Raw genomic sequence first — 55,935 nt, forward strand, 5'->3', positions numbered from 1 at the left:
CACCGGCTCGCCGTGGCCGCGGGCGCCCGGCAGCTTGTCGCAGCCCAGGGTGAAGAAGCGGCCGTCGGAGGCGAAGATCACCAGCTTGTCGGTGGTCTCGGCCGGGACGGCGAAGGCCAGCTTGTCGCCCTCCTTGAACTTGAGTTCGGAGGGGTCGTCGACGCGGCCCTTGGCGGCGCGGATCCAGCCCCGCTCGGAGAGGATGACGGTGATCGGCTCGCGCACGATCATCGCCTCCAGGGCGGCCTCGGCGTCGACCGCGGGGGCGTCGGCGAAGATGGAGCGGCGGCGGTTGAGATCGGCGCCCAGGGCGTCCTTCACGTGGCGCAGGCCCTCGCCCACCAGCCTCCACTGGGCGCGGTCGTCGGCGAGCATGGCGGTGATGCCGTCGCGCTCCTCGCTGAGCTCGGCGTGCTCGCGGCGGATCTCCATCTCCTCCAGCCGGGCGAGCTGGCGCAGGCGGGTGTTGAGGATGGCGTCGGCCTGGATCTCGGTGAGGCCGAAGGTCTCGATCAGCTTGGCCTTGGGCTCCTCCTCGTAGCGGACGATGCGGATCACCTCGTCGAGGTTGAGGTAGGCGATCATCAGCCCGTCGAGGATGTGGAGGCGGGCCTCGATCTTCTCCAGGCGGTGGCGGGCGCGGCGGACCAGCACCTCGCGGCGGTGGTCGAGGAAGGCGGCGAGCGCCTGCTTGAGGCTCATGACGCCGGGCGTGCCGCGGGCGTCGAGGACGTTGAGGTTGACGCTGAAGCGGTTTTCGAGGGCCGAGAGCTTGAAGAGGCTCTCCATCAGCACCTCGGCCTCGACGTTGCGGCTCTTGGGTTCGAGCACGAGGCGGACGTCCTCGGCGGACTCGTCGCGCACGTCGCCCAGCAGCGGGGCCTTCTTGGTCTCGATCAGGCCGGCGAGCTGTTCGACCAGATCGGCCTTCTTCACCTGATATGGGATCTCGGTGATGACGATCTGGTAGGTCCCGCGGCCGGTGTCCTCCTTCTCCCACTTGGCCCGCACGCGCACGCCGCCACGGCCGGTGGAATAGGTCTCGATGAGCGAGGCGCGCGGCTCGACGATGACGCCGCCAGTGGGGAAGTCGGGGCCGGCCACGTGGGTCATCAGAGCCTCGACGGAGGCGTCCGGCTGGTCGAGCAGCATGAGGCAGGCGTCGATCAGCTCGGCGGCGTTGTGCGGCGGGATCGAGGTGGCCATGCCCACCGCGATGCCGGTGGAGCCGTTGGCGAGCAGGTTGGGGAAGCCGGCCGGCAGGACCACCGGCTCCTCGTCGGAACCATCGTAGGTGGGCTTGAAGTCGACGGCGTCCTCGTCGATGCCGTCGAGCAGCAGCTCGGCCGCCGTGGTCAGGCGGCACTCGGTGTAGCGCATGGCGGCGGGGTTATCGCCGTCGATGTTGCCGAAGTTGCCCTGGCCGTCGACCAGCGGATAGCGCTGGGCGAAGTCCTGGGCCATGCGCACGAGGGTGTCGTAGATCGCCTGGTCGCCGTGCGGGTGGTAGCTGCCCATGACGTCGCCCACGACCTTGGCGCACTTGCGCGCCGTGGCGCCGGGGCCGAGGCGCATCTCGCGCATGGCGTGGAGCACGCGGCGCTGGACGGGCTTGAGGCCATCGCGCACGTCGGGCAGCGCCCGGTCGGTGATGACGCTGAGCGCATAGGCCAGGTAGCGGCGGGAGAGCGCCTCGGAGAGCGGCTCGTCGATGATGCGGTCGTGTTCGCCGGGGCCGTCCGGCGGCGGAGTGTCGAGAGGCATGGGCACGTTCTAGCGCGGTGCGGGATTCGGGGCGACGCCACAGCGCGCCGCAGGCGCCGGATTCCGGAACCACGGATGACACGGAGGGCACGGATGACGCCGGCGCCGACATCCGTGTGATCCGTGAAATCCGTGGTTCGACGGATCGCGCTGCGCGCGGGCGGTCAGAACGGCAGGGGCTGGAGGTCGGGCTCCAGCCAGGCGCGGCGGGCCTCGACGCTGAAGAGGCGCTCACGGCTCCAGTAGGCCAGGAGCCAGTCCGAGCGGGCCATGGGCGAGGCCAGGAGCTCGGCCAGCACCGCGCTGAGCGGCCGGCCCGGATGGGCGGCCAGGACGGCCTGCGCGGCCCTCAGCGAGGCCTGGGTGATGGTCTCGTGGTAGCCCTCGGTGTCGGTGTTGGCGACGCCCGTGGCCGCGTTGTAGGCGCGGATCAGGCCCGGCATCTCGGCGAAGGCGTCGCCGCCGAGGCGGGTGAGCAGCCACAGGGCCGCGGCGAAGTGGGCGGCGTGCGTCCACCGCGCCTTCGGCAGGGTGCGCGCGGCGACGCCGGCGCCGATGGCTTCGATATCCTCATCCGAAAAAGGATCGGGGGTGACGTGAGGCGGCATGGAAAGGTCTCCAGGAGCCGCGGCGGGATCGCCCAAGCAAAAACCCCGCCGGGGCGGGGTTTGCGGTGTTCTGCTCGGGCGGGACGACGACCTAGGCCGGGGCTCCCAAGCAGGCGCGCGCAAACACCGCCGCGACGCGGCGCTGCTGCGTATTGGCCTGGCTGGTTTTCGACCGGGTCATGGGCGCGGCTTCTAGCTTAACGGGCGATAGGGTCAATAAGCCGCATACGATGAACCCCAAATCACTATGTCGCTTTAAGACGGCGTAACCGCGGGCGGCCAGCGTGATGGCATGTTGCTGTCGCCGCCCCGGATGGACGTGCGCGCCTGGCTCGCGCTCGCCTTGAACGGCCCCATCGCCATGCTGGCGCTGGCGGTGGCGGTGACGCATGAGGGCGTGCTGCGGCTGGTGGGCTTCGCGCTGGTGCTGGTGCTGGCGCCGTCGCTGGCGCTGTCGGTGCGATCGGTGAAGGCCAGCCTGCGCGGGGCCAACGACCGGCTGGAGCTGTCGCCGGCGCGGCCGCTGGACCACCTGCTGCTGATCGCCTTCTTCCTGGGGCTGGCCGGGGCCTGCGCTGTGCTGCTGACCGCGGCGATCCGCTTCCGGCTGGACAGCGGGACGATCCTCCTGGGCCTGGGCGTGGCCGGACCGCCGCTGGGCGTGATCACCGCCCTCTACATCCTGGTCCACATGTTCCGCCCCGCGCCGGGCCTGCGGGCCGACCACGACGGCCTGCTGATCAAGGCGACCGGCGAGGTGCTGGCCTGGAAGGACGTGGAGCAGATCCGCCTGCGCCACCGCTGGGTGCGGCTGTCGGAGCTGCGGATCGTGGTGCGCCACGTCTCGGGCGTCTTGATCGTGCGCCGGGTTCCAGTGCCGATCGGGTTCCCGCCGGGCGCCCTGCCCCGCGTGCTGCGCTACGCCAAGGCGCGGATGGCGGGACTAGAGCCGGCCGGCTTCGCGCAGCCGGTCCAGGAGCCAGAGGCGCGCCGGTGGCAGCGGGCGGTTCACCGGACCATAGACGAACATCTCGAGGAAATGGCCCGTGAGGCCGAGGCCCGCGCCGACGTCGCCGGGCCTGAGGCCGGTCTGGGCCGAGAGCATGAAGGGCGGGAGCGGCAGGAGCCGATCCTTGTAGGGTTCGCCGGCGGCCCGGGAGACGGCGCGGCCGGTGCGGGGGCTGACGTAGACGAGGTCGTCGACAGCGCCGGTGGCGGCGCACCTGGAGAGGTCGAGGCCGAAGCCGAGGTCCTGCAGCAACCCCGCCTCGTAGCGGACGAAGACGGCGGGCCAGATGTCCGGGTCGCCGAACGCCGCGCAGAGCGCTTCGAAGGCGAGGAAAGCCCCTGGATGGGGTTCGCGCTCGGGCAGGGCCCCGGCGGCGACGGCGGCGGCGGCGGCGAGGCCGCTGAGGGCCAGGGCGTCGTCGAACAGGTCGGCGGGTCCGGCGCCCACGGGTTCGAGGCTGGCCGAGCCGAGCTGGTCGGAGACGCGGGCCCGGTAGCGGGCGACCACGCGGGCGCCGGCCTGGAGCACGGGCTTGAGCCTGCGCCCCGCGCCGCCGGCGACGTGGGCGGCGTAGCGGCCGTGGGCGGCGGTGAGCAGCTCGACGATGGCGCCGCTCTCGCCGAAGGGCCGCGCGGAGAGCACGAAGGCGTCGTCCTCGAATTCCATCAGCGGGATCCTGAAGCGGCCGAGGCGATCATCCTGACCCCCGAGTATGAGGCCGCCCTGGCCGAGCTCAAGGCGCTGGCCGAGCAGTACCGCGCCGAGCTGGTCGAGCGGGAGCCCGAAAAGCTGAGCGCATAGATCGCGCACCCCGGCGCGGCGGCGGCGGGCGTGAGGCGATGGACGTCGCGATCGATCATGGACGCTGATGTATGGGCGGCGCCGGCCGGAGGAAAGCGCCGGGACCGCGCCGACCCTGGCGCGGCTCTTGCATCGCGGGCGGCCTGAAGGATCATATGGTTCATGTCCACGGCGACGAAGGCATCGGGGTACGAGCGGCCGGCGATCGCCCCGGCGCTTCTCGCGCGCCACTATGACGAGCTGCGGCGGGTGGCGCGGCGGATCATCTGCTCGGACGGCCAGCGACATCATCTCCAGGCGACCGAACTGGTGAACGAGGCGGTGCTCCGCCTCATCGCCTCGGGACTCGAAAGCATCGAACGCCGCGAACACCTGCTGGCGCTGGCCGCGCGCACGATGCGCCGCGTGCTGATCGACGAGGCCCGCCGGGCGCGCGCGGCCAAGCGCCAGGCGCCGAAGCTGCTGACCGCCTGGCCCGGCGGCCCGCAGGCCGGGCTCGACGTGGAGGCGCTCGACGACGCCATCGCCGCGCTGGAAGCGTTCTCGCCGGAGCATAGCCGCATCGTGGAGCTGCGCTTCGGCCTGGGGCTCACGGTCGAGGAGACCGCTCGCCTCATCGGGCTGCCGGAACGAACGGTCAAACGACGATGGCAGGCGGCGCGGGCCTGGCTGCACGATCATCTCACGACCGATGGCCAGGCCGACGGATCCTGAGGTCGAACGCGCGGCGCTGGCGCTGTTCGAGCGCCTGAACGCCGCGCCCCGGTCGCGCGGGCGAATCCTGAAGGGCGTCCCGACAGCGGTCCGCGCGCGGGCCGCGGCGCTGGAAGCCGGGGCCGACGCGGCCGAGGCCCTGATGTCCACGGGCCCTGGGGCCGGGCTGATCTCGCCGCCCGAGCGGGTGGGGCCGTTCCGCCTCACCGAGCTGATCGGCATGGGCGGCATGGGCGGCGTCTGGCGCGCCGAACGCGACGACGGCCTCTACGAACAGGTGGTGGCGGTCAAGTTCATCCACGCCGAGCTGGGCGAAGCGGCGGCCGAACGCTTCGCCGTGGAGCGTCGGCTTCTGGCCAAGCTCGAAACGCCGACCATCGCGCGCCTGATCGACGGCGGCGTGACGGCCGACGGCGTGCCGTACCTGGTGATGGAGTATGTCGAAGGCCTCCCGATCGACGAGGCCGTCGCCGGACAGCCGTTGCCCGACGCCGTCCGCCGGTTCGCCGACGCGGCCGAGGCGGTGCAGTTCGCGCACAGCCGGCTGGTGGTGCACGGCGACCTGAAGCCGTCCAACATCCTGGTCGACCGCGACGGCCGCGTGCGGCTGCTGGACTTCGGCGTGGCGCGCCTGCTGGACGCCGAGGCGGATGACGGCCCCGCCCCCCTCACCCGCGCCTACGCCAGCCCCGAACGCCTCGCCGGCGGCCCGCCCAGCATCGCCGACGACGTCCATGCGCTGGGCGTCATGCTGCGCGAACTGGCCGGCGGCCGCGCCGACGCCGACCTCGCCGCCATCGCCGATCGTGCCGCCGCGCCCGTCGAGGCCGACCGCTACGGCAGCGTCGCGGCGATGATCGCCGACCTGGAACGCTGGCGGGACCGCCTGCCGGTCAGCGCCCGTCCCAACAGCGTCGCCTACCGCGCCCGCCTGTTCATGGCCCGCCACGCCGTGGGCGTGACCGCCAGCGCCCTTGCGATCCTGGCGCTCACCGCGACCGCCGTCGTCGCCACCGCCAACTACCTCACCGCCGAGCGCGCGCGCACGCAGGCGGAGCAGCGGTTCGGCGAGGTCCGGGCGCTGTCGCGCTACATGCTGTTTCCGCTCTACGACCGCCTCGCCGGCGCGCCCGGCACCGTGGAAGCCCGCGCCGAGCTGGCCGCCACCGCGCGGCGCTACCTCGACCGGCTGGCCGCCTCGCCCGACGCGCCGGCCGACCTGCGGCTGGAGATCGCCCAGGGCTACCGGAGGCTCGCCCGCGTGCAGGGCGTCTCGGGCGTCGCCAGCCTGGGACGGCCCAGCGAGGCGGCCGTCTCGCTGGCGGCGGCCGAGCGGCTGGCCGACCAGTTGCGGCGCGCCGATCCCCGGGCCGCCGAGCCGCTGGAGCTGCTGGGCTGGATCGAGGCCGACCGTTGGACGCTCGCGCCCGACAACGCCGACTCCGCCCGGATCAACGCCCGCGCCCGCACCGATTTCGACCAGGCCCTGGCCCTGGACCCGAACCGACCGCTCGCCCGGCTCGGCCTGATCGAGACCCAGAAGAACCGCGCCTACGACCTCATCTGGGCCGCCAACAAGCCCGCGGACGCCATCCCCATCCTGCACGCCGCCCTGGCCGACCTGCGCGCGCGCCGCATCGGCGGCGAGGAGGCGCGGCTGCTGGAAGTGAACCTGCTCAATCGCCTCGGCGACGCCACCTACAACGCCGGCGACGTGCCCGGCTCGCTCGGCCCCTACCGCGAGGCCGAACGGCTCGTGGACGCGCGGCTGGCCAGGGGCGAGGCGCTGGAGTGGCTCGCCGCCAAGGGCGAGAGCGACTGGAACGTGTCCGGGTCGCTGGGCGACACCGGCCAGCTCGAGCCCGCGCTGGCGAAGGCGCGCCATGGCGTCTCGACGATGCAGCGCGTGCTCTCCTACGGCTCCGACGCCCACGCCGAGAAGCGCCTGCTCATCCTCTACGGGCAGGAGGCGGGCCTGCTGGCCGAACTCGGCCGGCATCGGGACGCCATCGAGCCGGCGCTGCAGTCGGTGACGCTGCGCGAGGCCCGGGCCGCCCTGGAGCCGGACGACCCGCAGCGCGCCCGCGACCTGGCGATCGGGCTGGAGACCGCTTCCCACGTCTTCGCGCGCGGCGGCCGGCGGGCCGAGGCCTGCCGCCTGGCGACGCGCTCGGCCGAGCGCTGGGCGATGATCGCGGCGCGGGGCCGGCTCAGCAAACGCGACGCCGAGAAGAACCAGCCCGCCGCCGCCAAGGCGCGCGACGACTACTGTCGCTAGCGCCTTCCGAGCTTGACCGGCCGCGCGCCGGAAAAAAGTTCTCCGAACCGTGGCCCGCAATCCGCGGCGCCTGCGCACTCACTCTTTGGAACCGGCCATCGGCCGAAATTCAGGGGTGAGTTATGCGTAGACGTCATCTTTTCACCACCGCGATCGTCGCGGCCGCAGCGATCTCAAGCCCGGCATGGGCGGACCACACCGTGGTCTATGGCGCGACCGCGAAGGCGTACGCAGCGGCGAAGGCCCACCAGGGGCCCACCGTGCACGGCTCCAGCGCCGAGAACAACACAGGGGTCGTGACGCTGGGCATCGATCCCAGCGGCGGCGCGGCGGAGGCCGGACCGTCCTCGCCCGGCGCCACCACCGTCCATGCCTCGGCCTACCAGCCCGGTGGCGCCGGGGAGCTCGCCTTCGACTCCAGCGCCTACGCGGCGGCCAGCCTGGCGAGCGGCCAGCTGAAGGCCACGGTCGACAACACCTACGCCAACAACTTCGGCTCGCCGTTTGGGTTCGCGGACGCGTCCATCACCGACACGCTCTACTTCACCAACACGACGGACCATGCGATCGCGCTGGATATCAGCTACGCCTTCGACGGCATGATCGCGCTCGGTCCCAACATGACCGACCAGGGCGGACGCGCGACGCTGTACCTCAGCGGCTGCGGCAGTTGCGGCGACATCTCCTTCGCCAACGGCGCGGGGCTGTTCAGCAACACCATGTCGTTCAACGAGGGCGGGGTGTACGCCTACGACAGCGCGCCCCAGTGGACGTTCGTCGCCAACCCGACCGGCGTCGGCGGCACGCTCTCGGCGACCCTGCTGGTGGGCGCCGGCCTGACCTCGCTGGGCATCGGCGGACGGCTCGAGCTCGACTGCCGCGGCGGCACCGACTGCCTCTTCGGCCATACCGCCAGCCTCGGCCTCGGCCCGCTGGCCGACGGCCTGTCGTACGCCTCGGAGTCCGGCGTGTTCCTGACCGACACCGGCGGCGGGCCGACGGGCGGCGTGCCGGAGCCCGGCGTGTGGGCGCTCATGATCCTCGGCTTCGGCGGCGCCGGAACGATGGTTCGGCGGCGCAGGGCGGCCCTCGCCTGACCAGCCGAAGCAGGTTCCCCCGTCCCGTCCCGCATGCGGGACGGGGGACCCGACCTGCGGGGCCCGATCCGCACCGTCAGGGCGGCGGCGCGGCGGCGGCGCGCTCGATCACCGGCCGCCACGACGGCTCAACGGCCAGGCCGAACACCTCGCGCAGCGTCCGCTCGATCCCGTCGGCGTCGAGGATCTCGTGCGTGGGCCGGCCGCCCTTTGGCCGCACCGTGAAGCGATTGAACAGCAGGCCGTAGCGGGCCTCGTCGGTCGTGCGCCCGGCCAGCAGGTTGGCGCGGAAGTGCGAGGTGGGGTGGGTGGAGGTGAACCAGTTGGCCATCTCGTAGTCGCGGGTCACGCAGGGGACCATCGACAGGTCGTAGGCCGGGATCCAGCCCGCCTCGCGCTCCACCTCCAGCCGCAGCTCGGCGCCCACGGGCGTGAGGCGGTAGCGGTCGTGATCGGTGGCCTGGACCTCGCCCGGCGCGAAGACCAGGGGCGCGGTGAGCACGCAACCGCCGAAGCCCACGTCGACCATCCAGTCGCGCCCGTCGACCGTGACGCGCAGGACCATGTGGGTGCGCGGCTGGACCGGAGCGTCGGGCGGCTGGTTCCAGCGCACGCGCCCGGCGAGGCCCTCGGTCCGGAAGCCCAGGGCGTCCAGCGCCCGCTGGAAGAGGCTGTTCTGCTCGAAGCAGTAGCCCCCTCGCCGCCCGTGGATCAGCTTGGCGTCGACGGCCGCCGGCGAGATGTCGACGCCCCGGTCGAGCAGGCAGTCGATCGCCTCGAACGGGACAGCCGCCGGATGCAGGCGGTGGAGGTCGCGTAGCACCGCCAGCGTGGGCTCCCGCGGGCCCGAATAGCCGATGCGGGCGAAATAGGCGTCGAGATCGATCATGGAGCCCATTTATGGGCCCCGCGACCGCGGCGGAAGGCCGGCCCCGCTTATTTCAGGCAGGCCGTCAGGGTGCGCTTGTAGGCTTCCAGCACCGGGGCCGCGAGGTCGCCCGAGGTGCAGCGCATGTCGTCGCCCATCGTGTGGAAATAGCGGTGGCCGCCGTACTCCCCGATGGCCGAATGGTAGCCCGCGTCGATGACGTTCACGAGCTCGCCCCCGGCATGGGCCTTGTCGGCGGGATAGACCGCCTCCAGCCCGGCCAGTCCGTGGAAGCCGGCGCGGACGGCCTCCATGACGTCGGGCGTGGCGGTGAGGACCCGCTGGGAGTCGGCGCTGGGCAGCGGGAGGAGGCGCGGGCCGAATTCGTGCCAGTCGCGCGCGGCGAGGCTGGCGCCGATGTGCACCCAGATGGCGGTGCTGGCGGGCGGCGGAGCCTTCTCCTGCAGATAGTGCTCGCCACCGCGATAGAGGTACTCGTGCCCGCTGGTGGCGATGAACTCCAGGTTCACGCCGTGACCCTCTTTGGCCATCCAGTGGGCCAGCCCCAGCCAGACGGCCAGGCCCGAGCCGCGCTCGGCCGCGCACCCGAACCAGCCCGAGCGGGGGGTCGAGACGATGAGCGTCTTCGCCGCCTTGCGGTCCAGCCGCGCGATCAGGTTCCAGGCCGTTCGCCGGCCGCCCTTGCCGTCGACCGTCAGGGTGGCGGCGGCGCCGGACTCCGCCCCCGCCAGGAACGGCTGTGAATCGCGGGGCGCCAGGATCGCGACGGGCCGGTCGAAGAGCGGCTTGTCGGGCGGGACGTTGAGCGCGATGGCCTCGCCGGTGGGTCCGGTGGTGATCGCCACCACCGCCAGCGCGCCGCGCGCCAGGGCGTCGGCCACGGGACGGGCGACCTGCGGATCCTGGATGGCGCCCCAGCGCTTGTAGGGCAGCACGATCAGGGCGATGGCGCCGGTCAGGTCGCCGGGGCGGTCGGCGCGGCGCAGGGGGCCGGTGACCCCGCCGGGGCCGGTGGGGGTGACAAGGGCCTGGGGGATCACCTCGGCGCGTGCCGCGCCGCAGGCCAGCGTCACCGTCACCGGATCGAAATAGGGGATCGGGAACGGCTGGCGCTCGCAGGCGTAGCCCGCCCGGGTCAGGTCCTCCTCCAGCCAGACGCCAGAGGCCTCGTCGCCCGGTCCGCCCGAAGCCTTGATCCCGAGGCCGGCGTACCGCTCCAGCACGCCCTGCAGCCAGGCTTCCTCGGCCGACGACGACGGGCTCGCGGCCGCGGCCGCCGCCGATCCCACGGCACTGGCGGCGATGACGCCGCCGGCCCCCAGTACGCTTCGGCGCGATGGCGTCATGTCGACCTCTCCCTGTTCTTCCCCGCGCAGATCGCAGCGGCGTCCACGACCCAGGGTGCGTTTCGACGGAACCCGACCAGTTTCGGCGGGCCGATGTCCACCCCCCGCCAGGGACAAGGACCACCTAGGCCCATAGACCAGGGGCATCGCCGAGCGCCTTGCGATACATCGGACCGGACCATATCGGCGTAGACGGGACACGACGAGCCACGATGACCGGAGACGCCCGATGCCCCTCGCCCCTTCCCGCCGCGGCGTCCTCGCCGGCGTGGCGGCCGTGACCGCGAGCCCGGCCTTCGGCGCCGGCGCGGCCCCCTCGCCCGCCATGCAGGCCGTGCTCGACTATGTGCAGGAGCAGAAGACCACCGGGTTCCTGATCACCCGCGACCGCAAGACCGTGGTGGAGCGCAACTGGCCGGTTCCGGCCGGCGCCGCGGCGTTCCGCGCCGCCTTCGCCTACGAGACCACGCCCGACGGCGCGCTGCTGGAGGACGTGGCCTCGCAGCAGAAGAGCTTCGTCTCGATGCTGATCGCCGTCGCCCTCGACCGGGGCCTGCTGGACGTGGAACGGCCGGTCGTGGACTACCTGGGGGCCGGCTGGAGCAAGGCCACGCCCGAGCAGGAACAGGCGATCAAGCTGATCCACATCCTCAACATGGCCTCCGGCCTGCGGGACGACTTCACCTTCCAGGCGCCGGTGGGGACGCTGTTCCACTACAACACGCCCGTCTACGCGACGACCAAGCGCATCCTGGCGGCGGCCACGAAGCAGCCGCTTGAGATCATCACCGCCGAATGGCTGACGAAGCCGGCGGGCATGAGCCAGACGGCCTGGCGCAAACGCCCCGCCGCCCTGGGCGACGTGGGCAACCCGACGGGCCTGGTGACCAGCCCGCGCGATGTCGCCCGCTTCGGCCAGATCGTGCTGGATGGCGGCAAGGCGGAGGACGGCCGCCGCATCGTCTCGGAAGCCAACCTCAAAGCCATGTTCGTCCGCTCGCCGACCAATCCGGCCTATGGGCGGCTCTGGTGGCTGAACGGCGGCAAGGAGAAGGTGGGCGTGCGCGGCGACACCCAGCCCGGCCCGCTGATCCCCTCGGCCCCGGCCGACCTGGTGGCCGCGCTGGGCTTCCTGGACCGCAAGCTCTACGTCGTTCCCAGCCGCAAGCTGGTGGTGGTGCGCATGGGCCAGGCCGCCCCCGACCCGGCCTTCGACGAGACGCTGTGGTCCAAGCTCATGCCGGCGCTGGGCTGAGGCGGGGCGCCCGGGAGGGGGTCTCCCTGCAAGGCCGCTCGTCCCGGCGAAAGCCGGGACCCAGATGGAAGGCCTCCGACGTAGGCTCTGGAGGCTCAGAGACCATCCAATTCGCCACCGCGCTTCGAGATCTGGATCCCGGCCTTCGCCGGGATGAGCGGACGGTATTGAATCCATCGCCCTCGAATTGCGCTGGGACCGCCTAGGCGTCGAAGTCGAGGCCCAGGTCGCCGTAGAAGGCGCGCTTGTCGGCCCATTTCTCGTCGACCTGGACGTGGAGGAAGAGGTGGACCGGGCGGTCGAGGAGCTGGGTGAGTTCCTCGCGGGATTTCTGGCCGATCCACTTCAGCGTCTGGCCGCCCTTGCCGAGTACGATCGGCCGCTGGCTCTCGCGCTCGACGTAGATGGTCTGCTCGATCCGGACGCCGCCGTCCTTGCGCTCCTGGAAGGCGGTGGTCTCGACGGCGGCCGAATAGGGCAGCTCCTCGTGGACCCGCAGGTAGAGCTTCTCGCGGGTGATCTCGGCGGCCAGCAGGCGGGCCGGCAGGTCGGCGGTCTGGTCCTCGGGATAGAACCAGGGGTTCTCGGGCATCAGCCCGGCCAGGCGCGCCTTGAGGTCATCGACCCCCGAGCCGGTGGCGGCCGAGATCATGAAGACCTCGGAATAGACGCCTGTATCGAAAAGCTTCTGCGAGAGCGCCAGGAGCTGGTCGCGCTTGACCGCGTCGATCTTGTTGATGGCCAGGATGGCCTTGGTCCCGGTCGCCTTCAGGCCCTCGACGATGGACTCCACGTCGGCGGCCGAGCGGCGGTCGGCGGGCTTGGCCTCGGGCCCCTGGGCGGCGATCTCGGCGGCGGCGTCCACGAGGTGGACCACGGCGTCGGCGTCCTCGGTCCCGCCCCAGGCGGCGCGGACCATGGCCCGGTCGAGCCGGCGGCGCGGCTTGAAGATGCCGGGGGTGTCGACGAGCACGATCTGCGTGTCCCCCGCCAGGGCGACGCCGCGCACCGGGAAGCGCGTGGTCTGGACCTTCTGGGTGACGATCGAGACCTTGGCCCCGACGAGGCGGTTGACCAGGGTGGACTTGCCGGCGTTGGGCGCGCCGATGACGGCGGCGAAGCCGGCGCGGGTCTTGGGTTCGCTCATGACTCGGCCAGCCGCTTTTCGAGCATGATCTCGGCGGCCAGCTTCTCGGCCTCGCGCTTGGAGCCGGCGGTGGCGGACTCGGGCGCGTAGCCGGGCAGCCAGGCCTCGATGGTGAAGCGCGGCTCGTGGGCCGGGCCCTCCTGGCGCACGACGCGATACTCCGGCACCGGCAGCTTTCGCGCCATCGCCCATTCCTGCAGCATGGTCTTGGGATCCTTCGCCGGCCGGTCGAGGTTGTCGAAGCCCTCGCCCCAGAAGCCGAGCACGAACCGGCGGGCCGCCTCCAGCCCCCCGTCGATGTAGAGCGCCGCGATCAGCGCCTCGCAGGCGTCGCCCAGGACGCGGTCGTTGTCGCGCGCGCCCACGCGGGTGGCGCTGGCGTCGAGGCGCAGGGCGTCGCGCAAGCCGGCGGCGCGGCCGGCCTCGGCGCAGGCGTGGTAGTTGACGAGCTGGTTCATCAGCTTGGCGAGTTCGCCTTCGGGGGCATCGGGCCGCAGCTCCATCAGGCGCTCGGCGACCACGAGGTTCAGCACCCGGTCGCCCAGGAATTCGAGCCGCTCGTTGTCGCGGATCTTCTTCGCGCCCTTGCCGACGCTGGAATGGGTGAGCGCGTGCTCCAGCAGCTCGCGGTCGGCGAAGGCGTGGCCGATGCGCGCTTCCAGCCCGGCCACGGCGGCAAGGCGCGCGTTCATCGGGGCGCTCAGTGGAGGATCTTGAAGAAGCGGCTGGGCCGCGCGTCGAGCACCCAGGTCCAGGGCTTGAAGATCGAGGCCTGCGGCTTCCACGACAGCAGGATGATCTGGGCCTTGCCCACGAGGTTCTCGGCCGGGACGTAGCCCACGCCGTCGTCGGCGGGCGGCACGCGGCTGTCGAGCGAGTTGTCGCGGTTGTCGCCCATCATGAAGTAGTAGCCCTCGGGCACCACGTAGACGCCGGTGTTGTCCAGCGGGTTGTCGGGGCCGAAGTCCTGGGTGGTGTAGGTCTTGCCGCTGTCGAGCTTCTCCTCGAAGCGGGCGACGTCGCGGACCACGCCGAAGCCGATGTCCTCGCGCACGGGCGAGAGCGGCTCGCGCTGGATCAGCTTGTCGTTCACGTAGAGCAGGCCGTCCTTCATCTGCACCCGGTCGCCCGCCACGCCGATGACGCGCTTGACGTAGTCGGTGTGGCCGTCGCGGGGCAGCTTGAACACCACGATGTCGCCGCGATGGGCCGGATGCTCGAAGATGCGGCCGTGGAAGATCGGCGGGCTGAACGGGATCGAGTGCCGCGACCAGCCGTAGGTGAACTTCGACACGATGATGTAGTCGCCCTCGTAGAGGTTGGGCTCCATCGAGGCCGAGGGGATGGTGAAGGGCTGGAAGAAGATCACCCGCAGCACGAGCGCGATGGCGAGCGCGTAGACGATCGTCTTGACGACCTCCCAGAGCTCGCGGGCGGCGCTCATCTTCTCGGGCGCGGGCCCGCTCTCGACATTCTCGCTCATGGACAGTCCTTCAACGCCCCGGCGTCCCGGGGCGGGGTGTTCGGTAGACGCTCAGGCGCCGATGAGCAAGATCGGCGCCCGTGAACTTTGGGTTGCGCGATAGGGCCACTTCGCCGCAACCGGACCGGTGACAGCGCCGTCTCGCAACCTATCTAGGGGATCATGAGTCGCCCCACCCTGCCCCTGTCGCACCTGATCCTGGCGATCGCGGCGGTGGCGGTCTGGGGGACCAATTTCGTCGTCATCAAGTGGGGCCTGGCCGACTTCCCGCCGCTGACCTTCGCGGCGCTGCGGTTCACGTTCGCCGTGCTGCCCGCGATCTTCTTCCTGAAGCGGCCGGCCGTGCCGTGGTGGAACCTGGCGGCCTACGGCGTGCTGATCGGCGTGGGCCAGTTCGGCATGCTCTACATCGCCATGACCCAGTGGATCTCGCCAGGGCTGGCCAGCCTGGTGATCCAGGTGCAGGCGTTCTTCACCATCGGGCTGGCGATGCTGCTGGCCGGCGAGCGGCTGCGGACCTTCCAGCTGATGGCGCTGGCGCTGGCCGCGGCGGGCCTGGGCTGGCTGATGGCGCACACCGGGGCGGAGGTGACGCCGCTGGGCCTGGGCCTCGTGCTGGTCGCCGCATTGGCCTGGTCGGGCGGCAACACGGCGGCGCGGATGGCCCAGCCGGAGAGCATGCTGGCCTATGTGGTCTGGGCCAGCGTCTTCTCGGCCCCGCCGCTGTTCGCCCTGGCGCTGATCGCCGAGGGCTGGCCGGCGATGTCGCACGCCGTCGTAAACGCCGGGCCCGGCGCCTGGGCGGCGGTGCTCTGGCAGAGCGTGGGCAACACCATCTTCGGCTACACCGCCTGGGGCTGGCTGCTGGCGCGGCACCCGACGGCGACGGTGGCGCCGCTGGCGCTGCTGGTGCCGGTGTTCGGCATGGGGGCCTCGGCCGTGCTGCTGGGCGAGCCGCTGACCGCGTGGAAGCTGACGGCGGCGGGGCTGGTGCTGGGCGGGCTGGCGCTCAACACGCTCTGGCCCCGGATCGCCGCGCGCCGGGCCGCGGCCGCCTGAGACCTCCATGGGCGTTCGCAAAACGCCGCTGAATCACCCACCTTCCGGGAAACGAGGAGCGACGCCATGCCGAGCCGAGCCGCCGTGGAGGCGTTCGTGGCCCAGGTGCTGAGCGGCGACCACGTGGGCGCCATCGCCGACTGGTACGCCGAGGACGCCACGATGCAGGAGAACCAGGACCCGCCACGCGTGGGGCGCGAGGCCCTGATGGAGGGCGAGCGGCAGGCGTTGGCCCGCGCCGCCAAGGTGGAGACCGAGCTGCTGGCGCCGCCGATCGTGGACGGCGACCGCGCGGCGATCCACTGGCGCTTCACCTTCACCTCGCCCAAGGGCGTCGTGCGCAGCTTCGAGGAAATCGCCTGGCAGACCTGGCGCGGCGACAAGGTGTGGCGCGAGACCTTCTTCTACGACCCGGCGCAGACCAGATAGGCTGGCGGTTCGCGGGAGGAACAGCCCATCGACAACGACCTCGTCCTGGGCCTGTCGGTCGCCCTGGGCCTCGGCCTTCTGATCGGCGCCGAGCGGGAGCGGCGCAAACAGGCCGAGCCGGGCGCCTCGACCGCCGGCATCCGCACCTTCACGGTCGCCTCGCTGGCCGGGGCGCTGAGCCTGGCGCTGGGCGGGCCGCTGTTGCTGTCGGCGGCGACCCTGGTGCTGGGGACGTTCACGGCGCTGGGCTACTGGCGCACGCGCAAGGAGAGCGACGCCGGGCTGACCAGCGAGATCGCCCTGGTGCTGACCCTGCTGCTGGGCGCGCTGGCGACCCGCGCGCCGCTGCCCGCGGCCATGGCCGGCGTCGCCGTCACCATCCTGCTGGCCGGGCGCACGCGCATCCACGACTTCGTCGGCCGGGTGATGACCGCCGCGGAGCTCGACGCCGTGCTGGTGCTGGCAGCCGCCAGCCTGATCGTCCTGCCGCTGCTGCCTGACCGGGCCATGGGGCCGTTCGACGCGATCAACCCGCGCAAGGTGTGGACCGTGGTGATCCTGGTGCTGGCGATCGGCGCCGGGGGCCACGTGGCGGTGCGCGCCCTGGGCGTGCGGTTCGGACTGGCGGCGGCGGGCCTGGCCTCGGGCTTCGCCTCCAGCACGGCCACGATCGGGGCGATGGGCCAGCGCGCGGCCAGGGCGCCGGAGATGCTGGGCGCGGCGACCGCCGGGGCGGTGCTGTCGACCGTGGCCACGGTGATCCAGATGGCGGTGGTGGTGGGCGTGACCAGCCTGGAGACGCTGAAGGCCATGGCGCCGTCGCTGGCGCTGGCCGGGGCGACGGCGGTCGCCTACGGAGCGGTCTTCACGGTCCTGGGGCTGCGCCGGACGGCGGCCAACGGCGACGACCGGGCGCCGGCGGTGAGCCTGAAGGCGGCGCTGACCTTCGGGGCGATCCTGGCCCTGGTGCTGCTGGCCGCCGCCGCGCTCCGGACCTGGTTCGGCGACGCGGGCGTCATCGCCGCAGCGGCCCTGGCAGGGCTGGTGGACACCCACGCCGCGGCGATCTCGGTGGCGGCGCTGGTGGCCTCGGGCGCCCTGCCGCCGGAGGGCGCGGTGCTGCCGATCCTGGCGGGACTGTCGACCAACACCGCCAGCAAGCTGCTGTTCGCCGTGACGTCCGGCGGACGGGCGTTCGCGCTGCGGGTGGCGCCGGGCCTGGTCCTGGTGATGGCGGCGGCGTGGGCGGGGGCGCTGCTGGCGCCCGTCTGAGCAGGACGGGCCTTCGGCGCCGGAGCGACGCCAGCGGCTAGTCTGACGGCCAGCCCGGCCAGGCCTCGATCAGCCCGACCAGTTCGGGGATGTCGGCATAGAGATGATCGGCGCCCGAGGCCTCGCGGACGGCCTGGCCCGGGACCAGTCGCGCCAGCTCGGCGAGCGACCCGGTGGGATCCTCCGCCTGCTGGATGAAGAGCGTCGGCGCGCGCGCCGCATGCCGGGCCAGGAGATCGCCGCGCGCCTCGGCCAGGAGGCGGTTCACCGGCGCGCCGATCAGGACGCAGGCCCGCGGGGCGAGGCCGTGATCGGCGCAGGCCGCGGCGGCGACGAGACAGCCGATCGACTTGGCGACGACGACGTCGGGCCGCCAGCCGGCGGCCAGACGGGCCTCGCCATCGAGGTCGGGATTCACGAAGTCACCCGCCCAGAACGCGTAGTCCAGCACCCGCGCCTCATCCCCGGGACGCGCGAGCGCGGCGACCAGCGCGCGCATCTGGCCCGAAGACTCGGGAAGGCGGCCCGGCAGGCCGAGGACGCCCACCCGGGGGGACCGCTAGCGGATCTTGACCATGGCCGAGCCGCGCGGGCCGGTCACCTCGAAGCTGTCGCCCGACTTCTTGTCGTGGGGATAGGTGGCGCACGTCTCCTCGGGATCGAAGTTGGAGCTGGTGCACAGCTTGTCGCCGTCGATGCGCCACTGACCGACGACCTGGCCATCCAGAGCGGTGAACTTGCCGTCGGGCGTGTAGGTGACTTCGATGTCCATGCCCTGGGCGTTGAACACGATGCCTTTGGTGGTGACTTCATCCAGCGTGTCGGCGAACGCCGGCGCGGCGGCGGCCAGGACGACGGCGGCGATGGCGTAGCGGATCATGACGGTCCTCCCCTGTTCCTGGGGAAGAGCATATCGCTATTCCGGCAACGCTTCGATGATGACGAACGCCTGGGCGTAGGGATGGTCGTCGGTGAGGGTCAGGTGGATCACCGCCTTCATGCCGGGCGGGGTCATCTCCTCGAGGCGGGCCAGCGCGCCGCCGGTGAGCGCCATGGTGGGCTGGCCCGAGCGCATGTTGACCACGCCCATGTCGCGCCAGAAGACGCCCCGGCGCATGCCGGTGCCGAGCGCCTTGGCGCAGGCCTCCTTGGCGGCGAAACGCTTGGCGTAGCTGGCCGCGGCGTCGGCCTTGCGCTCGGAGCGCGCGCGTTCCAGCTCGGTGAAGACGCGCTCGCGGAAACGGTCGCCGAACCGCTCGAGGCTGTTCTGGATGCGGCGGATGTCGGAGAGGTCGGAGCCCAGGCCGAGGATCATGCCGCCCGCACCGCCGCCGGCGTTTCGAAGGAAACGCCGGTCATCTTGAATTGACCTGAGCCAACGCCGGACCGGCGTTGGTTCGGGCCTCTTCCATCAAGGCGCGCATCCGCTGGATGGCGGGGCCGAGGCCGATGAAGATCGCCTCGCCGATCAGGAAGTGGCCGATGTTGAGCTCCATCAGCTCGGGGATCGCCGCGACAGGCTTGACCGTCTCGTAGTCGATGCCGTGGCCGGCGTGGACCTCCAGGCCGAGGCGATGGGCCTCGGCGGCGGCCTTGCGGAGGTTGTCCAGCAGCGCGTCGGTCAGGGCCTGGGGTTTGCGCTCGCGGACCGCCTGGCAATAGGCGCCGGTATGCAGCTCGACCACCTGGGCGCCGACCGACTTCGCCGCGGTGACCTGGGCCAGATCGGGATCGACGAAGCACGAGACGCGGATGCCGGCGTCGACCAGACGGCGGACGACCGGGGCGATGCCGTTGTGCCCCTTGACGACGTCCAGCCCGCCCTCGGTGGTCACCTCCTCGCGCCGCTCGGGCACCAGGCAGGCGGCGTGCGGGCGGTGGGCGAGCGCAATGGCCTCCATCTCGGGCGTGACGGCGCACTCGAAGTTCAGCGGCCGGCCGCGGCGGCGGCAGGTGACGGCCAGGGCGTCGATGTCGGCGTCGGAGATGTGGCGGCGATCCTCGCGCAGGTGGGCGGTGATCCCATCGGCGCCGGCGGCCAGCGCCATCTCGGCGGCGCGCACGGGATCGGGATAGCCCTCGCCGCGCGCGTTCCGCACGGTGGCCACGTGGTCGATGTTCACCCCCAGCCGCAGACGGGTCATGCGCGCAGCCTCTTGGAGCCTGGCTCCTCGGCCGGCAGGGCCGCGAGTTCGGGCGGGATCTCGTCGGGGGCGTAGGACGGCACGTCGACGGTCGCCAGGGCCACCAGCGGCCAGCCCACCTCGGCGCGGCCGCCCGAGCGGTCGACGATGCAGGCGCAGCAGAGCACCTGGCCGCCGGCGGCCTCGATGGGCTCCACCGCCTCGCGGAACGAGCCGCCGGTGGTGATGACGTCCTCGACGACGACCACCTTGGCGCCCGGGGCGATCCTGAACGCGCGGCGCAGGCGGAACTTGCCGTCCTCGCGCTCGACGTAGATCGACGGCACGCCGAGGGCGCGGGCCACTTCGTAGCCGGGAATGATCGCACCGACCGCCGGGGCGACGATCACGTCGGGCTTGCCGAACTGCGCCTCGATCTTCTCGGCCAGGGCCTTGCAGAGCCGCTCGGTGCGGTCGGGGAACTGGAAGACCAGGTTCTTCTGCAGGAACATCGGGCTGTGCCGCCCCGAGGCCAGGATGAAGTGGCCTTCGCGCAGCGCGCCCGCGCCGCGGAATTCCTCAAGGACGTCTTCGGTGGTCATGGCGGTGCTCATGACGGTGGAAATAGCTTCCTTCGCGCGCCTCCGGAAGGTCCGGCCCGCGAAAGCCGGCACGGTCAACCGCGGTTCATCATTGGCGGATGTTAACCGTCTGGTGTTGCGACCTGTTTATCGTTCGATGGAACAAGTCGGCGTGAGCCGCAGGGGTGATGGTCCTTTGTCTGCACAGCCCGCAAGAAGCGAAGCTGGCGAACGCAAAGTCTTTCCGGACGAGTTCCCGGAGGGGCTGAAGCCGCGGTTGCGGCTGTTCCTCAGCGCCGACCTCGTCGGGTCCACCCCGTACAAGCAGTCGCGCCAGATCTGGCGCCCCGAAATCCTCAGCTTCTACAGGAACTTCGACTACGCGCTTCAGACGCGCTACCGCGCCTTCTGCGAAGGCCGCGACGACCTGGGCCAGGCCCCGGAATTCTGGAAGAGCAACGGCGACGAGCTGCTCTACACCTGCGAACTGGCCAACCTGAGCCACGCGCACGCGGTGATGCACGTCTGGCTGGCGGCGCTCGACGAGTACCGGGCCATGAGCGACGAGATCTCCAAGCACCTCGACGTGAAGTCGACGGCCTGGATCGGCCTGTTCCCGGTGCCCAACGCCGAGGTCTTCTTCCGCCGCGGCGCGAGCGACTACGGCCCGCACGAGGCCGACGACGCCCTCCTGGTGCAATCGCAGCTCCGCGACGAGTGGTACGCCAACCGCGCCAACACCCAGATCGTTCGCGACTTCGTGGGCCCGTCGATCGACACGGGCTTCCGCCTGGGCTCGTGGGCCAGCCCACGGCGCCTGATCGTCTCGGTCGACCTGGCGTTCCTGCTAACCGGCGCCTATTCCAAGGGGATCGGGCCGCTGCGCCTGCACCTGTCGGGCCGCGACACGCTGAAGGGCATCATCGGCAACCAGCCCTACCCCACCATCTGGATCCCGGTGGGCGGCGGCCCGGCCCCGATCGAGCCCGACGAGCGCCTGCTGGGCCACATCTCGACCGACCGGGCGACCATCCGCTCGCACTGCGAAGCCATCATCGAGCAGAACTACAAGTCGATCACCCCGCTCTACCTCGCCGGCGCGCGCTACGAGGACTACGACTGGGTGCCGCCCTACATCCTCGACCGCATCCTGCGGCTCTGGGAGGAGGAGGTGCGCTACCGCACCGACCGCACGGGCGTGGTGATCCTGGACTAGGGACGCCGACGGCCCCGGCGGATCAGCCCTTCGCCCGCTCCACCTCTTCCACGCTGGGATTGGCCCGCAGCGCCGCGGCGATGTGGGTGAGGTGCCTGGCGTCGGTGACGTCGATGTCGATGTCGACGTCGAAGAAGTCGGACTGGCGGTGGTGCATGCGCAGGTTGACGATGTTGCCGCCCGCCTCGCCGATGATCGTGCAGACCTGACCCAGCACGCCCGGGGCGTTCTTGATGGTGGCGGTGAGCCGCGCGCGGGCCAGGGCGTTGCGCTCGGCCTCGGGCGTCCACTGCAGGTCGCGCCAGAGTTCCTCGCGGTCCTCGTATTCGGCCAGGACCTCGCAATCGATGGTGTGGACGGTCAGGCCGCGCCCGTCGTTCTCGAGGATGCCGACGATGCGGTCGCCGGGCACCGGCGAGCAGCACTCGCCGAAGTGCAACGCCACGCCGGGGGTGAGCCCGCCGCCGCGCACATAGAGGCGGGCGGTCTTGCCGTCCTGGATGTGGCGCCGCGCGGCCGCGGCCTCGCGCTCGTCGGCCTTCAGGCCCGGGAAGACGATCTCCAGCACCTGGGTGGGCGTGGCGCGCCCGCGCCCCACCGTCTCGAACAGGTCGTCCTCGGAGGCCGCGGCGAAGCGGTCGAGCGCCGGGCGCAGCGACACGTCCTTGCGGCTCTTGCCCGCCGCGGCGAAGGCCTGGTCGACCGTCGCGTGGCCCAGGCGGATGAACTCGTCGCGCTCGGTCTGACGGATGTGGCGGCGGATGGCCGAGCGGGCGCGGCCGGTGACGGTGAGCGAGCGCCAGTCGGGCGGCACGACGGGCTTGCCGCCACGGATCACCTCCACCACGTCGCCGTTCTGGAGCGTCGTGCGCAGCGGCCGCAGCTCGCCGTTGATCTTGGCGCCGATGGTGGTGTCGCCGATGTCGGTGTGGACGGCGTAGGCGAAGTCGAGCGGCATGGCCCCGCGCGGCAGGCTGACCAGCTGGCCCTTCGGCGTGAAGACGAACACCTGGTCGAGGTACATCTCGAGCTTGGCGTGCTCGACCAGATCCTCGGCGTCGCCGCCATGCTCCAGCACCTGGACGAGGTGGCGCAGATTGATGAGCGGGTCGCGGCCGCCGGCGGCCTGCTGGTGCTCGGCGTCGAAGCCGTAGGACTGGTTCTTGTAGCGCCAGTGGGCGGCCACGCCCTCTTCGGCCACTCGGTCCATCGCCTCGGTGCGGATCTGCATCTCGACCCGCATGCCGCGGTAGCCGACCACCGTGGTGTGCAGGGAGCGGTAGTTGTTCCGCTTGGGCGTGGAGATGAAGTCCTTGAACCGCTCGGGCACGCTGGACCAGGCGCGGTGGACGACGCCGAGGGCGCGGTAGCAGTCTTCCTCGGTGTCGACGATCACCCGGAAGGCGTAGATGTCGGAGAGCTGGGAGAAGCCGATCGACTTGCGCTGGAGCTTCCGCCAGATCGAATAGGGATGCTTCTCGCGGCCGAACACCCGGGCCGGGATGCCGGCCGCGTCGAGCCGGCTGGTGATCTCCTGGGAGACCGTGGCGACCGCGGCGCCCTGCTCCTGCCGCAGCACCTCCAGACGCCGGATGATCGCGTCGCGCGCCATCGGGTTGAGGTGGATGAACGCCAGCTCCTCCAGCTCCTCGCAGATGCGATGGACGCCGATGGAACGGGCGAGCGGGGCGTAGATGTCGAGGGTCTCGCGGGCGATGCGCTCGCGCTTGGCCGGCTGCTTGATGAAGTGCAGCGTGCGCATGTTGTGCAGCCGGTCGGCCAGCTTCACGAGCAGGACGCGGACGTCCTTGGAGATGGCCAGGATGAACTTCCGCAGGTTCTCGGCCTGGCGCAGGTGTTCCTGGGAGAGCTCCAGCTTGGAGAGCTTGGTGACGCCCTCCACGAGCTCGGCGATCTCGGCGCCGAACAGCTCCTCCACCTTCTCACGGGTGGTGTCGGTGTCCTCGATCACGTCGTGCAGCAGCGCCGTGACGATGGTCTCGGTGTCGAGCCGGTAGTCGGTGAGGATGCCCGCCACCTCAATGGGGTGGGCGAAGTAGGGATCACCCGACGCGCGCTTCTGGGCCCCGTGGGCGCGCATGGCGTAGACGTAGGCGCGGTTCAGCAGCGCCTCGTCGGCCGTCGGATCGTACGAGCGGACCTTCTCGATCAGCTCGAACTGGCGGAGCATCGGCGGGCGGCGCGCCGCCGTGACGGCGCGGCTCTCCCCGGCCAGGTCGGATTTCAGGACGTCGTGAAGTGGGGCGGCGGTTGGGATCGCCGCCTCGGGTGCAAGCGGTTCTGCGCCTTCCGGGCTCAGTACCGCTCCTCCTGGCCGCCGTCGCGGTCGCTCTGCAGGGCGCGGACCAGTTCCAGTTCGCTCATCTGCGTGTGGGTGGGATCGGCCAGCAGGGCCAGGGTTTCCGCCTCTTCCTCGGCCTCGGACCGCTCGTCGACCCGTTGCAGGGTGCCGATGAGGTTTTCCTTCAGCTCCTCGGCGTCGACCACGTCCTCGGCGATCTCGCGCAGGGCCACGACCGGGTTCTTGTCGTTGTCGCGGTCGACCATCAGTTGCGAGCCGGCCGAGATGGCGCGGGCGCGATGGGCCGACAGCAGCACGAGGCTGAAGCGGTTGGGGACCTTCTCGATGCAGTCTTCGACGGTGACGCGGGCCATGGAGTCTCTCAGGAGGCGGGGAGTAGCCGTTCAAAATAGCGGTTGGGGCGGTTTTGTGCAACGCCGCGAGGGTCGCAGGCGGGCCGTCCGCCATTTCCCCATGGATCGGATCGACTTTCGCGTTTCGCCCGCCCGCCCGGCCTCACCGCTCGGTCTTGGCCATCAGGCGCTCGGCGTGGTCCCGAAGCTCCGGCGAGAAGGCGTCGCCCAGATCCTCGAACTCGTAGATCTGGCGCACCTCCAGCTCGACCTCGCCATGGCCGTCGAGCGCCGGCCAGAGCCTGGCCCACTTGAGCACATCGTCGAGCGAGTCCGCTTCGACCAGGGTGAAGCCGGCGATCAGCTCCTTGGTCTCGGCGAACGGCCCGTCGATGACCATCGGCTTGCCGCCGCTGAACTTGACGCGCGCGCCCCTGGCCGTGGGCTGTAGGCCGTCGCCGCCGAGGATGGTCAGCTCGCGGCCCATGGCCTCGTGGTGGTCCATCATCGCCTGGGCGAGTTCGCGGCTGGGCGCGACGCCGGCCTCGGTCTCGGCGTCGGCCTTGCGGATGATCATGAAACGCATGGCGAGTCTCCGTCTCGGGGCGCGGGATCGCGCCGAACGCCCCGAGGACGAAGCCGCCCGGCCCACGCCGACATTTCGCGCGAAAAGGATCGCCCGGACGGCTTCCGAACGCGAGCCGGCGGTGATCTAACCTCCGCCATGACCCGATTCCTGACCGCGGCGTGCGCCGCCGCCCTCCTCGTCGCCAGCCCGGCCTGGGCCGAGACCGCCAGCTATTCGTTCATCTTCGGCGGCAAGAACGTCGGCCACCTGATCGCCGACACCAAGGGCGACACCACCACCATCGACTTCGACATCAAGAACAACGGCCGCGGTCCCACCGACGCCGAGGTGATCAAGTCGAACGCCGACGGCCTGCCGGTCGACTGGAAGATCACCGGCGCCACCACCTTCGGCAGCAAGGTCTCGGAGACCTTCCGCCAGAGCCGCGGCAAGGCGACCTGGGTCGACTCCACCGGCAAGGGCGAGGCCAAGATCGACAAGCCGGGCCTCTACGTCTCGCAGGCCGGCAGCCCGTGGGGCGACGCGATCATCGCCAAGGCGCTGCTGAAGGCGCCGGGCATGACGCTCCCTGCCCTGCCCGGCGGCACGCTGCGGCTGGAAAAGGGCGAGAGCCTGAAGGTGGACGGCGAAGGCGGGCCGCTGACCGTCACGCGCTACGACCTGACCGGCATCAACCTGACGCCCACCACCCTGCTGCTGGACGCCCAGGGCGAGATGTTCGCCGAGGTGGATCCCAGCTCGATCCTGGTGCGCAAGGGCTACGAGGGCGAGGAAGTGCGGCTGCGCCAGCTGGCGGCCGACTGGTCGACGCAGCGCTACGTCGACATGGAGAAGGCGGTCGCCCACCGCTACGACGCCCCCGTGCGGATCCGGAACGTCCGGGTCTTCGACCCCAAGACCTCGAAGCTGACCGAGCCGGTCTCGGTGCTGGTGGACGGCAAGACGATCGCCGCGGTCGAGCCGCTCGACAGCCCGGCCACACCCGGCGAGGTGACGATCGACGGCGCCGGCGGGACGCTGGTGGCCGGCATGTACGAGATGCACGGCCACCTCGGCCAGGACGACGCGATGCTGAACCTCATGGCCGGCATCACCACCGTCCGCGACATGGGCAACGACAACGCCGTGCTGGCCAAGCTGATCGACCGGACGGACGCCGGCGAGATCGGCGGGCCGCACGTGATCCGCTCGGGCTTCATCGAGGGCAAGAGCCCGTTCAGCGCCAACAACGGGATCCTGGTGGAGAACCAGCAGCAGGCGATCGACGCGGTCCACTGGTACGGCGCGCGCGGCTTCTGGCAGATCAAGATCTACAACAGCATGAAGGGCGAGTGGGTCCCGGCCATGACCGCCGAAGCCCACAAGCTGGGCATGCGGGTCGCCGGCCACGTGCCGGCCTTCTCCACGGCCGACCAGATGATCGAGGCCGGCTACGACGAGATCACCCACATCAACCAGTTCATGCTGGGCTGGGTGATCAAGCCCGACGAGGACACCCGCACCCTCTTCCGCCTGACCGCGCTGAAGCGGCTGCCCGACCTCGACCTGCAGAGCGCCAAGGTGCAGCACACGATCCAGATGATGGTGGACGGCCACAAGGCCATCGACCCGACCCTGGGCATCCACGAGCAGCTGACCCAGAACCGCGACGGCCAGGTCCCGCCCGGCGCGGTGGACTATCTGGACCACATGCCGGTGGGCTACCGGCGCGGGGCGATGAAGGCGTGGGTCGACACCTCGGCGCCCGGCGACGACGCGGCCTATCGCGGCGCGTTCGAGAAGATCCTCCAGACCGTGAAGATGCTGCACGACCGCGGCGTGTTCATCGTGTTCGGCACCGACACCGGCGGATCGTTCACCTACCACCGCGAGCTGGAACTCTATCAGCGGGCCGGCTTCACGGCGCCCGAGATCCTGAAGCGGGCCACCTACGACACCGCCAAGTACGTGGGCCAGGACCAGACCATGGGCTCGATCGAGAAGGGCAAGCTGGCCGACTTCTTCCTGATCCCGGGCGATCCCACCCAGGACCTGAAGGCGATCAAGACCATCCGCATGGTGGTGAAGGACGGCGCGTTCTACTACCCCACCGAGGTCTATCCGCGGTTCGGCATCGAGCCGTTCACGACGGCGCCGACGGTGACGCCGCCGAAGTCCTAGGCGGGGCGTGCGTCGCGGCCCACGGAGGCCGTGGCGGCCAGCTCGGCGGCGGTCTTGCCCAGCACCGGATGAACCCAACCGGGCGCGATCTCGGCCAGCGGCCCCATGACGAACAGGCGCTCGTGGGCGCGGGGGTGCGGGACGATCAGGCCCGGCGCGTCGCGCACCTCGCGGCCATGGGCGATCAGGTCGAGGTCGAGGGTGCGCGGCGCGTTCCTGGCCCAGCGTTCGCGGCCCAGTTCGGCCTCGAGCTTCAGCAGGGCGGCGAGCACCCCGGCGGGTCCGGCGTTCGCCTCGACAAGCGCGACGCCGTTGCGGTACTCAGGTCCATTCGGGTCGGGCCAGGCGGCCGAGCGCCACCAGGACGACGTTTCAAGGATTTTCAGGCCGACCTCGGGAAATTTCGCCAGAGCCGCCTCCAGCAAAGCCTCCGACGAGCCGTATGCGCCCGGAAGATTGCTGCCCAACGCGATGACGACCGCCCGGTCCAGGCCGCTTTTCAGATTGAGGATTTTCGCGCGGATGACCTTCTACCCCACTGACCGGCTGGCGTTGTTCATCGATGGGGCCAACCTCTATTCCGCCGCCAAGAACCTCGGGTTCGACATCGACTACCGCAAGCTGCTGGACGAGTTCAAAAAGCGCAGCGTGCTGGTGCGCGCCTACTACTACACGGCGCTGGTGGAGAATGAGGAGTACTCGCCGATCCGGCCGCTCGTGGACTGGCTGGACTACAACGGCTTCCGGCTCGTGACGAAGCCGGCCCGCGAGTACACCGACAGCCAGGGCCGCAAGCGGTTCCGGGGCGACATGGACGTGGAGATCGCGGTCGACATGATGGAGATGGCCGGCCACGCCGACCACATGGTGCTTTTCTCGGGCGACGGCGACTTCCGCAAGCTGGTGGAGGCGGTGCAGCGCCGCGGGGCGCGGGTGACCGTGGTGTCCACCGTGAAGAGCCAGCCGCCGATGGTGTCGGACGACCTGCGCCGGCAGGCCGACGCCTTCGTGGACCTGGCCGACCTGGCCGACCTGATCGGGCGGCCGTCGCGGCTGCCCAGGTTCCTGCAGGAGAAGGGCGCCCAGCACGTCGAACGCGACGCCAATGCGGGCTGACGCCCCGGCCGAAGCGCCCGCCGACTGCCCGCTCTGCCCCCGCCTCGTCGCCTATCGCCAGGCGAACCAGGCCTCGATCCCGGAGGGCTTCAACGGCGCGGTGGCCTCGTTCGGCGACCCCGACGCGCGGCTGTGCGTGGTGGGCCTGGCGCCCGGCCGCATGGGCGCCAACCGCACGGGCCGGCCGTTCACCGGCGATGGCGCGGGCTGGATGCTCTACGACACCCTGCTGAAGACCGGCTTCGCGAGCGGGACCTACGACGCGCGGCCCGACGACGGGCTGACGCTGAGCGACTGCATGATCACCAACGCGGTGCGCTGCGCCCCGCCCGGCAACAAGCCGGAGACCAAGGAGGAGGCCAACTGCCGGCCCTTCCTGACCGCGCGCCTGGCCGCCCTGCCCCGGCTGAAGGTGATCGTGACCCTGGGCGACGTCTCGCGGCGCAACGTGCTGCGGGCGCTGGGCCTGAAGGCCTCGGCGGGGATCGCCGGCCACGGGACCGAGTTCCCGGCGGGCCCGTACACGGTGCTGAACAGCTATCACTGCTCGCGGCTCAACACGAACACCGGGCGGCTGACGGCGGAGATGTTCGAGGCGGTATTCCGCCGCGCGCGGGCGCTGATCGACGCCGATTGACCGGGCCGGCGGCGCACCGCACGGTCGCGCCTTTCCCGGACCTGGAGAGTCCCGCTTGCGCATCGCCCTGGCGCTGACCGCCGCCCTCGCCGCCACCTCGGCCTTCGCCGCCCCGCCGAAGGTCGATCCGGCCCTGCACGACCAGGCGCTGGAGATCCTGAAGCGCAGCGTCGCCTTCCCCACCGTGGCCGGGCGCGGCCAGACCGTGGCCTATGCGCAGTACCTGAAGGGCGTGCTGACCGCGGCGGGTTACAAGGACGAGGAGATCACCATCGAGCCGATGGGCGACACCGCCTTCCTGATCGCCCGCTATCCGGGGAAGGACCCGGCCAAGAAGCCGCTGGTCGTCAACGGCCACATGGACGTGGTGGAGGCCAAGCCGGAGGACTGGGAGCGCGACCCGTTCACGCCGGTGATCGAGAACGGCTACGTCTACGGCCGCGGGGCCGAGGACAACAAGTTCGACGTCTCGGTGGTGGTGGCGACGCTGGCCAAGCTGCGGAGGGCCGGCTGGACGCCCGGCCGCGACGTGATCCTGGCGCTCTCGGGCGACGAGGAGACCACCATGCGCACCACCGCCGAACTGGCGAAGCGGCTGAAGAACGCCGAGCTGGTGCTGAACGACGATGGCGGCGGCGGCTCGCTGGACCCCGACGGCAAGCCGGTGGCCTATGGGATCCAGGGCGCCGAGAAGACCTACGCCGACTTCACCATCACCTTTACCGATCCGGGGGGCCATTCCAGCCGGCCCACGCCGACCAACGCCATCTACCGCCTGGCCAAGGCGCTGGACCGGATCGCGGCCTACCGTTTCCCGACCATGAGCAACGACATCACCCGGGCGATGTTCGCGGCGGCGGCGACCAGCACGCCGGGCGAGCTGGGCCAGGCGATGAGGCGCTTCGCCGCCGATCCGGCCGACAAGGCGGCGATCGACACCCTGAGCGCCGACACCAACTACAATCCGATGCTGCGCACCACCTGCGTGGCCACCATGCTGAGCGGCGGGCACGCGCCCAACGCTCTGCCCCAGAGCGCCACGGCGACGGTGAACTGCCGGATCTTCCCGGGGACCTCGTCGGCCAGCGTGCGCGACACCCTGGTCGACGTGATCGCCGATCCGACGGCGAAGGTGACGCGCAACGACGACGGCTCGATCGACAGCCCGGCCTCGCCGCTGCGGCCCGACGTGATGGCGGCGGTCGAGAAGGCGGTCCACGCGCGCTATCCGGGCCTGGCGATCGTGCCGGCCCAGGCGGCGGGGGCCACCGACAGCATGTACTTCCGCGCCCAGGGGATCCCCAGCTACGGCGTCTCGGGCATGTTCACCAAGGACGGCGAAGGCTTCGCCCACGGGCTGAACGAGAAGGCGCCGCTGGGCACCCTGGACGGCGACCTGGCCCACTGGGACACGCTGCTGCGGGAACTGGCGAAGTAGAAATCCCCTTTCGCTTCCCCCACGGCGCCGGCGTATCGTCTGGCAAAACGCGTGATGCGAATTGCGGGAGGACACCATGCTCGACCTGATCATCCGGGGCGGGACCATCGTGGACGGGACGGGCGGCGAGCCCTTCGTGGGCGACATCGGCGTCCAGGGCGACCGGATCGTGGCGGTGGGCAAGGTCGAAGGGCCGGCCAAGCGCGAGATCGACGCCACCGGCCTGACGGTGACGCCCGGCTGGGTCGACATCCACACCCACTACGACGGCCAGGCCACCTGGGACCCGCTGATGGCGCCCTCCTCCTGGCACGGGGTGACCACGGCGATCATGGGCAACTGCGGCGTGGGCTTCGCCCCCGTGCGGCCCGACCAGCACGACTTCCTCATCGAGCTGATGGAAGGGGTGGAAGACATCCCCGGCTCGGCCCTGGCCGAGGGCATCGACTGGAAGTGGGAGAGCTTCCCCGAATACCTCGACGCGCTGGAGGCCAAGCCGCGGACGATCGACGTGGGCACGCACGTGCCGCACGCCTCGGTGCGGGCCTATGTGCTGGGCGACCGCTGCAACACCGACTACCAGCCCAACGCCGACGAGATCGCCGAGATGGCGAAGCTGGTGCGTGAAGGCGTCGAGGCCGGCGCCCTGGGCTTTTCGACGTCGCGCACGCTGCTGCACAAGGACCTGAAGGGCGTGCACATGCCCGGGACCTTCGCCGGATCGGACGAGATGCTGGCGCTGGGCATGTCGATGAAGGGCCTGAGCCACGGCGTCTTCGAGATGGTCTCCGACCACCTGGGCGACGACGACGAATGGATGTGGGTGAAGGGCTTCGCCCAGGAGACCCACCTGCCGGTGACCCTGGTGGCCACCTCGGCCGGCGCCTACGAAGGCGACAAGATGTACAACATCGCCGAGGAGAGCCGCGCCCACGGCATGGACATCCGCCCGCAGATCGCCGGGCGGCCGACGGGCATCCTCCACGGCCTGACCTCGAACTTCCACGTCTTCCTGGCCAGCCCGACATGGAAGGCGAAGCTGGCTAACCTGTCGCTGGAAGAGCGCCTGGCCGAGATGAAGAAGCCTGAGGTGCGCCGGGCGCTGCTGTCGGAGGACAGCCCGCTGATCCGCGCGGCGGTGGGCGACGCCGGAGCCGACTCCCTGGCCGCGGCGTTCGGCGGCAGCCTGCTGTGGCGCATCTTCCCGCTGGGCGAGAAGCCGAACTACGAGCCCGACCGGGCCCAGAGCGTGGCCGGCCTGGCCGAGGCGGCGGGCGTGGCGCCGCTGGCCATGATGTACGACCTGCTGATGCGCGACGGCGGGCGCGAACTGTTCTACCAGCCGCTGGGCGGCTACCAGACCTACAACTTCGACTTCTTCCGCAAGAATATGCAGCATCCCAATGTGTTGTTTGGCCTTTCGGACGGCGGCGCCCACTGCGGCGTGATCGCCGACGCCGGCATGCCCAGCTTCATCCTCAGCTACTGGGCGCGCGACCGGGTGAAGGGCGAGCAGTTCCCGCTGCCGTTCCTGGTGCGCAAGCTGTCGAGCGACACGGCCCGCGCCTACGGCCTGAACGACCGCGGGCGGCTGGAGCCGGGCCTGCTGGCTGACATCAACGTCATCGACTTCGACGCCCTGCAGCTCCACCGCCCCGAGGCCGTGCACGACCTGCCGGCGGGCGGTCGCCGCCTCGTCCAGAAGGTGGACGGCTACCGCTACACGGTGAAGTCGGGCCAGGTGACGTTCGAGGACGGCGAGCACACGGGGGCCCTGCCCGGCGGCCTGGTCCGCGGCGGCCGCGAGGCGGTGATCCTGCCGATCGCGGCGGAGTAGACAGGATTATAAATTACTGATGTAAATCTCGCGGCGAGCCAATGAAGGGGGCGCTGCGGGATGAGGTCCGGGTTCGGGGCGGCGCGCGCCACGCAGCGCGCGTTGGGCCGCCGCCGCGGCGGCGACATCGCCGCCTTCCTGGCGCTGCTGGCGGCGCTGGCCAGCATTCCGGCCTATGTGGTCTGGGAGACCTGGTCCGAGATCCAGGCGATGAAGCGGGCCTGGACCATCGCCGGCCCGCCCTGCCCGGTCGTCGCCAAGCCGGCGCCCTGGGCCACGAACCATCACCGGGCGACGCGGAGCTTCCCCTACGGCCCGGCGACGTTCGCCCGCGCCTTCGGCGCGGCGAGCTGCGTGGCGATCCCGGAGGACGGGCTGTGGACCCAGCGCAGCTACCACGTCTGCCAGTTCAACAATCCGGGCGCGCTGACGGTGACGGCGGCGGGGCGCAGCACGACATTCCAGCCGCCGGCGGGCCGTCGCGCCACGGTGACGGTGCGCCACGGTCAGGTGCGCTGCGTCGTGGGCGGCTGGTTCAACCTGTAGGTTGACGCCCCGATCGACCGACCCTTTTCGTCATCGCCCGGCTTGTCCGGGCGACCCATGAACACGGACGTCGGCCGGTTTGGGCCGCGACGGTGCAGCATGCCGACCTGCACGCTCGGTGTTCATGGATGGCCCGGGCGGGCCGGGCCATGACGATCTATAAGGTTTTCAAGCTGTTGATTGGATCTTCAGCCTAACGCCAATACCCGTAGCTCCAGGCGTCCTTGAACCCGGCGCGCTGGTAGAGGTTGCGGGCGGGGTTGGCCTCTTCCACCTGCAGGAAGATGCGCGGCGTCTCCCGCGCCAGGGCGGCCGAGCCGAACAGGGCCAGGAGGCGGCCGGCGAAGCCCGCGCCGCGCCGCTCCAGCGCGGTGCGCATGCCGTGCACCCCGGCCCAGCCGTAGCCGAAGCTGAGCGCGCCCACGGCCACGGTGCGGCCCCCTTCGCGCACGGCGCCGAACAGGGCGTCGGGCGACTCGGTAAGGCGCTTGACGCGATGGGCGCCGTCGACGGGATCGAAGCCCTCGCCCAGGAATACCTCGCCCCAGGCCTCGTCGGGGTGGTCGAGCAGATCGGCGAAGGGCACGGCGTAGCCGGCCACGGTCTCGGCCCGGGCGGTCATCACGATCGTCGGCTGCTGGCGGACATAGCCGCGCCGCGACAGCTCGGTGCGCACGGCCTCCAGGCCCGGAACGTCGGCGACGCGGAAGGCGGGCTCCAGGCCATGGCTGCGATAGGCCGCCTCGATCTCGGGAATGGCGGCGACCGAGACATCGTGGCTGAGGGGCGCGGCGCTCTTGCCGCGGCCGATCGTGCCGTCGTCGAAGGGCGCGATCCAACCGGAAATCTCGGCCACCTCGGGCGGCGCAACGGCGGCGACGGTCGCCCGCTCGAGGCTTTCGATGTCTTCCGGGTCCAAACTCAGCCTTTCTCCCGCATCAGGCGGGCCTTGTCTCTCTGCCAGTCGCGCTCGGCGGAGGTCTCGCGCTTGTCGCGGACGTTCTTGCCCTTGGCCAGGGCCAGCTCCAGCTTCGCCAGGCCCTTGTCGGACCAGTAGAGCTTGGTCGGGACGATCGTGCGCCCCTCCCGCTGCACCGCGCCGATCAGCTTGTCGATTTCGCGGCGCTTGAGCAGCAGCTTCCGGTGCCGGCGCGGCTCGTGATTGAAGTGCGGGCCGGCCTGGGCGTAGGTCGGGATGTCGGCGTTGACCAGCACCAGCTCCTTGCCCTCCACCGCCGCGTAGCTCTCGGCGATGTTGGCTTTGCCGTTGCGCAGGCTCTTCACCTCGGACCCGGTGAGCGAGATGCCGGCCTCGAAGGTCTGTTCGAGAAAATAGTCGAACCGGGCGCGCCGGTTCTCGGCGATCAGCTTACCTGCCATGGCTCTTAGATAGGCTCAGACGAGGCCCGCGTCGCGCATGGCGGCCAGCACCTCGGCGCGCGCGGGCTCGGAACAGGGCGCGATGGGCAGCCGCACCTCGTCGGTGCAGAGCCCGAGATGGGCGAGCGCAAACTTGGTGGGCGCGGGGCTGGCGTCGGCGAACAGCGCCTTGTGGAGCCGCACGAGGCGGTCCTGGATCTGCAGGGCCGCGGCCCAGTCGCCGCTGAGGGCGTCGTTGTAGAACTGGGCGCAGAGCTCCGGGGCGACGTTGCAGGTCACGGAAATGCAGCCGTGGCCGCCGTGGGCCATGTAGCCGAGGGCGCTGGGGTCGTCGCCGGACAGCATCACCCAGTCGGGGCCGCAGCGCAGGCGCTGGAACGAGGCGCGGACCATGTCGCCCGTCGCATCCTTCACGCCCACGATGTTGGGCAGCTTGGACAGCCGCTCCAGGGTCTCGTTGGAGATGTCGACGCTGGTGCGCGAGGGCACGTTGTAGACCAGCAACGGCAGCTGCACGGCGTCGTTCACGGCCTTGTAGTGGAGGTAGAGCCCCTCCTGCCCCGGCCGGTTGTAGTAGGGCGTGACCATCAGCGCGGCGTCGGCGCCGACGGTCTTGGCGTGGCGGGCGAGTTCGATGGCCTCGGCGGTGGAGTTGGAGCCGGCGCCCGCGATCACGGGAACGCGGCCCCGCGCGGTCTGCACGCAGAGCTCGACCACCCGGCGGTGTTCGGCGTGGCTCAGGGTCGAGGTCTCGCCGGTGGTGCCGACGGGAATCAGGCCATGCACGCCGCCGGCGATCTGGCGTTCGACCAGGGCCACGAAGGCGTCCTCGTCCACCTGGCCGTTGCGGAACGGCGTCACGAGCGCGGGAAAGACGCCGCTGAAAAGGGAATCGGTCATGTGTGGGGACAAGCGAAGGTGTGCAAAAAGCCGTGAATTTGCCGCCTGGTGAGGCGACGTTCAGATTTGGCGGGACAATATGGCGGCGTGGGCTTAGCCCGCAACGCTGATTCCATGCATCCCCTGAGTCGTTTGGGGTGAGACCTTGAACCCGAGAGCCCGCAACGTCCTGCTCGCCGGCTTCGCCGTGCTGATCGCGACGACCGTCGCCCGCGCCCAGCCGGTGGATCCAATCGGCGATCTCCTCGCCCGGACCGCCCAACCGGGCGCGCCCCAGGCGCCCCTGAGCGCGGCGGACAAGCAGGCCTTCAGCACGGCGCTGAACGCGGCCAAGCGCGGCGACGTCACGGGCGCGCGCGCCGCCATCGCGAGCCTGGGCGACGCGACCGCGCGGCGGACCGCCACCTGGGCGCTGGTGGACGCCAACGCCGAGTCGCTGAGCTTCGCCGAGATCGACGCCGCGCGGCGCGACCTCGCCGGCTTCCCCCGGCCCACCCGCCGCCAGATCGCCGCCGAGAAGCTGATCGAGACGTCCGGCAAGTCGCCGCAGGAGATCGTCGACTGGTTCAGCGGCCAGGAACCGATGAGCGCCCAGGGCGCCATGGCGCTGGCCTCGGCCTACCGGTCGCTGGGCCGCCAGGGCGACGCCGAGGGCCTGATCCGCCGCTGGTGGCGGACCAAGAGCTTCGAGGCCGACCAGCAGACGGCCATGATGACCCGGTTCGGCGCGATGCTGAACGTGGACGACATCATCGCCCGCGCCGACATCCTGCTCTACGGCGCGCAGGGCCCGGCGACCCGGGCCATGGTGGACATGCTGCCGCCCGAGCAGCAGCCGGCGGCCCAGGCGCGCATGGCGCTGCGGGCCAACGCGAAGAACGCCGACGCGCTCTATCAGGCGCTGTCGCCAACCGACCAGCAGTCGCCCGGCGTGGCCTTCGAGCGAGCGGCCTACCTGCGCCGCAAGGGCCTGGACGCCCAGGCGCTCGCGCTCGCGCCGCTGTTCCCGAAGGACGTCGTCACCTCCGAACAGGCCGACCGCATCTGGGACGAGCGCTACCGGTTGACCCTCTCGGCGATCCGGGGCGGCGACTGGGAAGGCGCCTACCAGGCCGCGGCGAACACCGGGCTGACCGAGGGCGGCGACGCCGCCGAGGCCGAGTTCTACGCCGGCTGGATCGCGCTGAAGCGTCTCAACGACCCCGAGGCCGCGGGCCGCCACTTCGCCGCCATCGAGCAGATCGGCTCGACGCCGATCACGCGCGGTCGCGCCTTCTATTGGATGGGCCGCGCCGCCGAGGCGCGCGGCGACAAGGCCGAGGCCCGCAAGGACTATTCCGAGGGCGCGCAATACACGACCACCTTCTACGGCCAGCTCGCCGCCGAGAAGCTGGGCATGAAGCTGGTGCTGCCGCGGGACCCCAAGCCGACGGCCGCCGAGCGCAAGCGCTTCGAGGGCCGCGAGCCCGTGAAGGCCATGCGCCTGCTGGCCGACCAGGGCCAGATGGACCTGTTCCGCGTCTTCGCCCTGCATCTGGACGACACCGTGCCGACCACGGTGGAGGCGGCGATGCTGGTCGACGCGATCCGCGGCTATGGCCAGCAGGACACCTCGATGCGCGCGGCCCGCTCGGCCGCCACGCGAGGGCTGATCCTGGTCGAGCGCGCCTACCCCGCCCGCACGACGCCCGAGGTGCAGGACGCGCCCGAGCCGGCGCTGGTGCTGGCGATCACGCGGCAGGAAAGCGGCTTCGATCCCGGCGTGCGCTCGGGCGCCGACGCGCGGGGGATGATGCAGCTCCTGCCGTCGACGGCGAAGATCGTCGCCCGGAAGATCGGCGTCGGCTTCTCTCCCGCCCGCCTCTACGAGCCCGACTACAACATGACCCTGGGCTCGGCCTATCTGGGCGAGCTGGTGAACCGGTTCTCGGGCTCGTACATCATGGCCTCGGCCGGCTACAACGCGGGCCCGGGCCGCCCCACCCAGTGGAGCAGCTTCTGCGGCGACCCGCGCGGCGGGTCCACCGATCCGCTCGACTTCATCGAGTGCATCCCGTTCACCGAGACCCGGAACTACGTGATGCGGGTGCTGGAGAACATGCAGGTCTACCGCGCCCGGCTGAACGGCGGGACGGCTGACATCACGCTCTCGAACGACCTGCGGCGCGGCGCCTACAACTACGCGCCCACCGGCCAGGCGGTGACGGCCAGCAGCCCCTAGAGCCTGCGGCGGCGGGCCGTCAGGACCAGCCCGTCCGAGGTCGTTTGCAGCCGGCCTTCCAGGCCGAACGCCTCGGCGAGGATTTCGGGCGACAGCGCCTGGGCCGGCGGGGCGTCGGCCGCCACGCGTCCCTTGGCCAGCACCACCAGCCGATCGCAGGCGCGCGCGGCCAGGCCCAGGTCGTGCAGGGTCAGCACCACGGCGGCGCCCCGGTCGGCCTCCTCGCGGAACAGGTCGAGGGTGAGGAGCTGTGCGTCGGGGTCGAGGCCGGCGACGGGCTCGTCGGCGACCAGCAGCGGCGCCTCGGCGGCCAGCAGCCGGGCGAGCAGCACCCGGGCCCGCTCGCCGCCCGACATCTCCAGGACGCCGCGGTCCTCCAGGCCCGACAGGCCGACGCGGGCCAGCGCCGCCATCGCACGGTCGCGCGCCACGGCCGGCGGCAGGCGGAAGGCGCCGAGGCTGGCCACCCGCCAGGCGCTCATGTTCCAGCCCACGTGGCGCTCCTGGGGCAGGTAGCCGACGAGCCGGGCGCGCTCCGGATCGGACAGGCGGCGCACGTCGCGGCCAGAGAGCTCGGCGGTTCCGGACTCGAGATGGGCCAGCCCGAGGGCCGCACGCAGCAGGGTCGTCTTGCCCGCGCCATTGGCCCCGACGACGCCCACCACCTCCCCCGCCGAGACCGAGAATCCGGCCTCCGCCAGCACGGCGCGCGCGCCGCGGCGCACCTCCGCGCGATCGAGCTTCAGGGCGGTCACCCGCGCCAGCTCCGGGCGGCGCGCCAGGCGATCAGGGCGAAGAGCGGCGCGCCGAAGAGCGCGGTGACCACGCCCAGCTTGAGCTCCAGGTCGGTGGGGATCACCCGTGCGGCGATGTCGGCGGCGCAGAGCAGGCACGCGCCGGCCAGCGCCGAGGGCAGCAGCACGCGTCCGGGATCGCCCCCCGCGGCGGCGCGGACGAGGTGCGGCGCGGCCAGGCCCACGAAGCCCACGATGCCGGCCATGGCCACCGAGGCGCCGGTGAGCAGCGAGGCGCCGGCGACGGCGGCGGCGCGCAGGCGGGTCATCGGCAGGCCCGAGAGCGCGGCCGTCTCCTCGCCCAGGGTCAGCATCACCAGGCCGCGCGAGGCGTAGGCGCAAAGGCCCGCGCCGACGATGAGGGCGGGCAGCTCGCGGCCGATGTCGCCCCAGTCCCGGTTGGCGACCGAGCCCAGCAGCCAGGCGAATACCTCGGCCAGCGTCACCGGCGACGGCGAGAAGTTGAACACCAGCGAGGTTAGCGCGCCCAGGAAGGCCGAGAGCGCCACGCCGAACAGGATCAGGGTCTCCGGCTCGCGGAAGCGCGCCGCGAGCCAGGTGAGGCCCGCGCCCACCAGCACGGCCGCGCCCAGGGCCGCGCCTTCCACCGCGCCGGGCGTCGCCGCCAGGCCCAGCGAGATGGCGAGCGCCGCGCCGAGGCCCGCGCCGCCCGAGACGCCCAGCACCCCCGGATCAGCCAGGGGGTTGCGCAGCAGGCCCTGCATCACCGCCCCGGCCAGCCCCAGGGCCGCGCCGACCACCAGGGCGGCGGCGGTGCGCGGCAGTCGGATGGCGAACAGCACCTCATGCGCGCCCGAGGCCGGGTCGTGGAGCGCCTGGCGAATCTGGGCGTGGGTGAGCGCCGTCTCGCCCAGCAGCAGGCCCGCGACGGTCAGCGCCAGGATCAGGCCGACCAGGAGGAGATTGAGGACCAGCGGCCTCACTGCCGCGGTGCCTTGGCGGCCAGGCGTTCGGCGGCCTCCGCGGCGCTCCAGTCGGGGCAGCCCAGCATCGAGCCCGGCAGGCTGGCCACGGCGCGTTCGCGAGCGACCTTCTGCAACACCTCGTGGCGGCCCAGGCCCCAGCTGTCGCCAGCCAGCTGGAAGGTGTCGAAGAAGCCGAGCACCACCGCCTTCGGGGGATGCAGCGCCAGGTCCTCCAGCGACACGGTGCGGTAGCCGGGGCGCGCCTCGGCGTTGGTCATGCCCGCCGCGCGCAGGATGGCGTCGACCAGGGTTCCGGGACCGGCGGTGACGCCGCCGGGCGTGAGATAGAGCGCCCGCGCCCCGGCCCAGGCGTCCGCCGCCCGCGCCAGCCGGGCGTCCATCCGCGCCACCAGCGCCTCGCCGGCCGCGCGCTCGTCCAGGGCCTCGGCCACCCGCCGGACGTTGGCGCGGACATCGGCGAAGCCCGCCGCCTCACCGATCGTGACCACCCGCACGCCACGGGCCTCCAGCGCCTGGACCAGCCGCGGCTCGCCGCCCCAGTAGCGCACCACCACCTGCGGCCGAGCGGCCAGCGCGCTCTCCAAGTCGACGCGGCGGCGCGGCAGGCCCCGAGCCAGGGCGCGCAGGTTGGAATCGGCGTCGTCCGCCCGCGCGGAGAGCCCCGCCACGGCGTCGCGCGGGCTGAGCGCCAGAACGTACTGGTCGGCGCACTGATCGAGGGACAGGACCCGCGGGGCGGCGTCTCCTGCGGCCGGCGCCAGGAAGACGGCCGCCGTGGCGAGGGCCGTCAGTCGGCGACGAGGCCGTGCAGCATGCCGTCGAGGGTGATCCGCATCAGTTCCTCGCGGTCGGCCCATTCGAAGTTCGGGCGGCTGATCATCAGCGTCACGACGCCGTGGCAGGCCATCCAGAGCGCCTGGGCCGCCGAATCGCCGTCGCCCGTGCGCAGGCGACCGGCCGCCGCGACCTCGCGCACCACGCCGGAGAAGGCTTCGTAGCATTGTCGGCTCAGGTCGGAGGGGCGTTCGGGCGTGTCCGTCGATACCGGACCCCGCGCGCAATAGACAAGCTCGTAGGCGTTGGGATGCTCCAGGGCCCAGCGCATGTAGGCGTCGAGCATCATCCGGGTCCGGGCGACGGCGTCGAGCGGCCGCTGGGCGATGTCGGTGTTGCGGGCCAGGAGCTGGCGGAGCGTGCCCTCGACGATCTCCTGCAGGATGCAGGCCTTGTCGGGGAAGTGCATGTAGAGCGCGGTGGACGACACGCCGACTTCCTCGGCGATCCGGCGGATGGTGGCGCCCTCGTATCCGTCGGCCACGAAGATGCGTTCGGCGGCGTCCAGAATCTCGGCCCGCCGAAGGTGTCCGTCCCCCTTGGCCTTGCGCGCTGTCTTTCGCGGCGCTGTCGCGACCTGGTTCATGGCGTCTCCCCGCATCCACTGGTCGCCTAGCCCATCGCAAATCTCGTGGTGTGACAAGTCCTTGACGGCCCGACTGGACGGAACGCCGCCCTTGCGCTTAGAGGGCGGGCATGACCAAGCCGCTGATCGCCGCCGCTCCGCAAGCCATGCGGACCAAGGGCTGGAGCGACTATGCGCTGCTCGACTCGGGCGGCGGCCGGAAGCTGGAGCGGTACGGTCCTCACAAGGTCGTGCGTCCGGAGCCGCAGTGCCTGTGGAGCCCTCGCCTGCCCACAGCCGAGTGGGAATCGGCCGACGCGGTGTTCGACCCCACCGACGAGGAGGACGCCGGGCGCTGGCGCTTCAAGGGGCGGCCGCAGGAGCGCTGGCCGCTGGCCTGGGGCCAGGTGAGGTTCCACGGGCGGTTCACGGCCTTCCGACACCTGGCCTTCTTCCCCGAGCAGGCGGCCAACTGGGCCTGGCTGGACGAGACGGTGCGCAGGGCCGGCGGGCAGCCGCGGGTGCTGAACCTGTTCGGCTACACCGGCGTGGCCAGCCTGGCGATGGCGGCGGCGGGGGCGGCGGTGACGCACGTGGACGCCTCGAAGAAGGCGGTGGCCTGGGCGCGGGAGAACGCCGAGCTGTCGGGGCTGGCCGACCGGCCGATCCGCTGGATCACCGAGGACGCCCGCAAGTATGTCCAGCGCGAGGCGCGGCGGGGGTCGCGCTACGAGGGGATCATCCTGGACCCGCCCAAATATGGACGAGGGCCCGGGGGCGAGGTCTGGCGGCTGTTTGAGGATTTGCCTGAACTTGCGCGCCTATGTGGCGAGATTCTTTCGGAAAACTCCAAGTTCCTGATCCTGAACGCCTATGCCGAGCGGATCTCCGGAGCGGCGCTGGCCGGGCTGCTGGCCGAGGTGCTGGCCGACCGCGGCGGACGCATCGAATGGGGCGAGCTGGCGCTGGAGGAGGCGCGCGGCGACCGCGCCATCGGCATGAGCTTCTTCGCCCGGTGGTCGGCGTGAACGCCCGCGCCGTCACCTCGCTGACCAACCCCACGGTCAAGGCCGTGCGCGCCCTGCACATGCGCAAGGAACGCGACGAGACCGGCCTGTTCGTGGCCGAGGGGCTGAAGAACGTGACCGAGGGCGTGGAGACCGGCCACGCGCCGCGCATCCTGATGTTCGGGCCCGAGGCGGCCAAGCACCCCCTGCTCCGCAAGGCCGTGGCGGCGACGGGGGCGGCCGGCGGCGAGGTGATCGAGGTGACCCAGGACATCCTCGCCAAGGTGTCCCGGCGCGACAATCCGCAGGCGGTGGTGGGCGTGTTCGCTCAGGCGTTCCGGCCGCTGGGCGAGACCGAGCCCGGCCCCGCCGGCTGCGTGGTGGCCCTGCACCGGGTGCGCGACCCCGGCAACCTGGGGACCATCGTGCGCACGGCCGACGCGGCCGGCTGCGGCGGGGTGATCCTGGTGGGCGAGTGCTGCGACCCCTACTCCGTCGAGGCGGTGCGGGCGACCATGGGCTCGATCTTCGCCGTGCCGCTGTCGAAGGCCAGCGAGGCCGAGTTCGCCGCCTGGCGCGCCGGCTGGACCGGCTCTGTCGTGGGCACCCTGCTCTCCGCCACGGTCGACCACCGCCAGGCGCGCTACGAGAAGCCGGCCCTGGTGCTGATGGGCAACGAGCAGCAGGGCCTGACGCCCGACATGGCCGCGCTGTGCGACGTGAACGTGAAGATCCCCATGCGCGGCCGGGCCGACAGCCTGAACCTGTCGGTGGCCACCGGCGTCATGATCTACGCCGCCACCGGCTGAGCCCATGTCACAACCGGGCGGTCTCCCGCGTCCTTGAGGCGAAAGAAGGAGACCTCCCCATGACCACCCGCCTCAACCTCTACGCCGTCGGCGGCAAGGCGCTGGAGCCGATGCTGGCGCTGGAAGCCCACATCCAGGCCAGCGGCCTGGAGCACAGCCTGATCGAGCTGGTGAAGATGCGCGCCTCGCAGATCAACGGCTGCGCCTTCTGCCTGCACATGCACTCGAAGGACGCCCGCGCCGCCGGCGAGGCGGAGGAGCGGCTCTACCTGCTGGACGCCTGGCGGGAGTCGAGCCTCTACACCGCCCGCGAGCGCGCCGCCCTGGCCTGGACCGAGGCGCTGACGAGGATCGCCGAGACCGGCGCGCCCGACGCCGACTGGGAGGCCGTGAAGGCCGCGTTCGGCGAAGCCGAGATCCTCGACCTCACCCTGCTGATCACCACCATCAACGCCTGGAACCGCCTGGCCGTGGGCTTCCGCAGCCAGCACCCGCGGACGTGGACGGCGAAGGCGGCGGCGTAGGGGCTGGCCGCGGGGGGGCTCGGACCTGCCCGCCTCCGGGGGCGTGGATGGTGTGGGGTTTCGGCAATGGGCCGTGGTTCGGCGGCCCGCGCGAAGTGTCTGGGGAGCGCCACGAACCGACGCACGGAGGATCGCGACGTCCGCACCCGCCGCGCGGCCTCGAAGTCGGGGCTTCTGAGCGGACCCCCTCACCCGCTCCGCGGGAGCTCCCCCGAGGGGGGAGCATCTTGTTCTAGGTCCCCCGCGGCTTGGCTCGCGTGGTCGGCGCCGCCGCGGCGGGGTCTTCGGGCCAGACGTGTTTGGGGTAGCGGCCGCGCATGTCGGCGCGGACGTCCTTCCAGGAGCCCTTCCAGAAGCCCGGCAGGTCCTGGGTGGTCTGGATCGGGCGGTGGGCCGGCGACAGGAGCGACAGGGTGAGGGGGACGCCGCCGACGGTGGGGTGCTGGGCGAGGCCGAACACCTCCTGCACGCGCACGTCGACGCGGGGGCCGGCCTCGGCGGCGTAGTCGACGGCGAAGCTGTTGCCGGTGGGGGCGGTCCAGCGGGCGGGCGCCTCGGCGTCGAGGCGGCGCTGCTGGTCCCAGGGGATCAGGGCGCGGAGCGCGCCGTCCAGGGCGTCGGGCCGGAGGTCGGCCAGGCGGCGGACGCCGACCAGCAGGGGCGACAGCCACGCGTCGAGGCGGGCCAGCAGGGCGGCGTCGGACAGGTCGGGCCAGGCCGGGTCGCGGGCGTGGAGGAAGGCCGCGCGCTCGCGCAGGGAGACGGCGGCGGGACCCCACGGCAGGAGCCGGAGCCCCTCGCGCCGGACGCGGTCGGCCAGGGCGCGGGCGACGAGGGCGGGATCGGGGTTGTCGTCGGTCTCCTCGCGGACGACGAGGCGGCCCAGGCGGGTGAGCCGCCTGGCGCGCAGGCGCCCGCCGCCGCTCTCCTCCAGGCGCGCCTCGACCTCGAACTGGCCCTCGAAGGCGGCGAGATCGGCGGGGTCCAGCGGCGCGGCGAGCAGGATGCGGTCGCGCCGCTCGCCGCCGCCCAGTTCGGCGATGGCCAGCCAGGGCTCGCGGGCGAGGGCGTCGGTGGGCTCGACGAAGGCGCCGCGGCCGGTGACGAGCTGGAACTCCCCCTGCCCGCCCCGCGCCTTGGCGATGCGCTCGGGATAGGCGAAGGCCAGGAGCAGGCCGTCGGACAGGGGGTCGCCCGTCCCGGGCTTGCCGGTGAGGCCGGCCCATCGATCCGCCAGCGCCCGGGCGTCGCGGGCGCGGGGGCCGCGGTCGCGCGCCAGGAGGTCGAGGCGGTGGCGCAGGTCGGCGTCGCGGCCGCCCAGGCCCTGTTCGGTGACGAGGGCGGCGATGCGGGCGGCGCGGGCGGCCTGGCCGGTCTCGGCGGCCTTGAGCACCATGTGGGCCAGCCGGGGCGGCAGGGGCATGTCGGAGAGCGCGCGGCCGTGCGGGGTGAGCACGCCGGCCTCGTCCAGGGCCTCCAGCCGGCGCAGGAGGGCGCGGGCCTCGGCGAAGGCGGCGGCGGGCGGCGGATCGAGGAAGGCCAGGTCGGCGGGGTCCTTCGCGCCCCAGCGGGCGAGGTCGAGGGCGAGGCCCGAGAGGTCGGCGTCGAGGATCTCCGGGTCGGCGAAGGCGGGGAGCGCGCGGGTCTCGGCCTCGTCCCACAGGCGGTAGCAGGCGCCGGGCTCGGTGCGGCCGGCGCGGCCGCGGCGCTGGTCGGCGGCGGCGCGGGAGACGCGCACGGTGGCCAGGCGCGTGAGGCCGCTGGCCGGATCGTAGCGGGGCACGCGGGCCAGGCCGGCGTCGATCACCACGCGCACGCCCTGGATGGTCAGGCTGGTCTCGGCGATGGAGGTGGCCAGCACCACCTTGCGGCGGCCGGGGGCGGCGGGCTCGATGGCGCGGTCCTGCTCGCGCGGATCGAGGGCGCCGTAGAGCGGGGCGATGTCGACGTCGGGGCGGCGGACGCGCTCGGCCAGGCGCTCGGCGGCGCGGCGGATCTCGCCCTGCCCCGGCAGGAAGACCAGCAGGCTGCCCGGCTCCTCGGCCAGGGCGCGCTCGACGGCGCGGACGACGCGGTCGTCGGGGGAGAGGCGCTCGTCGCGGCCCAGGTAGCGGGTCTCGACCGGGAACATGCGGCCCTGGCTCTCGACCACGGGACAGTCGCCCAGCAGGCGGGCGACGGCGGCGCCGTCGAGGGTGGCCGACATGACCAGCAGGCGCAGGTCGTCGCGGAGCAGCTTCTGGGCGTCGCGGGCCAGGGCGAGGCCGAGGTCGGCGTCGAGGCTGCGCTCGTGGAACTCGTCGAAGATCACGCAGGCCACGCCGGCCAGCTCGGGATCGGCCAGGACCATGCGGGTGAAGACGCCCTCGGTGACCACCTCTATGCGGGTGGCGGCCGAGACGCGGGTCTGCATGCGCACGCGCAGGCCGACGGTGTCGCCCACCCGCTCGCCGAGGGTGGCGGCCATCCGCGCGGCGGCGGCGCGGGCGGCGAGACGGCGCGGTTCGAGCACCACGATCCGGCCGCCCCGGGCCCACGGCTCGGCCAGCAGCTCGAGCGGAACGACGGTGGTCTTGCCCGCCCCTGGCGGGGCCACGAGCACGGCGGCGCCCGGGCCGGCCAGGGCCGCCTTCAGTTCGGACAGGATCTCGTGGACCGGAAGCATCATGGCGCTCTAACGCGGCGCTCGCGGCCGGGCCAGCCCTCGACGCTTGACCATTCGCGCGCAAGCAAGCCACGGTCGCGCCAACATTAATTCGGCGGCCCGGGGGGCCGCATTTCGGAGGCAACATGTGGCGTGTAAAGCCGCTCGACGCGATCCTCGCGACGGCTGAGAAGAAATCACTGCACCGCTCGCTAGGACCGATCCAGCTCACGCTGCTGGGGGTCGGCGCCATCATCGGGACCGGGATCTTCGTGCTGACGGCCGCCGCCGCCCAGAAGGCGGGGCCGGGCATGATGTGGAGCTTCGTCATCGCCGGCGCCGTCTGCGCGGTGGCGGCGCTCTGCTATTCGGAACTGGCCTCGATGGTGCCGGTGTCGGGCTCGGCCTACACCTACACCTACGCCGTGGTCGGCGAGCTGCTGGCCTGGATGGTCGGCTGGGCGCTGATCCTGGAATACGCGGTGGCCGCCAGCGCCGTGTCGGTGGGCTGGTCGGGCTACTTCATGGGCCTGCTCAAGAGCGTCACGGGGATAACCCTGCCCGCCGCATTGTCGGCGGGGCCGGTCTGGTCGCTGGACGGGATCATCCCGCACGCCGACATCAGCCACGGGATCATCAACGTGCCGGCGATCGTCGTCGCCCTGGCCGTCACCGCGCTGCTGGTGATCGGGACGACCGAGAGCGCGCGGGTGAACGCGATCCTGGTGGCGATCAAGGTGACGGCGCTCACCGCGTTCATCGCCCTGACCCTGCCGGCGATCAAGACGGGCAACTTCTCGCCCTTCACGCCCAACGGCTGGTTCGGCCCGCACGGCACCAGCGGCCTCGGCGTGGTGGGCGCGGCGGCCTCGATCTTCTTCGCCTACGTGGGCTTCGACGCGGTCTCCACGGCCGCCGAGGAGACCAAGAACCCGCAGCGCAACGTGCCCATCGGCCTGATCGGCTCGCTGGCGATCTGCACCGTCTTCTACCTGCTGGTGGCGGCGGGGGCGATCGGAGCGGTGGGCGCCCAGCCGGTGCTGGGCCCGGGCGGCGAGATCGTCCAGCCCGGCTCGGTCGGCTTCGCCGCAGCCTGCGCCACGCCGGAAAACGCCGCGCGGCTGGTCTGCTCGAACGAGGCGCTGGCCCACGTGCTGCGCGTCATCGACTGGCCGACGGTCGGCAACGCCCTGGGCCTGGCGGCCAACCTCGCCCTGCCCTCGGTCATCCTGATGATGCTGTTCGGCCAGACGCGGATCTTCTTCGTCATGGCGCGCGACGGCCTGCTGCCCGAGAAGCTGGCCAGCATCCACCCGAAGTGGAAGACGCCGCACATCGTCACCATGGTGACGGGCGTGTGCGTGGCCATCGCCGGGGCGCTGCTGCCCGTGGGCCAGCTGGCCGACATCTCGAACTCGGGCACCCTGTTCGCGTTCTTCATGGTGTCGATCGCGGTGCTGGTGCTGCGCGTGAAGGAGCCCAGCCGGGCGCGGCCGTTCAAGACGCCTTGGGTGTGGGTGGTGGCCCCGCTGTCGGCGGTCGGCTGCGTGCTGCTTTACTTCAACCTGCCGATCGAGGCGATGATGGTCCTGCCCGTCTGGGGCGGCCTGGGTCTCGTGATCTACTTCCTCTACGGCTTCCGGAAGAGCCACGTGGGCCGCGGCCTGATCGAGACGCACGAGCTCGACTCCGACGCGCCGCCCAGCGCGGTTCCGCCCATCTCGGGCGCGGATTGAAGCAGGAAAGACCCGGGGGCGACCCCGGGTCTTTTCTTATGGCCCGCCACGAACGATCATGCGGGCGACATGAACGCACCCCAGCCGCCCCTGCCGATCCGCGCGCTCGTCGCCCCGGTCACGCCCCTGCAACAGAACTGCACCCTCGTCTGGTGCGTGAAGACCAAGAAGGCCGCGGTGATCGACCCCGGCGGCGAGGTCCCGCGCCTGCTGGAGGCGCTGAAGTCGCAGGACCTGACGCTGGAGAAGATCTGGATCACCCACGGCCACCTCGACCACGCCGGCGGAACCGCGGCGCTGAAGGAGGCGACGGGCGTCCCCATCGAAGGCCCCCACCCCGACGACCAGTTCTGGATCGACGACATCGGGACCTCGGGCGCGAAGTGGGGCATGCCCGACGCGCGCAGCTTCACGCCCGACCGCTGGCTGGGCGACGGCGACACGGTGAGCCTGGGCGAGACCGAGTTCGAGGTGATCCACTGCCCGGGCCACACGCCGGGGCACGTGGTGTTCTTCCACCGGCAGGCGCGCTTCGCCCAGGTAGGCGACGTGCTGTTCCAGGGCTCGATCGGGCGCACCGACTTCCCGCGCGGGAACTACCAGGACCTGATCCATTCCATCACCAAGAAGCTCTGGCCGCTGGGCGACGACGTGCGCTTTGTGCCGGGCCACGGACCCATGTCGACATTCGGCCAGGAGCGGCGCACCAATCCGTTCGTCGCCGACGAGGTGCTGGCCGACGAGTGAACGCGCTGAAACAACGGTTTCAATTGAGACATTTCGGCGTTACGGCCGGCGACCAAGCTGGCCCGCATGGAGCTTTCGACTGACATGACCGGGGCGGGCGCCCGCATCCTGATGGTGGACGACGATCCGGGCATCCGCGACGTGGTCTCCGACTTCCTGGGCCGTCACGGCTACAAGGTGGAGACCGCCGCCGACGCCAGCGAAATGGAGCGCGTGCTGGAGCGCGGCCAGATCGACCTGATCGTGCTGGACGTGATGCTGCCCGGCGAGGACGGGCTGGCGATCTGCCGCCGCCTGACCTCCAACGAGTCGCCGCCCCCGATCATCATGCTGTCGGCCATGGGCGAGGACACCGACCGCATCGTCGGCCTGGAGCTGGGCGCCGACGACTATCTGGCCAAGCCCTGCAATCCGCGCGAGCTGCTGGCGCGCGTGCGCGCGGTGCTGCGCCGGGCCGAGCAGCGCAGCAACGGTTCGGCGGCCCTGGGCGCCGGATGCGAATTCGCCGGCTGGCGGCTGGACCTGGTGCGGCGCGAGCTGCGCTCGCCGGCCGGGGTGGTGGTGAACCTGAGCTCGGGCGAGTTCTCGCTGCTGCGGGCGTTCGTGGAGCGGCCCCAGCGCGTGCTGACGCGCGACCAGCTGCTGGAATACGCCCGCGGGCCCGACAGCGACGCCTTCGACCGCGCGATCGACGTGCAGATCAGCCGCCTGAGGCGGAAGCTGGACGACGGCGGCGGCGGACACGACCTGATCCGCACGGTCCGCAACGAGGGCTACATGTTCACCGCCAAGGTGCGACGCACGTGAAGAGCGGGGTCCGGCCGACGGCCTCGCTGCTCGTCCAGCTGCTGACGCTGACGGGCCTGACGCTGGTCGCGGCCTGGGCCATGAGCACGCTGCTGCTCTTCATGCTGCCGCCGCCCTCCCCCGACTTCTACCGGCTGAGCGAGATCGAGCGGACCTTCCGCGGCGCGGAGCAGACCTTCACCGAGCGCCGGCCGCTGGAGCTGACCAGCCAGGCGCAGTCGCCATCGCCCCGGCTGGAGGGCCGCTCGATCCCGGTGCTGCGCGACAAGATCGCCGAGGATCTCGGCGTGCAGGCGTCCGACGTGGTGATCGCCGGCGAACGGGGGCGTTTCTCGGACCGGCGCGTCGGCCGGATTCTCCGCGACCGGGTGGCCCGCGCGGGGATGAGCGACGAGGAGCACTTCCTGATCGAGCCGTTCGCCGTGGGGGTGCGTCAGCCGGACGGACGCTGGGCCGTGGTGCGGACCAGGGCGCCGGTGGGGCTGAACGACTGGCAGCAGCGGGTGGTGCTGTGGTTCGCGCTGTCGGCCATGGCCATGTCGCCGGTGGCGTGGGTGTTCGCGCGGCGGCTTTCGAAGCCGATCCAGGTGTTCGCCGACGCCGCCGAACGGCTGGGCCGCGATCCGCGCGCCCCGCCGCTGGCGCTCAGGGGCCCGGCCGAGATCGGGGTCGCCGCCCGCGCCTTCAACGAGATGCAGAAGCGCCTGCTGCGCTACGTCGAGGACCGCACGGCGATGATGGGCGCCATCGCCCACGACCTGCGCACGCCGCTGACCCGCCTGAGGTTCCGCATCGAATCGCTGCCCGAGGAGCAACGCGCCAAGTACGCCGCCGACCTGGACCAGATGGAGGAGATGATCACCGCCACCCTCGCCTTCGTCCGCGACGCCAGCCGGCCGGGCGAGCGCACGCCGTTGGAGCTGTCGTCGCTGGTGGAGAGCCTGTGCGACGAGATGAGCGAGACGGGCGCCCAGGCCGAGGTGGAGCCCGGGGAGAAGGTGGTGCTGGAAGGCGATCCCATGGCGCTGCGCCGGCTGGTGGCCAACCTGCTGGAGAACGCGGTGAAGTTCGGCGGGCGGGCGCGGGCGCGGGTGTTCCGCGACGCCGGCCACGCCGTGGTGGAGATCGACGACGACGGCCCGGGCATCCCGCCGCAGGAGGCCGAGAAGGTGTTCGAACCCTTCTACCGCCGCGAGCCGTCGCGCAGCCGCCAGACGGGCGGGATCGGCCTGGGCCTGGCGGTGGTGCGCTCGATCGCCCGCGGCCACGGCGGCGACGTGAACCTGGTGAACCGGGCCGGCGGCGGCCTGACCGCCCGCGTCGAGCTGCCGCTGTAGGCGGCGCGGCCGTGGCGACAACACGGCGGGACGGTATCGGCTCTGAAATCGCCTCGCAAACCTCCTCGGCCACAAGTCTTCGCGGGTTCATTCGGGCCCATGGATAGCGGACCAGCATGAGCCTCAACCCTTCCCGTCGCCGCGGCCCCCGCCTCCCCCGGGCCGCCTGGATCATCCTCGGCGTCGTCGCCCTGGCGTTCCTCGCCGTCGTGGGCTGGCAGATGCGGCCGAAGGCGCCCAAGGACCCCTACCGCTTCGCCGCGGTGGAGCGGGGCGACATCACCCGCGCGGTCTCGGCCTCAGGCTCGCTCCAGGCGCTGGTGACCGTGGACGTGGGCTCGCAGATCTCCGGCCAGGTCACCAAGGTGCTGGTCGACTTCAACGACGAGGTCCGCCAGGGCCAGACGCTGGCGATCATCGACCCCCAGACCTACCAGTCGCGCGTGGCGCAGAGCCAGGCCGACATCGTGGCCGGCGAGGCCTCCGTGCGCCAGACGCAGGCGACGCTGGCCAACGCCCAGGCCGACTACGACCGCAAGGCCGTGCTGGTGAAACAGGGCTTCTACGCCCCCACGATCCTCGACCAGGCGACCGCCGCCCTGAAGGTGGCCCAGGCCAATGTGGCCGCCGCCCAGGCCCGGGTGGTCCAGAGCCGCGCGACCCTGCGCAGCCAACAGGTGGACCTGGGCCGCACCACGATCACCTCGCCGATCGACGGCATCGTGGTGGACCGCAAGGTGGAGCCCGGCAACACCGTCGCCGCCAGCCTGCAGGCGCCCGTGCTGTTCACCATCGCCCAGGACCTGTCGAAGGTGGAGGTGAAGATCAGCGTCGACGAGGCCGATGTCGGCCAGGTGCAGGAGGGCCAGACCGTCCGCTTCACCGTCGACGCCTTCCCGGACGACACCTTCGAGGGCGTCGTCACCCAGGTGCGCAAGCAGCCGACCACGGAGTCGAACGTGGTCGCCTACACGGTGATCGCCGAGGCCGACAATCCGCAGCGCAAGCTGCTGCCGGGCATGACGGCCAACGCCGACATCATCATCGACACCCGCCGCAACGTGCTGAAGGTTCCCGCCGCGGCGCTGCGCTGGACTCCTCCGGACGCGGCCGGCGGCGGCTCGAACCGCGCGGCCGGCGGCGGGGCCGCGGTGATGGGCGGCGGACCGCCCGGCCTCGGGGGCCCGCCCGGCGGCGGCGGCGGCCAGCGCAACGGCGGCGGGGCCGGGTCGCGGATCGTCGAGCAGCTCGGCCTCGACGCCAAGCAGAAGGCCGCCTGGGAGCCGATCGCGGCCGACCTGCGACAGAAATCGATGGCGGCGTTCGCGTCCGGCGACCGCACCGCGATCCGCGAAGCGATGCGCAAGAACCTGGACGAGGCCTTCGGCAAGCTGGAGCCCCTGCTGCGGGCCGACCAGAAGACCAAGCTCGCCGCCCTGCGCGCCAGCATGGCCCAGGGCCGCGGCCGCACCGCCGGCATGCGCGGCGGCACGGTCTATGTGGTCGGCAAGGACGGCAAGCCGACGCCGGTGGCCGTCCGTGTCGGCGCGAGCGACGGGACGAGCACCGAGATCGTGGGCGAGCTGAAGGCCGGCGACCAGGTGATCGTCGGCGGCGGGCCCAAGGCCAAGGCGCAGGGCCCGAACCCGTTCGGCGGCGGCGGTGGCGGCGGCGTGCGGGTGCGCCTGTGATCGAGATCCGGGACCTCACCAAGGTCTATCTGATGGGCGAGGAGGAGGTGTCGGCCCTGGCCGGGGTCTCGCTCTCGATCGAACGCGGCGAATACGTCGCGGTGATCGGGCCCTCGGGATCGGGCAAGTCGACGCTGATGAATATCCTGGGCGGCCTCGACCGCCCCACGTCCGGGACCTACCAGTTCGAGGGCGAGGACGTGGGCGGGTTCTCGGACGACGAACTGGCCGAGTTCCGCCGGCGCCGGATCGGGTTCGTCTTCCAATCGTTCCAGCTCCTGCCGCGGCTGACCGCCCTGCAGAACGTGGAGCTGCCGATGATCTACGCCGGCCTGGACCGCGCCGAGCGCAAGGCCCGGGCGGCCGAACTGCTGGATCGCGTCGGCCTCGGCTCGCGCATGGGCCACCGCCCGACCCAGCTTTCGGGCGGCCAGCAGCAGCGGGTGGCCATCGCCCGCTCGCTCGCCAACCGGCCCGACCTGCTGCTGGCCGACGAGCCCACCGGCGCGCTCGACACCTCGACCGGCGAGGATGTGCTGAAGCTCTTCGAGGAGCTGAACCGCGACGGCCTGACGCTGGCCATCGTCACCCACGACCCCGACGTCGCCGAGCAGTCGCGGCGGCAGGTGGCGTTCCGCGACGGCCTGATCGTGGCCGACAAGCTCAATGGGGTGCGCGCGTGAGGTTCCACGAGCTCATCCGCTTCGCGGTCGGCGCGATCGTCGCCCACCCCCTGCGGAGCGCGCTGACCTCGCTGGGCGTGGTGATCGGCGTGGCCGCCGTGGTGATGATGACCGCCATCGGCCTGGGCGCGCAGCAGCGGGTGACGGCCTCGATCTCGGGCCTCGGCTCGAACCTGATCGTCGTCATGCCCAACTTCCAGCGCGGCCCCGTGAGCCAGGGCGCCGGCTTCGGGCTCTCGCTGCGCGACGGCGACGCCGAGGCGATCGCCAAGCAGGTCGAAAACGTGGAGGCCGTGGCGCCCGACGTGAACACCCGCGCCCAGCTCGCCGCCGACGGCGCCAACTGGAACACCCGCATCGACGGGGTGACGCCCGACTACCTGGTGGCCCGCGACCTGGAGATCGACAAGGGCCGCATGTTCGACGAGCGCGAGGCGCGCCAGGGCCGCAAGGTGGCGGTGGTGGGCGCGACGGTGGCGCGCGAGCTGTGGGGCGACTCCGACCCGATCGGGCGGCGCGTGCGGGTGCGCACGGTGCCGTTCGAGGTGATCGGCGTGCTGAAGACCAAGGGCCAGTCCGGCTTCGGCCAGGACCAGGACGACGTGATGCTGGCGCCGCTGGCGGCGGTGCGCTCGCGCCTGACCGGCCGGCGGTTCCGCGGCGACGCGGTGCAGACGATCTATGTGAAGGCCGCCGACGCCGACTCGCTGGACCGGGTGCAGGAGGACGTCACCAACCTGCTGCGCGAGCGGCACAAGATCCGCCAGGGCGAAGACGACGATTTCGCCACCCAGAACATGGCGTCGATCCTGCAGACGATGCAGCAGGCGGTGGCGACCTTCACGGTCTTCCTCGCCGCCGTGGCCGCCGTGTCGCTCGTGGTCGGCGGCGTCGGGATCATGAACATCATGCTGGTCTCGGTGACCGAACGGACCCGCGAGATCGGCCTGCGCATGGCCATCGGCGCCAAGCGGCGCGACGTGCTGATCCAGTTCGCCCTGGAGTCGGTGGCGCTCTCGATGGTGGGCGGGCTGATCGGCCTGACCATCGGCGTGCTGGGCGCGCTGGCGGTGGCGAAATTGGCTGGCTGGCCCGCCGCCGTACCGCCGTGGGCCGCGCCCCTGGCGCTGGGCTTCTCGATGGTCGTGGGGCTGGTCTTCGGCGCCTATCCGTCGTGGCGCGCGGCCCGCCTGGACCCCATCGACGCGCTGCGACGCGAATAAGAACAGCGGTCTCGACGCAACCTTGGCCGAGTTCGCGGGTTAGCTACACCGCAAACCCCTCGAATGACGCCATGTCCAACCCGCAAACCTGCCCGAACCCAGGACGACCCGACGGGGCCGGCGCATCGCGCCGTGGGACGTCCGGAACCACATCGGCAGGCGCGCGGACCGTCGCGGAAGTCTCGAGGGCCATCCCAACCCCCGTCGATGTTTAGGGAGTCTCCCGCCATGCCCACCACCGATATGGACAAGCCCCGCGCCCGCCGCGGATTCGCCGCCATGAACCCGGAACGCCGCCGCGAGATCGCCCGCAAGGGCGGCGCCAGCGTGCCCGGCGAAAAGCGCAGCTTCGCCAAGGACCGTGACCTGGCCGCCTCGGCCGGCCGCAAGGGCGGCGAGGCCTCGCGCGGCGGCGGCCGCACGCGGACCCGCGAGATCTAGGCCCTCGCCCTCAGCAGGACGATCGCGAACGCAGGACTGGCGCTGACCCAGTCCTGCTCAAGGTCCCAGCCCGCCTGGTCGGCAAGCGCGGCCAGGCGCTCCACGGTGAACTTGCAGGAGTTCTCCGTGTGCAGGGTTTCGCCCGCCGCGAAGTGGAAGCTGCGCCCGGCCGCGCGCACCGTCTGGTCGCGCAGGCTCATCAGATGCATCTCGATGCGGCTCTCGGCGTCGTTCCAGATGGCGCGGTGGGCGAAGGCGTCGAGGTCGAAGTCGCCGTCCAGCTCGCGGTTGATGCGGGCGAGCAGGTTCTTGTTGAAAGCGGCGGTGACGCCCAGGGCGTCGTCGTAGGCGGCGACCAGGACGTCGGTGTCCTTCACGAGGTCGATCCCCACCAGGAACGCCGCGCCGGGCCCGAGCAGTCGGTGCGCCGAGGCCAGGAAGGCCTTGGCCTCGTCCGGCGTGAAATTGCCGATCGTCGAGCCCGGGAAGAAGCCCACCACCGGCCGGCCCTCGGCCTCGTCCGGAAGGCGCAGGGCGTTGGTGAAGTCGTCGCGCAGCGGGGCGACGGCGAGGTCGGGATAGTCGGCGCGGATCGCCCGGGCCGCGCCCTCCAGCGCCGAGGCGCTGATGTCGATGGGCGCATAGACGGCCAGCTGGGGCGCCGCGTCGAGCAGGATGCGGGTCTTCACGCTGGCGCCGCTGCCGAACTCGACCAGGGCGGCGCCGTCGGGGATGTGAGTGGAGATGTCGGCCGCCGCGTCGCGCAGCAGCGCGACCTCGGTGCGGGTGGGATAGTATTCCGCGAGCTCGGTGATCGCCTCGAACAGGCGCGAGCCCTCGGCGTCGTAGAAGTGCTTGGGCGGGATCGCCTTGCGGGCCCTGGAGAGGCCGGCCACCACGTCGGCCTCGAGATCGGAGGCGGCGGCCGCGTCGCCCTGCCCGTCCCGCGCCAGGCGCAGGCCCGAGAACATCCAGCGCTGTTGCGGATAGAAGAAGTTGCGGTAGCTGGGCCGCGCGTGGCCCGCGCGGGTGACGCAGGCGCCGCCCCGCAACACGAACTGGCCCGACATGAACTTGCCGTTGTATTCGCCCACGGCGCCGGCGGCGGCCTTGAAGCCTGGATAGGGCAGATAGGCGCTGCGGGTCCATTCCCAGAGGTCGCCCAGCATCTGGCGCAGCCCCTCGCCCTCGGCCGGCGGCTGGGCGGTGAGACGGCCGGACCCCAGGAAGGTTCCCGGGACGCGCGCCGAAGCCGCCGCATGCTCCCACTCGGCCTCGGTGGGCAGGCGCGCGCCGGCCCAGGCGGCGTAGGCGTCGGCCTCGTAGTAGCTCACGTGGCTGACCGGCGCGGCGGGATCCAGCGGGCGCAGGCCGTGCAGGGTCATGACCCGCCAGCCGTCGTCGGTCTCGCGCCAGTAGAGCGGCGCGTCCCAGCCCTCGGCGCGGACGGTCGCCCAGCCGTCGGAAAGCCAGAGCTCGGGGCGCGAATAGCCGCCGTCGGCCATGAAGGCGAGCCATTCGCCGTTGGTGACGAGGCGGTCGGCGAGCTGGAACGGCTCGAGCCAGACGCGATGGCGCGGCCCCTCGTTGTCGAAGGCGAAGCCCTTGCCGTTGTGGCCGACCTCGGCGAGGCCGCCGGCGAAGCCCACGTAGCGCAGGGGCTCCGGCTGTTCCGGGCCGACCCGCGGTCGGGGCGGCGCGAACGCGGGCGACAGCGGCGACTGGGCGAACAGGTGCAGGATGTCCATCAGGATCAGCTCCTGATGCTGCTCCTCGTGGGCGATCCCCAGGTCGAGCAGGTCGGCGAGGTCGCCGGCCCCGTCGGCCAGCAGCCGCGCCATGCCCGCGTCGACATGGGCCCGGTAGGCCAGGACATCGGCCAGCGACGGGCGGGTGAGCAGGCCGCGCGCGGGCCGCGGCTGCCGCGGGCCCACGGCCTCGTAGTAGGAGTTGAAGAGGTAGCCGAACTTCGGGTCGAACAGCTTGTAGCCCGCCAGGCGCGGGACGAGCATGAAGGTCTCGAAGAACCAGGTCGTGTGCGCCAGGTGCCACTTGGTGGGGCTGGCGTCCGGCATCGACTGGGCGACCATGTCCTCGGCGTTCAGCGAGCGGACGAGGTTCTCGGTGGCCCGGCGCAACTCGCGGTAGCGGTCGAGGGCAGAGGCGGCCGGCGGCGCATCGGGCGCGCGCACGCGTTCGTCGGGACCTTCGGCGCTTCGCATGGTTCTCCCCTCTCCCGCCCGCTCCGAACCGGAGCGGCATGAGTACAATATGGGAACGAATTGCGTCAGTCTCAACGCCGTGAACGATGCGCAATGCGCATTGGACGGCCCCCCGGGTTTCCCCGGACACCGGCGGGCGCGGCGTTCTGTCGCAGCTTTCCGTTCAAAAATAAGGGATTCCGGGCCATCAGGGACCGGAACGCGCAGGCGGGCTCCGCGTTCAAGATCGGCTGGAAATCGGCGTGGCCCGCTGGCCGGCATGTGATCCGGGGGATTTGAATGGGCGGCGCGACGAGTTGGCGAGATGAGGTCGTGGCGCTGATTCCAGCGCTGAGGGCCTTCGCATGGTCGCTCAGCCACAACGGCTCGGACGC

General features: G+C 71.7%; 54 protein-coding genes (1 of these 54 only partly in view). 27 read left to right on the forward strand and 27 right to left on the reverse strand.

The features are described from left to right. From parC to recO, 4 genes are all read right to left on the reverse strand, one after another. Window positions 1-1,770 (reverse strand): DNA topoisomerase IV subunit A (gene parC / locus GC203_RS06540; protein WP_293452685.1); only part of this gene is annotated, 1,770 nt, incomplete at its 3' end. A gap of 158 nt (window positions 1,771-1,928) precedes the next feature. After that, window positions 1,929-2,372, reverse strand: a complete 444-nt coding sequence (locus tag GC203_RS06545) for a hypothetical protein (protein ID WP_293452687.1) — start codon at window positions 2,370-2,372, stop codon at window positions 1,929-1,931. A gap of 255 nt (window positions 2,373-2,627) precedes the next feature. After that, on the reverse strand, window positions 2,628-3,041 hold the full coding sequence (locus tag GC203_RS06550) for a hypothetical protein (RefSeq protein ID WP_293452689.1): 414 nt from the start codon (window positions 3,039-3,041) through the stop codon (window positions 2,628-2,630). Window positions 3,042-3,315: 274 nt separating this feature from the next. Continuing rightward, window positions 3,316-4,047, reverse strand: coding sequence for a DNA repair protein RecO (recO, locus tag GC203_RS06555; RefSeq protein WP_293452691.1), 732 nt, complete (start codon window positions 4,045-4,047; stop codon window positions 3,316-3,318). Between the two features lie 297 nt (window positions 4,048-4,344). On the opposite strand from recO, the gene GC203_RS06560 reads away from it, so the two are divergent. The 3 genes from GC203_RS06560 to GC203_RS06570 all read left to right on the forward strand — a co-directional run bounded on the left by GC203_RS06560 (window position 4,345) and on the right by GC203_RS06570 (window position 8,271). After that, on the forward strand, window positions 4,345-4,896 hold the full coding sequence (locus GC203_RS06560; protein WP_293452693.1) for an ECF-type sigma factor: 552 nt from the start codon (window positions 4,345-4,347) through the stop codon (window positions 4,894-4,896). Then, the gene (locus GC203_RS06565) at window positions 4,874-7,174 is read left to right on the forward strand and encodes a serine/threonine-protein kinase (protein ID WP_293452694.1); all 2,301 of its coding nucleotides are present in this window, start codon (window positions 4,874-4,876) and stop codon (window positions 7,172-7,174) included. Before GC203_RS06560 ends, GC203_RS06565 begins: the two co-directional genes overlap by 23 nt. 122 nt (window positions 7,175-7,296) lie before the next feature. Further along, complete coding sequence (locus tag GC203_RS06570) at window positions 7,297-8,271, forward strand: PEPxxWA-CTERM sorting domain-containing protein (protein ID WP_293452696.1); 975 nt, start codon at window positions 7,297-7,299, stop codon at window positions 8,269-8,271. Window positions 8,272-8,347: 76 nt separating this feature from the next. Here GC203_RS06570 and GC203_RS06575 read toward each other — a convergent pair whose 3' ends face one another. Together GC203_RS06575 and GC203_RS06580 are read right to left on the reverse strand one after the other, a co-directional pair. Continuing rightward, a complete protein-coding gene (locus GC203_RS06575) occupies window positions 8,348-9,160 on the reverse strand; it encodes an arylamine N-acetyltransferase (protein ID WP_293452698.1) in 813 nt (270 codons plus the stop codon). A gap of 47 nt (window positions 9,161-9,207) precedes the next feature. Then, on the reverse strand, window positions 9,208-10,506 hold the full coding sequence (locus tag GC203_RS06580) for a hypothetical protein (RefSeq protein WP_293452700.1): 1,299 nt from the start codon (window positions 10,504-10,506) through the stop codon (window positions 9,208-9,210). A gap of 229 nt (window positions 10,507-10,735) precedes the next feature. Here GC203_RS06580 and GC203_RS06585 point away from each other — a divergent pair, with 229 nt between their 5' ends. Further along, complete coding sequence (locus tag GC203_RS06585; protein WP_293452702.1) at window positions 10,736-11,761, forward strand: serine hydrolase; 1,026 nt, start codon at window positions 10,736-10,738, stop codon at window positions 11,759-11,761. Between the two features lie 202 nt (window positions 11,762-11,963). On the opposite strand, the gene era is transcribed toward GC203_RS06585, so the two are convergent. The 3 genes from era to lepB are packed head-to-tail and all read right to left on the reverse strand — an operon-like array spanning window position 11,964 to window position 14,352. Beyond that, window positions 11,964-12,908 carry a GTPase Era gene (gene era / locus GC203_RS06590; protein WP_293452704.1) on the reverse strand — a complete coding sequence of 315 codons (945 nt, stop codon included), beginning with the start codon at window positions 12,906-12,908 and terminating at the stop codon, window positions 11,964-11,966. Beyond that, entirely contained in the window at window positions 12,905-13,600 is a 696-nt protein-coding gene (gene rnc, locus GC203_RS06595; protein ID WP_293452706.1) for a ribonuclease III, read from the reverse strand. The genes era and rnc overlap by 4 nt, the downstream gene beginning before the upstream one ends. A gap of 8 nt (window positions 13,601-13,608) precedes the next feature. Further along, window positions 13,609-14,352: a signal peptidase I gene (lepB, locus tag GC203_RS06600; RefSeq protein WP_293452788.1), complete on the reverse strand. Its 744-nt coding sequence runs from the start codon at window positions 14,350-14,352 to the stop codon at window positions 13,609-13,611. Window positions 14,353-14,553: 201 nt separating this feature from the next. Between lepB and GC203_RS06605 the strand changes: the two genes are divergently transcribed. From GC203_RS06605 to GC203_RS06615, 3 genes are all read left to right on the forward strand, one after another. Beyond that, window positions 14,554-15,450, forward strand: a complete 897-nt coding sequence (locus GC203_RS06605; RefSeq protein ID WP_293452708.1) for an EamA family transporter — start codon at window positions 14,554-14,556, stop codon at window positions 15,448-15,450. Window positions 15,451-15,516: 66 nt separating this feature from the next. Beyond that, window positions 15,517-15,879, forward strand: a complete 363-nt coding sequence (locus tag GC203_RS06610; protein ID WP_293452709.1) for a nuclear transport factor 2 family protein — start codon at window positions 15,517-15,519, stop codon at window positions 15,877-15,879. Between the two features lie 63 nt (window positions 15,880-15,942). After that, a complete protein-coding gene (locus tag GC203_RS06615) occupies window positions 15,943-17,151 on the forward strand; it encodes a DUF4010 domain-containing protein (protein ID WP_293452789.1) in 1,209 nt (402 codons plus the stop codon). Window positions 17,152-17,188: 37 nt separating this feature from the next. Here the strand turns inward: GC203_RS06615 and GC203_RS06620 are convergent, their stop codons facing one another. Genes GC203_RS06620 through pyrE form a run of 5 tightly spaced genes read right to left on the reverse strand, consistent with a single transcriptional unit; the run spans window position 17,189 to window position 19,876 of the window. After that, the gene (locus GC203_RS06620) at window positions 17,189-17,650 is read right to left on the reverse strand and encodes a hypothetical protein (protein WP_293452710.1); all 462 of its coding nucleotides are present in this window, start codon (window positions 17,648-17,650) and stop codon (window positions 17,189-17,191) included. Window positions 17,651-17,710: 60 nt separating this feature from the next. Continuing rightward, the gene (locus GC203_RS06625) at window positions 17,711-18,031 is read right to left on the reverse strand and encodes a hypothetical protein (protein ID WP_293452711.1); all 321 of its coding nucleotides are present in this window, start codon (window positions 18,029-18,031) and stop codon (window positions 17,711-17,713) included. A gap of 36 nt (window positions 18,032-18,067) precedes the next feature. Then, window positions 18,068-18,466 (reverse strand): holo-ACP synthase, encoded by a 399-nt coding sequence (acpS, locus tag GC203_RS06630; protein ID WP_293452713.1) that lies wholly within the window; start codon window positions 18,464-18,466, stop codon window positions 18,068-18,070. Between the two features lie 40 nt (window positions 18,467-18,506). After that, entirely contained in the window at window positions 18,507-19,295 is a 789-nt protein-coding gene (locus GC203_RS06635; protein ID WP_293452715.1) for a pyridoxine 5'-phosphate synthase, read from the reverse strand. Next, on the reverse strand, window positions 19,292-19,876 hold the full coding sequence (pyrE, locus tag GC203_RS06640; protein WP_293452790.1) for an orotate phosphoribosyltransferase: 585 nt from the start codon (window positions 19,874-19,876) through the stop codon (window positions 19,292-19,294). The genes GC203_RS06635 and pyrE overlap by 4 nt, the downstream gene beginning before the upstream one ends. Before the next feature lie 256 nt (window positions 19,877-20,132). On the opposite strand from pyrE, the gene GC203_RS06645 reads away from it, so the two are divergent. After that, window positions 20,133-21,071 (forward strand): hypothetical protein, encoded by a 939-nt coding sequence (locus tag GC203_RS06645; protein ID WP_293452717.1) that lies wholly within the window; start codon window positions 20,133-20,135, stop codon window positions 21,069-21,071. Between the two features lie 22 nt (window positions 21,072-21,093). Here the strand turns inward: GC203_RS06645 and GC203_RS06650 are convergent, their stop codons facing one another. The 3 genes from GC203_RS06650 to GC203_RS06660 all read right to left on the reverse strand — a co-directional run bounded on the left by GC203_RS06650 (window position 21,094) and on the right by GC203_RS06660 (window position 24,312). Then, on the reverse strand, window positions 21,094-23,262 hold the full coding sequence (locus tag GC203_RS06650; protein WP_293452719.1) for a bifunctional (p)ppGpp synthetase/guanosine-3',5'-bis(diphosphate) 3'-pyrophosphohydrolase: 2,169 nt from the start codon (window positions 23,260-23,262) through the stop codon (window positions 21,094-21,096). A gap of 125 nt (window positions 23,263-23,387) precedes the next feature. After that, window positions 23,388-23,747, reverse strand: coding sequence for a DNA-directed RNA polymerase subunit omega (gene rpoZ, locus GC203_RS06655; RefSeq protein WP_293452721.1), 360 nt, complete (start codon window positions 23,745-23,747; stop codon window positions 23,388-23,390). A gap of 142 nt (window positions 23,748-23,889) precedes the next feature. Continuing rightward, window positions 23,890-24,312: a YciI family protein gene (locus tag GC203_RS06660; RefSeq protein ID WP_293452723.1), complete on the reverse strand. Its 423-nt coding sequence runs from the start codon at window positions 24,310-24,312 to the stop codon at window positions 23,890-23,892. Window positions 24,313-24,450: 138 nt separating this feature from the next. Here GC203_RS06660 and GC203_RS06665 point away from each other — a divergent pair, with 138 nt between their 5' ends. Beyond that, window positions 24,451-26,475: an amidohydrolase family protein gene (locus GC203_RS06665; RefSeq protein WP_293452725.1), complete on the forward strand. Its 2,025-nt coding sequence runs from the start codon at window positions 24,451-24,453 to the stop codon at window positions 26,473-26,475. Here GC203_RS06665 and folK read toward each other — a convergent pair. Then, window positions 26,472-26,948, reverse strand: coding sequence for a 2-amino-4-hydroxy-6-hydroxymethyldihydropteridine diphosphokinase (folK, locus tag GC203_RS06670; protein WP_293452791.1), 477 nt, complete (start codon window positions 26,946-26,948; stop codon window positions 26,472-26,474). The two genes, GC203_RS06665 and folK, sit on opposite strands and share 4 nt — an antisense overlap. 49 nt (window positions 26,949-26,997) lie before the next feature. On the opposite strand from folK, the gene GC203_RS06675 reads away from it, so the two are divergent. The 5 genes from GC203_RS06675 (at window position 26,998) to GC203_RS06695 (ending at window position 32,049) form a co-directional block, all read left to right on the forward strand. Next, complete coding sequence (locus GC203_RS06675) at window positions 26,998-27,591, forward strand: NYN domain-containing protein (protein WP_293452727.1); 594 nt, start codon at window positions 26,998-27,000, stop codon at window positions 27,589-27,591. Continuing rightward, entirely contained in the window at window positions 27,581-28,228 is a 648-nt protein-coding gene (locus tag GC203_RS06680) for a uracil-DNA glycosylase (protein WP_293452729.1), read from the forward strand. The genes GC203_RS06675 and GC203_RS06680 overlap by 11 nt, the downstream gene beginning before the upstream one ends. Window positions 28,229-28,283: 55 nt before the next feature. Further along, window positions 28,284-29,666, forward strand: a complete 1,383-nt coding sequence (locus GC203_RS06685) for a M20/M25/M40 family metallo-hydrolase (protein WP_293452731.1) — start codon at window positions 28,284-28,286, stop codon at window positions 29,664-29,666. Between the two features lie 76 nt (window positions 29,667-29,742). After that, window positions 29,743-31,503, forward strand: a complete 1,761-nt coding sequence (locus GC203_RS06690) for an amidohydrolase family protein (RefSeq protein ID WP_293452733.1) — start codon at window positions 29,743-29,745, stop codon at window positions 31,501-31,503. A gap of 60 nt (window positions 31,504-31,563) precedes the next feature. After that, a complete protein-coding gene (locus GC203_RS06695) occupies window positions 31,564-32,049 on the forward strand; it encodes a hypothetical protein (RefSeq protein WP_293452735.1) in 486 nt (161 codons plus the stop codon). A gap of 193 nt (window positions 32,050-32,242) precedes the next feature. Here the strand turns inward: GC203_RS06695 and GC203_RS06700 are convergent, their stop codons facing one another. From GC203_RS06700 to dapA, 3 genes are read right to left on the reverse strand one after another with little or no spacing between them, the layout of a single operon-like run. Next, window positions 32,243-32,968 (reverse strand): GNAT family N-acetyltransferase, encoded by a 726-nt coding sequence (locus tag GC203_RS06700; RefSeq protein ID WP_293452737.1) that lies wholly within the window; start codon window positions 32,966-32,968, stop codon window positions 32,243-32,245. Window positions 32,969-32,970: 2 nt separating this feature from the next. Continuing rightward, window positions 32,971-33,429: an SsrA-binding protein SmpB gene (gene smpB / locus GC203_RS06705; protein WP_293452739.1), complete on the reverse strand. Its 459-nt coding sequence runs from the start codon at window positions 33,427-33,429 to the stop codon at window positions 32,971-32,973. Between the two features lie 15 nt (window positions 33,430-33,444). Beyond that, complete coding sequence (gene dapA, locus GC203_RS06710) at window positions 33,445-34,329, reverse strand: 4-hydroxy-tetrahydrodipicolinate synthase (protein WP_293452740.1); 885 nt, start codon at window positions 34,327-34,329, stop codon at window positions 33,445-33,447. Window positions 34,330-34,474: 145 nt separating this feature from the next. On the opposite strand from dapA, the gene GC203_RS06715 reads away from it, so the two are divergent. Continuing rightward, window positions 34,475-36,550, forward strand: coding sequence for a lytic transglycosylase domain-containing protein (locus GC203_RS06715; protein ID WP_293452741.1), 2,076 nt, complete (start codon window positions 34,475-34,477; stop codon window positions 36,548-36,550). On the opposite strand, the gene GC203_RS06720 is transcribed toward GC203_RS06715, so the two are convergent. Genes GC203_RS06720 through GC203_RS06735 form a run of 4 tightly spaced genes read right to left on the reverse strand, consistent with a single transcriptional unit; the run spans window position 36,547 to window position 39,711 of the window. Further along, entirely contained in the window at window positions 36,547-37,305 is a 759-nt protein-coding gene (locus tag GC203_RS06720) for an ABC transporter ATP-binding protein (RefSeq protein WP_293452742.1), read from the reverse strand. The two genes, GC203_RS06715 and GC203_RS06720, sit on opposite strands and share 4 nt — an antisense overlap. After that, window positions 37,302-38,288: an iron ABC transporter permease gene (locus GC203_RS06725; RefSeq protein ID WP_293452743.1), complete on the reverse strand. Its 987-nt coding sequence runs from the start codon at window positions 38,286-38,288 to the stop codon at window positions 37,302-37,304. The genes GC203_RS06720 and GC203_RS06725 overlap by 4 nt, the downstream gene beginning before the upstream one ends. After that, the gene (locus tag GC203_RS06730; protein WP_366501520.1) at window positions 38,285-39,148 is read right to left on the reverse strand and encodes an ABC transporter substrate-binding protein; all 864 of its coding nucleotides are present in this window, start codon (window positions 39,146-39,148) and stop codon (window positions 38,285-38,287) included. Before GC203_RS06730 ends, GC203_RS06725 begins: the two co-directional genes overlap by 4 nt. Next, complete coding sequence (locus tag GC203_RS06735) at window positions 39,079-39,711, reverse strand: TetR/AcrR family transcriptional regulator (RefSeq protein WP_293452745.1); 633 nt, start codon at window positions 39,709-39,711, stop codon at window positions 39,079-39,081. The genes GC203_RS06730 and GC203_RS06735 overlap by 70 nt, the downstream gene beginning before the upstream one ends. A gap of 110 nt (window positions 39,712-39,821) precedes the next feature. Between GC203_RS06735 and GC203_RS06740 the strand changes: the two genes are divergently transcribed. Genes GC203_RS06740 through GC203_RS06750 form a run of 3 tightly spaced genes read left to right on the forward strand, consistent with a single transcriptional unit; the run spans window position 39,822 to window position 42,030 of the window. Continuing rightward, the gene (locus GC203_RS06740; RefSeq protein WP_293452746.1) at window positions 39,822-40,718 is read left to right on the forward strand and encodes a class I SAM-dependent methyltransferase; all 897 of its coding nucleotides are present in this window, start codon (window positions 39,822-39,824) and stop codon (window positions 40,716-40,718) included. Beyond that, window positions 40,715-41,506 carry an RNA methyltransferase gene (locus GC203_RS06745; protein WP_293452747.1) on the forward strand — a complete coding sequence of 264 codons (792 nt, stop codon included), beginning with the start codon at window positions 40,715-40,717 and terminating at the stop codon, window positions 41,504-41,506. Before GC203_RS06740 ends, GC203_RS06745 begins: the two co-directional genes overlap by 4 nt. Before the next feature lie 59 nt (window positions 41,507-41,565). Beyond that, window positions 41,566-42,030 carry a carboxymuconolactone decarboxylase family protein gene (locus tag GC203_RS06750; RefSeq protein ID WP_293452748.1) on the forward strand — a complete coding sequence of 155 codons (465 nt, stop codon included), beginning with the start codon at window positions 41,566-41,568 and terminating at the stop codon, window positions 42,028-42,030. Between the two features lie 232 nt (window positions 42,031-42,262). Here the strand turns inward: GC203_RS06750 and hrpB are convergent, their stop codons facing one another. Continuing rightward, the gene (gene hrpB, locus GC203_RS06755) at window positions 42,263-44,695 is read right to left on the reverse strand and encodes an ATP-dependent helicase HrpB (RefSeq protein ID WP_293452792.1); all 2,433 of its coding nucleotides are present in this window, start codon (window positions 44,693-44,695) and stop codon (window positions 42,263-42,265) included. 125 nt (window positions 44,696-44,820) lie between these two features. On the opposite strand from hrpB, the gene GC203_RS06760 reads away from it, so the two are divergent. From GC203_RS06760 to GC203_RS06795, 8 genes are all read left to right on the forward strand, one after another. Beyond that, window positions 44,821-46,410, forward strand: coding sequence for an amino acid permease (locus GC203_RS06760; RefSeq protein ID WP_293452749.1), 1,590 nt, complete (start codon window positions 44,821-44,823; stop codon window positions 46,408-46,410). 69 nt (window positions 46,411-46,479) lie between these two features. After that, complete coding sequence (locus tag GC203_RS06765; RefSeq protein WP_293452750.1) at window positions 46,480-47,157, forward strand: MBL fold metallo-hydrolase; 678 nt, start codon at window positions 46,480-46,482, stop codon at window positions 47,155-47,157. A gap of 66 nt (window positions 47,158-47,223) precedes the next feature. Next, the gene (locus tag GC203_RS06770; RefSeq protein ID WP_293452751.1) at window positions 47,224-47,964 is read left to right on the forward strand and encodes a response regulator; all 741 of its coding nucleotides are present in this window, start codon (window positions 47,224-47,226) and stop codon (window positions 47,962-47,964) included. Next, the gene (locus GC203_RS06775; RefSeq protein WP_293452752.1) at window positions 47,961-49,301 is read left to right on the forward strand and encodes an ATP-binding protein; all 1,341 of its coding nucleotides are present in this window, start codon (window positions 47,961-47,963) and stop codon (window positions 49,299-49,301) included. The genes GC203_RS06770 and GC203_RS06775 overlap by 4 nt, the downstream gene beginning before the upstream one ends. Window positions 49,302-49,417: 116 nt before the next feature. Next, window positions 49,418-50,992 carry an efflux RND transporter periplasmic adaptor subunit gene (locus GC203_RS06780; protein WP_293452753.1) on the forward strand — a complete coding sequence of 525 codons (1,575 nt, stop codon included), beginning with the start codon at window positions 49,418-49,420 and terminating at the stop codon, window positions 50,990-50,992. Further along, entirely contained in the window at window positions 50,989-51,675 is a 687-nt protein-coding gene (locus GC203_RS06785; protein WP_293452754.1) for an ABC transporter ATP-binding protein, read from the forward strand. The genes GC203_RS06780 and GC203_RS06785 overlap by 4 nt, the downstream gene beginning before the upstream one ends. After that, window positions 51,672-52,898, forward strand: a complete 1,227-nt coding sequence (locus tag GC203_RS06790; RefSeq protein ID WP_293452755.1) for an ABC transporter permease — start codon at window positions 51,672-51,674, stop codon at window positions 52,896-52,898. The genes GC203_RS06785 and GC203_RS06790 overlap by 4 nt, the downstream gene beginning before the upstream one ends. A gap of 207 nt (window positions 52,899-53,105) precedes the next feature. Continuing rightward, window positions 53,106-53,339: a general stress protein gene (locus GC203_RS06795; RefSeq protein ID WP_293452756.1), complete on the forward strand. Its 234-nt coding sequence runs from the start codon at window positions 53,106-53,108 to the stop codon at window positions 53,337-53,339. Here GC203_RS06795 and egtB read toward each other — a convergent pair. Further along, a complete protein-coding gene (egtB, locus tag GC203_RS06800; protein ID WP_293452757.1) occupies window positions 53,336-55,561 on the reverse strand; it encodes an ergothioneine biosynthesis protein EgtB in 2,226 nt (741 codons plus the stop codon). The genes GC203_RS06795 and egtB overlap by 4 nt on opposite strands. A 312-nt stretch (window positions 55,562-55,873) precedes the next feature. Between egtB and GC203_RS06805 the strand changes: the two genes are divergently transcribed. Continuing rightward, on the forward strand, window positions 55,874-55,935 hold the start of the coding sequence (locus tag GC203_RS06805; RefSeq protein ID WP_293452758.1) for a sigma-70 family RNA polymerase sigma factor. It continues 463 nt past the right edge of the window; only the first 62 of its 525 coding nucleotides appear in the window; the start codon lies at window positions 55,874-55,876; its stop codon lies beyond the right edge, outside the window.

It is taken from the genome of Phenylobacterium sp., from assembly GCF_016124325.1.
Lineage (GTDB): Bacteria > Pseudomonadota > Alphaproteobacteria > Caulobacterales > Caulobacteraceae > Phenylobacterium.

Bases quoted from the DNA above. Each gene is read 5' to 3' on its own strand.
- egtB (WP_293452757.1), bottom strand. From the start codon at position 55,561: ATGCGAAGCGCCGAAGGTCCCGACGAACGCGTGCGCGCGCCCGATGCG.
- GC203_RS06565 (WP_293452694.1), top strand. From the start codon at position 4,874: ATGGCCAGGCCGACGGATCCTGAGGTCGAACGCGCGGCGCTGGCGCTG.
- GC203_RS06635 (WP_293452715.1), bottom strand. From the start codon at position 19,295: ATGACCCGTCTGCGGCTGGGGGTGAACATCGACCACGTGGCCACCGTG.
- GC203_RS06610 (WP_293452709.1), top strand. From the start codon at position 15,517: ATGCCGAGCCGAGCCGCCGTGGAGGCGTTCGTGGCCCAGGTGCTGAGC.
- GC203_RS06735 (WP_293452745.1), bottom strand. From the start codon at position 39,711: ATGAACCAGGTCGCGACAGCGCCGCGAAAGACAGCGCGCAAGGCCAAG.
- rpoZ (WP_293452721.1), bottom strand. From the start codon at position 23,747: ATGGCCCGCGTCACCGTCGAAGACTGCATCGAGAAGGTCCCCAACCGC.
- GC203_RS06575 (WP_293452698.1), bottom strand. From the start codon at position 9,160: ATGATCGATCTCGACGCCTATTTCGCCCGCATCGGCTATTCGGGCCCG.
- GC203_RS06765 (WP_293452750.1), top strand. From the start codon at position 46,480: ATGAACGCACCCCAGCCGCCCCTGCCGATCCGCGCGCTCGTCGCCCCG.
- GC203_RS06750 (WP_293452748.1), top strand. From the start codon at position 41,566: ATGACCACCCGCCTCAACCTCTACGCCGTCGGCGGCAAGGCGCTGGAG.
- GC203_RS06660 (WP_293452723.1), bottom strand. From the start codon at position 24,312: ATGCGTTTCATGATCATCCGCAAGGCCGACGCCGAGACCGAGGCCGGC.
- GC203_RS06570 (WP_293452696.1), top strand. From the start codon at position 7,297: ATGCGTAGACGTCATCTTTTCACCACCGCGATCGTCGCGGCCGCAGCG.
- GC203_RS06625 (WP_293452711.1), bottom strand. From the start codon at position 18,031: ATGATCCGCTACGCCATCGCCGCCGTCGTCCTGGCCGCCGCCGCGCCG.
- GC203_RS06560 (WP_293452693.1), top strand. From the start codon at position 4,345: ATGTCCACGGCGACGAAGGCATCGGGGTACGAGCGGCCGGCGATCGCC.
- GC203_RS06665 (WP_293452725.1), top strand. From the start codon at position 24,451: ATGACCCGATTCCTGACCGCGGCGTGCGCCGCCGCCCTCCTCGTCGCC.
- recO (WP_293452691.1), bottom strand. From the start codon at position 4,047: ATGGAATTCGAGGACGACGCCTTCGTGCTCTCCGCGCGGCCCTTCGGC.
- GC203_RS06675 (WP_293452727.1), top strand. From the start codon at position 26,998: ATGACCTTCTACCCCACTGACCGGCTGGCGTTGTTCATCGATGGGGCC.
- GC203_RS06585 (WP_293452702.1), top strand. From the start codon at position 10,736: ATGCCCCTCGCCCCTTCCCGCCGCGGCGTCCTCGCCGGCGTGGCGGCC.
- pyrE (WP_293452790.1), bottom strand. From the start codon at position 19,876: ATGACCACCGAAGACGTCCTTGAGGAATTCCGCGGCGCGGGCGCGCTG.
- rnc (WP_293452706.1), bottom strand. From the start codon at position 13,600: ATGAACGCGCGCCTTGCCGCCGTGGCCGGGCTGGAAGCGCGCATCGGC.
- lepB (WP_293452788.1), bottom strand. From the start codon at position 14,352: ATGAGCGCCGCCCGCGAGCTCTGGGAGGTCGTCAAGACGATCGTCTAC.
- GC203_RS06620 (WP_293452710.1), bottom strand. From the start codon at position 17,650: ATGCGCGCGCTGGTCGCCGCGCTCGCGCGTCCCGGGGATGAGGCGCGG.
- GC203_RS06795 (WP_293452756.1), top strand. From the start codon at position 53,106: ATGTTTAGGGAGTCTCCCGCCATGCCCACCACCGATATGGACAAGCCC.
- GC203_RS06690 (WP_293452733.1), top strand. From the start codon at position 29,743: ATGCTCGACCTGATCATCCGGGGCGGGACCATCGTGGACGGGACGGGC.
- dapA (WP_293452740.1), bottom strand. From the start codon at position 34,329: ATGACCGATTCCCTTTTCAGCGGCGTCTTTCCCGCGCTCGTGACGCCG.
- GC203_RS06695 (WP_293452735.1), top strand. From the start codon at position 31,564: ATGAGGTCCGGGTTCGGGGCGGCGCGCGCCACGCAGCGCGCGTTGGGC.
- GC203_RS06545 (WP_293452687.1), bottom strand. From the start codon at position 2,372: ATGCCGCCTCACGTCACCCCCGATCCTTTTTCGGATGAGGATATCGAA.
- hrpB (WP_293452792.1), bottom strand. From the start codon at position 44,695: ATGCTTCCGGTCCACGAGATCCTGTCCGAACTGAAGGCGGCCCTGGCC.
- GC203_RS06780 (WP_293452753.1), top strand. From the start codon at position 49,418: ATGAGCCTCAACCCTTCCCGTCGCCGCGGCCCCCGCCTCCCCCGGGCC.
- acpS (WP_293452713.1), bottom strand. From the start codon at position 18,466: ATGATCCTCGGCCTGGGCTCCGACCTCTCCGACATCCGCCGCATCCAG.
- GC203_RS06740 (WP_293452746.1), top strand. From the start codon at position 39,822: ATGACCAAGCCGCTGATCGCCGCCGCTCCGCAAGCCATGCGGACCAAG.
- GC203_RS06580 (WP_293452700.1), bottom strand. From the start codon at position 10,506: ATGACGCCATCGCGCCGAAGCGTACTGGGGGCCGGCGGCGTCATCGCC.
- GC203_RS06680 (WP_293452729.1), top strand. From the start codon at position 27,581: ATGCGGGCTGACGCCCCGGCCGAAGCGCCCGCCGACTGCCCGCTCTGC.
- era (WP_293452704.1), bottom strand. From the start codon at position 12,908: ATGAGCGAACCCAAGACCCGCGCCGGCTTCGCCGCCGTCATCGGCGCG.
- GC203_RS06650 (WP_293452719.1), bottom strand. From the start codon at position 23,262: ATGCTCCGCCAGTTCGAGCTGATCGAGAAGGTCCGCTCGTACGATCCG.
- GC203_RS06605 (WP_293452708.1), top strand. From the start codon at position 14,554: ATGAGTCGCCCCACCCTGCCCCTGTCGCACCTGATCCTGGCGATCGCG.
- GC203_RS06760 (WP_293452749.1), top strand. From the start codon at position 44,821: ATGTGGCGTGTAAAGCCGCTCGACGCGATCCTCGCGACGGCTGAGAAG.
- smpB (WP_293452739.1), bottom strand. From the start codon at position 33,429: ATGGCAGGTAAGCTGATCGCCGAGAACCGGCGCGCCCGGTTCGACTAT.
- GC203_RS06770 (WP_293452751.1), top strand. From the start codon at position 47,224: ATGGAGCTTTCGACTGACATGACCGGGGCGGGCGCCCGCATCCTGATG.
- GC203_RS06730 (WP_366501520.1), bottom strand. From the start codon at position 39,148: ATGGGCCGACCGCGAGGAACTGATGCGGATCACCCTCGACGGCATGCT.